The sequence below is a fragment of the Ruminococcus flavefaciens ND2009 genome, from assembly GCF_000621785.1.
In the GTDB taxonomy this organism is placed as follows: Bacteria; Bacillota; Clostridia; order Oscillospirales; family Ruminococcaceae; genus Ruminococcus; species Ruminococcus flavefaciens_C.
Window position 1 is genome coordinate 490,110 of the sequence record NZ_KK211346.1, and the last position, 56,090, is coordinate 546,199.

General features: G+C 43.6%; 64 protein-coding genes and 2 tRNA genes (2 of these 66 cut by a window edge). 20 read left to right on the plus strand and 46 right to left on the minus strand.

Annotated elements, in window-relative coordinates:
- The 8 genes in view from T488_RS0109045 to T488_RS0109080 are tightly spaced (at most 21 nt apart) and all read left to right on the plus strand, a layout consistent with a single transcriptional unit that may run on beyond the window.
- Positions 1-1,383, plus strand: partial view of a V-type ATP synthase subunit I gene (locus T488_RS0109045; protein ID WP_028520507.1) — the 3' portion only. Its footprint begins 591 nt before the window's first position; only the last 1,383 of its 1,974 coding nucleotides appear in the window; its start codon lies beyond the left edge, outside the window; the stop codon is at positions 1,381-1,383.
- Positions 1,376-1,849, plus strand: coding sequence for a V-type ATP synthase subunit K (locus tag T488_RS0109050; protein WP_028520508.1), 474 nt, complete (start codon positions 1,376-1,378; stop codon positions 1,847-1,849). Before T488_RS0109045 ends, T488_RS0109050 begins: the two co-directional genes overlap by 8 nt.
- 13 nt (positions 1,850-1,862) lie before the next feature.
- On the plus strand, positions 1,863-2,453 hold the full coding sequence (locus T488_RS0109055; protein ID WP_028520509.1) for a V-type ATP synthase subunit E: 591 nt from the start codon (positions 1,863-1,865) through the stop codon (positions 2,451-2,453).
- 8 nt (positions 2,454-2,461) lie between these two features.
- Positions 2,462-3,403: a V-type ATPase subunit gene (locus T488_RS0109060; RefSeq protein ID WP_028520510.1), complete on the plus strand. Its 942-nt coding sequence runs from the start codon at positions 2,462-2,464 to the stop codon at positions 3,401-3,403.
- Positions 3,396-3,707 (plus strand): V-type ATP synthase subunit F, encoded by a 312-nt coding sequence (locus T488_RS0109065; protein WP_028520511.1) that lies wholly within the window; start codon positions 3,396-3,398, stop codon positions 3,705-3,707. Before T488_RS0109060 ends, T488_RS0109065 begins: the two co-directional genes overlap by 8 nt.
- 21 nt (positions 3,708-3,728) lie before the next feature.
- The gene (locus T488_RS0109070; protein WP_028520512.1) at positions 3,729-5,498 is read left to right on the plus strand and encodes a V-type ATP synthase subunit A; all 1,770 of its coding nucleotides are present in this window, start codon (positions 3,729-3,731) and stop codon (positions 5,496-5,498) included.
- On the plus strand, positions 5,498-6,874 hold the full coding sequence (locus T488_RS0109075) for a V-type ATP synthase subunit B (RefSeq protein WP_028520513.1): 1,377 nt from the start codon (positions 5,498-5,500) through the stop codon (positions 6,872-6,874). The genes T488_RS0109070 and T488_RS0109075 overlap by 1 nt, the downstream gene beginning before the upstream one ends.
- Before the next feature lie 10 nt (positions 6,875-6,884).
- A complete protein-coding gene (locus tag T488_RS0109080) occupies positions 6,885-7,535 on the plus strand; it encodes a V-type ATP synthase subunit D (protein WP_028520514.1) in 651 nt (216 codons plus the stop codon).
- A gap of 41 nt (positions 7,536-7,576) precedes the next feature.
- Here T488_RS0109080 and T488_RS0109085 read toward each other — a convergent pair whose 3' ends face one another.
- Both T488_RS0109085 and T488_RS0109090 read right to left on the minus strand, forming a co-directional pair.
- Positions 7,577-8,563, minus strand: coding sequence for an FkbM family methyltransferase (locus T488_RS0109085; RefSeq protein WP_242838321.1), 987 nt, complete (start codon positions 8,561-8,563; stop codon positions 7,577-7,579).
- Positions 8,564-8,661: 98 nt separating this feature from the next.
- Positions 8,662-9,084: a PH domain-containing protein gene (locus tag T488_RS0109090; protein WP_028520516.1), complete on the minus strand. Its 423-nt coding sequence runs from the start codon at positions 9,082-9,084 to the stop codon at positions 8,662-8,664.
- Positions 9,085-9,359: 275 nt separating this feature from the next.
- On the opposite strand from T488_RS0109090, the gene rpsO reads away from it, so the two are divergent.
- Complete coding sequence (rpsO, locus tag T488_RS0109095; protein WP_028520517.1) at positions 9,360-9,626, plus strand: 30S ribosomal protein S15; 267 nt, start codon at positions 9,360-9,362, stop codon at positions 9,624-9,626.
- A gap of 169 nt (positions 9,627-9,795) precedes the next feature.
- Positions 9,796-11,910 (plus strand): polyribonucleotide nucleotidyltransferase, encoded by a 2,115-nt coding sequence (locus T488_RS0109100; RefSeq protein WP_028520518.1) that lies wholly within the window; start codon positions 9,796-9,798, stop codon positions 11,908-11,910.
- A gap of 105 nt (positions 11,911-12,015) precedes the next feature.
- Here T488_RS0109100 and T488_RS0109105 read toward each other — a convergent pair whose 3' ends face one another.
- The 13 genes from T488_RS0109105 to T488_RS0109165 form a co-directional block, all read right to left on the minus strand.
- Complete coding sequence (locus T488_RS0109105; RefSeq protein ID WP_028520519.1) at positions 12,016-12,654, minus strand: ABC-2 transporter permease; 639 nt, start codon at positions 12,652-12,654, stop codon at positions 12,016-12,018.
- Between the two features lies 1 nt (position 12,655).
- Positions 12,656-13,489, minus strand: coding sequence for an ABC transporter ATP-binding protein (locus T488_RS0109110; RefSeq protein WP_028520520.1), 834 nt, complete (start codon positions 13,487-13,489; stop codon positions 12,656-12,658).
- A gap of 4 nt (positions 13,490-13,493) precedes the next feature.
- The gene (locus T488_RS0109115; RefSeq protein ID WP_028520521.1) at positions 13,494-13,868 is read right to left on the minus strand and encodes a GntR family transcriptional regulator; all 375 of its coding nucleotides are present in this window, start codon (positions 13,866-13,868) and stop codon (positions 13,494-13,496) included.
- A 133-nt stretch (positions 13,869-14,001) separates the two neighbouring features.
- Positions 14,002-15,084: an aspartate carbamoyltransferase gene (pyrB, locus tag T488_RS0109120; protein WP_028520522.1), complete on the minus strand. Its 1,083-nt coding sequence runs from the start codon at positions 15,082-15,084 to the stop codon at positions 14,002-14,004.
- Positions 15,085-15,106: 22 nt separating this feature from the next.
- Positions 15,107-15,775: an HD domain-containing protein gene (locus T488_RS0109125; RefSeq protein WP_028520523.1), complete on the minus strand. Its 669-nt coding sequence runs from the start codon at positions 15,773-15,775 to the stop codon at positions 15,107-15,109.
- A gap of 15 nt (positions 15,776-15,790) precedes the next feature.
- Positions 15,791-17,662 (minus strand): asparagine synthase (glutamine-hydrolyzing), encoded by a 1,872-nt coding sequence (asnB, locus tag T488_RS0109130; RefSeq protein ID WP_028520524.1) that lies wholly within the window; start codon positions 17,660-17,662, stop codon positions 15,791-15,793.
- A 96-nt stretch (positions 17,663-17,758) separates the two neighbouring features.
- Entirely contained in the window at positions 17,759-18,748 is a 990-nt protein-coding gene (locus T488_RS0109135) for a tyrosine recombinase XerC (protein ID WP_028520525.1), read from the minus strand.
- Positions 18,745-19,260 (minus strand): NUDIX domain-containing protein, encoded by a 516-nt coding sequence (locus T488_RS0109140; RefSeq protein ID WP_028520526.1) that lies wholly within the window; start codon positions 19,258-19,260, stop codon positions 18,745-18,747. Before T488_RS0109140 ends, T488_RS0109135 begins: the two co-directional genes overlap by 4 nt.
- Positions 19,261-19,424: 164 nt before the next feature.
- A complete protein-coding gene (locus T488_RS0109145; protein ID WP_028520527.1) occupies positions 19,425-20,213 on the minus strand; it encodes an MIP/aquaporin family protein in 789 nt (262 codons plus the stop codon).
- Between the two features lie 156 nt (positions 20,214-20,369).
- On the minus strand, positions 20,370-21,266 hold the full coding sequence (locus tag T488_RS0109150; RefSeq protein WP_028520528.1) for a hypothetical protein: 897 nt from the start codon (positions 21,264-21,266) through the stop codon (positions 20,370-20,372).
- Positions 21,263-21,952, minus strand: coding sequence for a class D sortase (locus T488_RS0109155; protein WP_028520529.1), 690 nt, complete (start codon positions 21,950-21,952; stop codon positions 21,263-21,265). Before T488_RS0109155 ends, T488_RS0109150 begins: the two co-directional genes overlap by 4 nt.
- Complete coding sequence (locus T488_RS0109160; protein WP_028520530.1) at positions 21,953-22,750, minus strand: hypothetical protein; 798 nt, start codon at positions 22,748-22,750, stop codon at positions 21,953-21,955. It lies immediately after the preceding gene.
- A 104-nt stretch (positions 22,751-22,854) separates the two neighbouring features.
- Positions 22,855-22,931 (minus strand) — tRNA-Arg (locus T488_RS0109165).
- 176 nt (positions 22,932-23,107) lie between these two features.
- Here T488_RS0109165 and T488_RS0109170 point away from each other — a divergent pair.
- Positions 23,108-23,183 (plus strand) — tRNA-Lys (locus tag T488_RS0109170).
- Positions 23,184-23,274: 91 nt separating this feature from the next.
- On the opposite strand, the gene T488_RS17505 is transcribed toward T488_RS0109170, so the two are convergent.
- From T488_RS17505 to T488_RS0109210, 8 genes are all read right to left on the minus strand, one after another.
- On the minus strand, positions 23,275-23,637 hold the full coding sequence (locus tag T488_RS17505) for a sporulation initiation factor Spo0A C-terminal domain-containing protein (protein ID WP_037297639.1): 363 nt from the start codon (positions 23,635-23,637) through the stop codon (positions 23,275-23,277).
- Positions 23,638-23,825: 188 nt separating this feature from the next.
- Positions 23,826-25,460 carry a class I adenylate-forming enzyme family protein gene (locus T488_RS0109180; protein ID WP_028520531.1) on the minus strand — a complete coding sequence of 545 codons (1,635 nt, stop codon included), beginning with the start codon at positions 25,458-25,460 and terminating at the stop codon, positions 23,826-23,828.
- Between the two features lie 206 nt (positions 25,461-25,666).
- Complete coding sequence (locus tag T488_RS0109185) at positions 25,667-26,125, minus strand: zinc ribbon domain-containing protein (RefSeq protein ID WP_028520532.1); 459 nt, start codon at positions 26,123-26,125, stop codon at positions 25,667-25,669.
- A gap of 34 nt (positions 26,126-26,159) precedes the next feature.
- A complete protein-coding gene (locus T488_RS17510) occupies positions 26,160-27,434 on the minus strand; it encodes a thymidine phosphorylase (protein WP_037297642.1) in 1,275 nt (424 codons plus the stop codon).
- A 76-nt stretch (positions 27,435-27,510) separates the two neighbouring features.
- Positions 27,511-27,753 (minus strand): pro-sigmaK processing inhibitor BofA family protein, encoded by a 243-nt coding sequence (locus T488_RS0109195; RefSeq protein ID WP_196243293.1) that lies wholly within the window; start codon positions 27,751-27,753, stop codon positions 27,511-27,513.
- A 21-nt stretch (positions 27,754-27,774) separates the two neighbouring features.
- The gene (locus T488_RS17515) at positions 27,775-28,065 is read right to left on the minus strand and encodes a hypothetical protein (protein WP_037297645.1); all 291 of its coding nucleotides are present in this window, start codon (positions 28,063-28,065) and stop codon (positions 27,775-27,777) included.
- A gap of 19 nt (positions 28,066-28,084) precedes the next feature.
- Positions 28,085-28,426: a hypothetical protein gene (locus T488_RS0109205; protein ID WP_028520534.1), complete on the minus strand. Its 342-nt coding sequence runs from the start codon at positions 28,424-28,426 to the stop codon at positions 28,085-28,087.
- 12 nt (positions 28,427-28,438) lie between these two features.
- The gene (locus T488_RS0109210; protein ID WP_028520535.1) at positions 28,439-28,690 is read right to left on the minus strand and encodes a hypothetical protein; all 252 of its coding nucleotides are present in this window, start codon (positions 28,688-28,690) and stop codon (positions 28,439-28,441) included.
- Between the two features lie 94 nt (positions 28,691-28,784).
- On the opposite strand from T488_RS0109210, the gene T488_RS0109215 reads away from it, so the two are divergent.
- Entirely contained in the window at positions 28,785-29,267 is a 483-nt protein-coding gene (locus tag T488_RS0109215) for a metallophosphoesterase family protein (RefSeq protein ID WP_028520536.1), read from the plus strand.
- An 83-nt stretch (positions 29,268-29,350) separates the two neighbouring features.
- On the opposite strand, the gene T488_RS0109220 is transcribed toward T488_RS0109215, so the two are convergent.
- From T488_RS0109220 to proC, 5 genes are all read right to left on the minus strand, one after another.
- Positions 29,351-30,697: a hypothetical protein gene (locus T488_RS0109220; protein ID WP_028520537.1), complete on the minus strand. Its 1,347-nt coding sequence runs from the start codon at positions 30,695-30,697 to the stop codon at positions 29,351-29,353.
- Positions 30,694-31,176 (minus strand): RNA polymerase sigma factor, encoded by a 483-nt coding sequence (locus T488_RS0109225; RefSeq protein WP_051536407.1) that lies wholly within the window; start codon positions 31,174-31,176, stop codon positions 30,694-30,696. Before T488_RS0109225 ends, T488_RS0109220 begins: the two co-directional genes overlap by 4 nt.
- Positions 31,177-31,286: 110 nt before the next feature.
- Positions 31,287-32,210 (minus strand): YesL family protein, encoded by a 924-nt coding sequence (locus tag T488_RS0109230; protein WP_028520539.1) that lies wholly within the window; start codon positions 32,208-32,210, stop codon positions 31,287-31,289.
- A gap of 16 nt (positions 32,211-32,226) precedes the next feature.
- Positions 32,227-32,820: a hypothetical protein gene (locus T488_RS18770; RefSeq protein WP_196243294.1), complete on the minus strand. Its 594-nt coding sequence runs from the start codon at positions 32,818-32,820 to the stop codon at positions 32,227-32,229.
- Positions 32,821-32,871: 51 nt separating this feature from the next.
- A complete protein-coding gene (gene proC, locus T488_RS0109240; protein ID WP_028520540.1) occupies positions 32,872-33,672 on the minus strand; it encodes a pyrroline-5-carboxylate reductase in 801 nt (266 codons plus the stop codon).
- Positions 33,673-33,836: 164 nt separating this feature from the next.
- On the opposite strand from proC, the gene T488_RS0109245 reads away from it, so the two are divergent.
- The 4 genes from T488_RS0109245 to T488_RS0109260 all read left to right on the plus strand — a co-directional run bounded on the left by T488_RS0109245 (position 33,837) and on the right by T488_RS0109260 (position 37,146).
- Positions 33,837-34,109 (plus strand): hypothetical protein, encoded by a 273-nt coding sequence (locus T488_RS0109245; RefSeq protein ID WP_028520541.1) that lies wholly within the window; start codon positions 33,837-33,839, stop codon positions 34,107-34,109.
- A 28-nt stretch (positions 34,110-34,137) separates the two neighbouring features.
- On the plus strand, positions 34,138-34,986 hold the full coding sequence (locus T488_RS0109250) for a radical SAM protein (RefSeq protein WP_347496307.1): 849 nt from the start codon (positions 34,138-34,140) through the stop codon (positions 34,984-34,986).
- A gap of 95 nt (positions 34,987-35,081) precedes the next feature.
- A complete protein-coding gene (locus T488_RS0109255; protein WP_028520543.1) occupies positions 35,082-35,582 on the plus strand; it encodes an RNA polymerase sigma factor in 501 nt (166 codons plus the stop codon).
- The gene (locus T488_RS0109260) at positions 35,572-37,146 is read left to right on the plus strand and encodes a hypothetical protein (RefSeq protein WP_028520544.1); all 1,575 of its coding nucleotides are present in this window, start codon (positions 35,572-35,574) and stop codon (positions 37,144-37,146) included. Before T488_RS0109255 ends, T488_RS0109260 begins: the two co-directional genes overlap by 11 nt.
- A 37-nt stretch (positions 37,147-37,183) precedes the next feature.
- Here T488_RS0109260 and T488_RS0109265 read toward each other — a convergent pair whose 3' ends face one another.
- On the minus strand, positions 37,184-39,520 hold the full coding sequence (locus T488_RS0109265) for an ATP-dependent Clp protease ATP-binding subunit (protein ID WP_028520545.1): 2,337 nt from the start codon (positions 39,518-39,520) through the stop codon (positions 37,184-37,186).
- Between the two features lie 166 nt (positions 39,521-39,686).
- Here T488_RS0109265 and T488_RS20245 point away from each other — a divergent pair, with 166 nt between their 5' ends.
- Positions 39,687-39,821 carry a hypothetical protein gene (locus T488_RS20245; RefSeq protein WP_278245079.1) on the plus strand — a complete coding sequence of 45 codons (135 nt, stop codon included), beginning with the start codon at positions 39,687-39,689 and terminating at the stop codon, positions 39,819-39,821.
- A gap of 39 nt (positions 39,822-39,860) precedes the next feature.
- Here T488_RS20245 and clpX read toward each other — a convergent pair whose 3' ends face one another.
- The 17 genes from clpX to T488_RS0109355 all read right to left on the minus strand — a co-directional run bounded on the left by clpX (position 39,861) and on the right by T488_RS0109355 (position 53,464).
- Positions 39,861-41,147, minus strand: a complete 1,287-nt coding sequence (gene clpX, locus T488_RS0109275) for an ATP-dependent Clp protease ATP-binding subunit ClpX (RefSeq protein ID WP_028520546.1) — start codon at positions 41,145-41,147, stop codon at positions 39,861-39,863.
- A gap of 9 nt (positions 41,148-41,156) precedes the next feature.
- Positions 41,157-41,747: an ATP-dependent Clp endopeptidase proteolytic subunit ClpP gene (clpP, locus tag T488_RS0109280; RefSeq protein ID WP_019678690.1), complete on the minus strand. Its 591-nt coding sequence runs from the start codon at positions 41,745-41,747 to the stop codon at positions 41,157-41,159.
- Positions 41,748-41,835: 88 nt separating this feature from the next.
- A complete protein-coding gene (gene tig, locus T488_RS0109285) occupies positions 41,836-43,143 on the minus strand; it encodes a trigger factor (RefSeq protein ID WP_028520547.1) in 1,308 nt (435 codons plus the stop codon).
- A gap of 101 nt (positions 43,144-43,244) precedes the next feature.
- Positions 43,245-43,937 carry a metallophosphoesterase gene (locus T488_RS0109290; protein WP_028520548.1) on the minus strand — a complete coding sequence of 231 codons (693 nt, stop codon included), beginning with the start codon at positions 43,935-43,937 and terminating at the stop codon, positions 43,245-43,247.
- A gap of 3 nt (positions 43,938-43,940) precedes the next feature.
- Positions 43,941-45,434 carry a threonine synthase gene (gene thrC, locus T488_RS0109295; protein WP_028520549.1) on the minus strand — a complete coding sequence of 498 codons (1,494 nt, stop codon included), beginning with the start codon at positions 45,432-45,434 and terminating at the stop codon, positions 43,941-43,943.
- 11 nt (positions 45,435-45,445) lie between these two features.
- On the minus strand, positions 45,446-45,823 hold the full coding sequence (locus T488_RS0109300) for a YraN family protein (RefSeq protein WP_028520550.1): 378 nt from the start codon (positions 45,821-45,823) through the stop codon (positions 45,446-45,448).
- Entirely contained in the window at positions 45,810-46,433 is a 624-nt protein-coding gene (rnhB, locus tag T488_RS0109305) for a ribonuclease HII (protein WP_028520551.1), read from the minus strand. Before rnhB ends, T488_RS0109300 begins: the two co-directional genes overlap by 14 nt.
- Positions 46,433-47,314, minus strand: coding sequence for a ribosome biogenesis GTPase YlqF (gene ylqF, locus T488_RS0109310; protein ID WP_028520552.1), 882 nt, complete (start codon positions 47,312-47,314; stop codon positions 46,433-46,435). The genes rnhB and ylqF overlap by 1 nt, the downstream gene beginning before the upstream one ends.
- Positions 47,315-47,334: 20 nt before the next feature.
- Positions 47,335-47,901 (minus strand): signal peptidase I, encoded by a 567-nt coding sequence (gene lepB / locus T488_RS17525; protein ID WP_082320480.1) that lies wholly within the window; start codon positions 47,899-47,901, stop codon positions 47,335-47,337.
- An 11-nt stretch (positions 47,902-47,912) separates the two neighbouring features.
- Positions 47,913-48,695, minus strand: coding sequence for a signal peptidase I (gene lepB, locus T488_RS0109320; protein ID WP_037297651.1), 783 nt, complete (start codon positions 48,693-48,695; stop codon positions 47,913-47,915).
- 118 nt (positions 48,696-48,813) lie between these two features.
- The gene (gene rplS, locus T488_RS0109325) at positions 48,814-49,158 is read right to left on the minus strand and encodes a 50S ribosomal protein L19 (protein ID WP_028520554.1); all 345 of its coding nucleotides are present in this window, start codon (positions 49,156-49,158) and stop codon (positions 48,814-48,816) included.
- A 247-nt stretch (positions 49,159-49,405) separates the two neighbouring features.
- Complete coding sequence (locus T488_RS0109330) at positions 49,406-50,059, minus strand: TIGR03936 family radical SAM-associated protein (RefSeq protein ID WP_028520555.1); 654 nt, start codon at positions 50,057-50,059, stop codon at positions 49,406-49,408.
- A complete protein-coding gene (locus T488_RS0109335; protein ID WP_028520556.1) occupies positions 50,056-51,894 on the minus strand; it encodes a TIGR03960 family B12-binding radical SAM protein in 1,839 nt (612 codons plus the stop codon). The genes T488_RS0109330 and T488_RS0109335 overlap by 4 nt, the downstream gene beginning before the upstream one ends.
- A gap of 17 nt (positions 51,895-51,911) precedes the next feature.
- Entirely contained in the window at positions 51,912-52,409 is a 498-nt protein-coding gene (locus tag T488_RS17530) for a hypothetical protein (protein WP_037297833.1), read from the minus strand.
- Positions 52,375-52,863 (minus strand): GNAT family N-acetyltransferase, encoded by a 489-nt coding sequence (locus T488_RS17535; protein WP_051536421.1) that lies wholly within the window; start codon positions 52,861-52,863, stop codon positions 52,375-52,377. The genes T488_RS17530 and T488_RS17535 overlap by 35 nt, the downstream gene beginning before the upstream one ends.
- Positions 52,863-53,255, minus strand: coding sequence for a cytidine deaminase (locus T488_RS0109350; RefSeq protein WP_028520557.1), 393 nt, complete (start codon positions 53,253-53,255; stop codon positions 52,863-52,865). The genes T488_RS17535 and T488_RS0109350 overlap by 1 nt, the downstream gene beginning before the upstream one ends.
- 5 nt (positions 53,256-53,260) lie before the next feature.
- Positions 53,261-53,464, minus strand: a complete 204-nt coding sequence (locus T488_RS0109355) for a DUF896 domain-containing protein (protein ID WP_028520558.1) — start codon at positions 53,462-53,464, stop codon at positions 53,261-53,263.
- 131 nt (positions 53,465-53,595) lie between these two features.
- Between T488_RS0109355 and ymfI the strand changes: the two genes are divergently transcribed.
- The 3 genes from ymfI to T488_RS0109370 all read left to right on the plus strand — a co-directional run.
- Positions 53,596-54,300, plus strand: coding sequence for an elongation factor P 5-aminopentanone reductase (gene ymfI, locus T488_RS0109360; RefSeq protein WP_028520559.1), 705 nt, complete (start codon positions 53,596-53,598; stop codon positions 54,298-54,300).
- A 10-nt stretch (positions 54,301-54,310) separates the two neighbouring features.
- Positions 54,311-54,898: an HD domain-containing protein gene (locus T488_RS0109365; RefSeq protein ID WP_037297657.1), complete on the plus strand. Its 588-nt coding sequence runs from the start codon at positions 54,311-54,313 to the stop codon at positions 54,896-54,898.
- A 193-nt stretch (positions 54,899-55,091) separates the two neighbouring features.
- Positions 55,092-56,090, plus strand: partial view of an LTA synthase family protein gene (locus T488_RS0109370; protein WP_028520561.1) — the 5' portion only. 939 nt of this gene lie beyond the right edge of the window; the window shows 999 of its 1,938 coding nt (coding positions 1-999); it begins with the start codon at positions 55,092-55,094; its stop codon lies beyond the right edge, outside the window.

Below are 56,090 nucleotides of genomic sequence, written 5' to 3' on the forward strand. Positions count from 1 at the left end.
TATGAGGAAGCTGAAAGTATCCTTCGTAAGCTAACCTTTGTTACAATATCCGAGACCGACAATAAAACGCCCTCTGAGCTTTATGACCTCCATAAGCAGGAGATAGAGAAGCTTGAGGAGAAGTCGGAGGAAGCAAAGGCAAATATTGAAAAGCTGGCAGAAAACCGCAAACAGCTCCAGTTCGTCATCGACTATCTCCAGATGAGGAAGGAGAAGTATGACGCACTGAGCGGTCTCGGATTTACTGAGACTACATTTGTCCTCACAGGCTATATCCCCGAAAAATATGCCGAATCACTGAAGAAGGAGATAGAAGCGAAGTATACAGCTTCAATAACCTTTACTGATCCAGGCGACGACGAGGATGTACCCGTATTACTTGAAAACAGCAGATTTTCCGCTCCTGTTGAGGGCATAACAAAGATGTACGCACTGCCTGCAAAGGGAGATGTAGACCCGACGCCCGTAATGTCGTTCTTCTACTATCTGTTCTTCGGAATGATGCTATCTGACGCAGGCTACGGACTTCTTATGGTCATAGGTACAACGATAGCTCTGAAAAAATTCAAGCTTGAGACCAGTATGAAAAAAACACTGACCATGTTCCGCAACTGCGGCATTTCCACAGTATTCTGGGGAGCCTTGTTCGGAAGCTGGTTCGGTGATATTGTACAGGTCGTTTCACGTGAATTCTTCGGGAAAGAGATCGGCAGTATAGCGCTCTGGTTTGAGCCGCTGACTGATCCGGTAAAATTGCTTCTTGTGTCCTTCGGGCTGGGAATCCTTCATCTTTTCCTCGGTGTTGCCGTGGCATTCAAGATGACCTGGGATACAGGCAAGAAACTGGACGCCGTTTTCGACGCGCTGCCTATATATCTGATAGTTCTCGGTGTAGCTCCTATCGGTGCAGGAATGTTCATATCTGTACCGCCTGTACTTACTAAGACAGGTACCTATATGCTTATTGCAGGAGTCATAATGCTTGTGCTGACAGCGGGAAGAACGTCCAAATCAGTATTCGGAAAGTTCTTCGGCGGTCTTTATGCATTATACAACACCGCAACAGGATATCTTGGTGACATACTTTCATATTCGAGACTTCTGGCGCTCGGACTTGCAACGGGAAGTATCGCAAGCGTTATAAACCTTATCGGTACTATGCCCGAGAACAAGGTCATAAAACTCATACTTCTGGTGATCGTATTTGTTGTCGGACACGTCGCGAACCTCGCGATCAATCTGCTTGGTGCATATGTTCATACAGACAGATTGCAGTTCGTCGAGCTTTTCAGCAAATTCTACACCGGCGGCGGAAGGGAATTCGCTCCGCTGGCAGTAAATACAAAGTATATAAAATTCAAGGAGGAAAATACAAATGACTAACGGATTAGTATTAGCAATTATAGGAGCTGCACTTGCAGCACTTTTAGCAGGTATAGGTTCAGCAAAGGGCGTAAGCCTTGTAGGTGAGGCGGCTGCAGGCGTTGTTTCTGTAGATCCTTCAAAGTTCAGCAAGGTGCTCCTGCTTGAGCTCCTTCCCGGTACACAGGGACTTTACGGACTTATCGCAGCTATGTTCATTCTTCTCCGCACAGGTGTTCTCGGCAGCGGTGCTGAGGCTCTTACACTTCAGCAGGGTCTGGGATTCCTTGCAGCATCACTCCCTATCGCAGTTGTTGGTCTTATATCAGGAATCATGCAGGGAAGAACAGCAGCCGCAGGTGTCAGCATCACAGCAAAGAAGCCCGACCACAACGGAAAGGCTATCATCATGGCTGCAATGGTCGAGACATACGCTATCCTCGCACTTCTCATATCAGTCCTTATGATACTGAATATCGCTGTATAATGGAGGTAGGATTATGTCAGGACTTGACGAGATCTTAACTCTCATTGAACAGCAGCAGAAACAGACTGAAGAAACCATTATAAAGTCTGCCGAAAGCAAAGCAGCTGCAATAAAAGCAGAGGGCGATGAAAAGGCAAGGAAAGCTTATGAAGACCACCTCAGGATCGCAAAGGCTCAGGCTGAAAAAGACTTTGAAAATTCCTGTGCTTCAGTAGATGCTTCAATGAAACGCAAAATTCTCGCCTGCAAGGTAGAGATGATCGATGCTGCTATCGAAAAGACGATCAGCAAGCTTAAAACTCTTCCCGACAAGGAATACTTTGAACTGCTGTTAAGACTTATCAGTCGTCATACCCAGCAGGGAAAGGGTGTACTCGCTCTCAGTGAAGCTGATCTCAAGCGTGTTCCTGCTGATTTTGAACAGAAGCTGAGCGAGCTTTCAGCCAAGAGCGGCGGAATAGAACTTTCCAATGAGCCTGCTGATATTGAAGACGGCTTCATACTCAGCTATGGGCTTATCTCTGAGAATTGCTGCTTCCGCGCAATGATAGAAGCTGAAAAGGAAGATATAAGAGACACAGCCGCAAGGATACTGTTCAGGTAGGTGATAGCATGAACGGAACAAAATACGCAAATGCTGTCGGAGCTGTCAGAGCTATGGAAAACACTCTCCTTAGCAAAAGCGACATTGAACAGCTTATAAATGCCAGAAATAAGACCGAAATGAGTTCTATAACTGCTTCAAAGAGCGGTGCTGCAAAGTCCGAGGATCTTGCTGATGTCTGGTCGATGCTTATGGAATACGCTCCTGACTGTAAGGAGCTTGAGATACTTCTCTACAGAAACGATTTTCATAATCTGAAGGCTGTGCTCAAGGCGATAATCTCTAACAGAGAACCCGAGCAGTATTATATAGCTCCTTCAAATGTCGGGCTAAAGGAACTGACTGAAGCTATAAACACCAAGGATCCGGGCGGACTTCCCGAATATATGCGCAATACTGCTTCCGAGGCTTATGAGCTGGTCACCAGGACCCTGGACGGTCAGCTCTCGGACTCTCTCATAGATAAAGCAGCACTTGAAGCTATGCAGAACAGCGCAGCTGTCTCAGGCAGCGAATTCATGCAGAGATACGCGCAGCTTACTACAGCCTGCGCAGATATAAAGACTGCCTACAGATGCTGTCTGCTGAGCAAATCAGCCCAGTTCATGGAAACAGCTGTATGCGGAAGTCAGGAGCTTGAAAAGGATGCACTTATAAAAGCGTCTCTTGCCGGCACAGAGCAGTTTTTCTCGCACCTTGAGACTACGCCTTACAGCGACGGAGCAGCTCTTCTGAAAGAATCTGCTGCAAAGTATGAAAAATGGTGTGATGATGTGCTCATGGAGCTTGCAGAGTCAGCGAGAATGCTGGCTTTCGGCTCAGAGCCTCTTGCTGCCTACTTCATCGCTAAGGAAGCAGAAATAAAGAATCTCAGGATACTCTCTGTCTGCAAGGAATTCGGCGCAGACAAGGAAACTATCACGGAAAGGATGAGAAAGCTATATGTATAAAGCAGCAGTGATCGGCGACAGTGCCAGCGTATCAGGCTTCGCTGCCCTTGGTCTTTCCGTTTTCCGTGAGACTGAACCCGAAAAGATAACCAAGCTCATTTCAAGGCTTGCGGCTAATGAGTTTGCTGTGATATACATCACAGAGCCCGCAGCTGCTCTGGTGAGCGATACTATAGCAAAATACAGAAGCAGCAAGCTCCCATCAATAGTTCTTATCCCTGCCATCGAAGGCAATACGGGAGACGGCATGAGAGCACTTCATGAGGCGGTAGAAAAAGCTGTCGGCTCAGATATACTGAATTAGGAAAGAGGCGGATTTGCATAAATGAACAGCAAAGGTACAGTAGTAAAAATTTCAGGACCGCTGGTCGTTGCCGAAGGTATGCGCGACGCCAATATGTTTGACGTTGTAAGAGTAAGCGAAAAGCGCCTTATCGGCGAAATTATAGAAATGCACGGCGACCGTGCTTCAATACAGGTCTATGAGGAGACCTCAGGTCTCGGTACGGGAGAAGGCGTTGAGTCCACAGGTGAGCCCATGAGCGTTGAGCTTGGTCCAGGACTTATCGGAAGTATTTTCGACGGTATACAGCGTCCTCTCGACGATATTAGAAAGGTCTGCGGAAATAATCTCCAGAGAGGTGTTGAAGTTCCCTCACTCAAAAGAGAGCCCCTGTGGAAGTTTACTCCCACAGTCAAAGCCGGAGATAAGGTCATAGGCGGAGACGTGATCGGAACTGTTCCCGAGACCGATATAGTTCTTCATAAGATAATGGTGCCGAACGGTATAGAAGGAACTGTTAAGACAATATCCGAAGGCGAATTCCACGCCGATGATATTGTCTGCGTTGTAGAAACGTCCAAGGGCGATAAGGAACTTTCACTTATCCAGAAATGGCCGGTAAGACGCGGCAGACCCTACAAGAAAAAGCTTTCACCCGATATGCCTCTGATAACAGGTCAGCGAGTTATTGACTGTCTCTTCCCTATAGCTAAGGGCGGCGTTGCAGCTATCCCGGGACCATTCGGAAGCGGTAAGACAGTAACACAGCATCAGCTTGCAAAATGGGCTGAGGCTGACATTATCGTTTACATCGGCTGCGGCGAGCGCGGAAACGAGATGACAGACGTTCTCAACGAGTTCCCCGAGCTTATTGACCCGCACACAGGAAAGTCACTTATGGAGCGAACAGTGCTTATTGCAAACACCTCTGATATGCCTGTTGCAGCCCGTGAAGCATCTGTTTATACAGGTATCACCATTGCGGAGTATTACCGTGATATGGGCTATTCCGTTGCTCTTATGGCTGACTCTACCTCCCGTTGGGCGGAGGCTCTCCGTGAGATGTCCGGACGTCTTGAGGAAATGCCCGGTGATGAAGGTTACCCTGCATACCTTGGAAGCCGTCTTGCCCAGTTCTATGAGCGTGCAGGACGAGTTATCTCAAACGGAACTGAGGGCAGGGAAGGAGCGCTTTCCGTTATCGGAGCTGTTTCGCCTCCCGGCGGTGATATATCCGAGCCTGTTTCTCAGGCAACTCTTCGTATCGTCAAAGTATTCTGGGGACTTGATGCAAATCTGGCTTACCAGAGACATTTTCCCGCTATAAACTGGCTTACCAGTTATTCGCTCTACGCAGATTCTCTTGCAAACTGGTACGATAATAACGTATCAAAGGACTGGATGAAGTCAAGAGCAAGATTTATGGAGATACTTCACGACGAGGCTGAGCTGAAGGAAATAGTTAAGCTGGTCGGTATGGACGCTCTTTCTCCAAGAGACAGACTCAAGATGGAGACAGCACGTTCTATCCGCGAGGACTTCCTGCATCAGCTTGCATTCCACGAAGTTGACACATATACAAGCCTGAAAAAGCAGCTCTATATGATGAAGCTCATACTCAACTTCAATGATGAGGCAGCTGACGCAGTAGCAAAGGGCGCTGACATCGAAGAAGTTGCAAACCTTGCAGTAAGAGAAAAAATAGGACGTTTTAAATATATAGAAGAAGATAAAACTGATGCAGAATTCGACAAGCTCTCGGTGGAGATCTCCTCCGAACTCAACGATCTGCTCGACAAGGAGGAAGACTGATGCCAAGAGAATACAGAACCATTGAAGAAGCGGCGGGTCCTCTGCTTCTTGTAAAGGACGTTGAAAACGTAACATACGGTGAGCTCGCCGAAATAAGGCTTAAAGACGGTGAAAAGCGCCGCTGCCGTGTGCTTGAGATAGACGGCACCAATGCGCTGGTACAGCTCTTTGAAAACGCCGCAGGTATCAATCTTCAGGACAGCAGCGTAGTTTTTTCGGGACACCAGATGGAACTTGGAGTTTCCGAGGATATGCTCGGACGAGTTTTTGACGGTCTTGGAAGACCTATAGATGACGGTCCCGAGATAATCCCGGAGATGAGACTTGATGTAAATGGTCTCCCCATGAATCCTGTTGCAAGACAGTATCCTCAGGAGTTCATACAGACCGGTGTTTCCGCAATAGACGGACTCAACACTCTTGTAAGAGGTCAGAAGCTTCCTATTTTCTCTGCCAGCGGACTTCCTCATGCACAGCTTGCTGCTCAGATAGCGAGACAGGCTAAGGTACGTGGAAAGGACGAGCAGTTCGCTGTTGTATTCGCCGCAATGGGTATCACTTTTGAGGAGTCTGAGTACTTTGTACAGAGCTTCAGAAGTACGGGAGCTCTTGACCGTACAGTTCTCTTTATAAATCTTGCCAATGACTCGGCGATTGAGCGTCTTGCTACTCCTAAAATGGCACTTACCGCCGCTGAGTATCTTGCATTTGAGAAGGGGATGCACGTTCTTGTTATCCTCACCGATATCACAAACTACGCAGATGCTCTTCGTGAGGTCTCCGCAGCACGTAAGGAAGTCCCCGGACGCCGCGGCTATCCGGGTTATATGTATACGGACCTTGCAACTATATATGAACGTGCAGGCCGTCAGAACGGCAAAGAGGGAAGTATCACTATGATACCGATCCTTACCATGCCTGAGGACGATAAGACACACCCGATCCCTGACCTTACCGGCTATATCACAGAAGGACAGATAATCCTCTCCCGTGAGCTTTACAGAAAGGGTATCAATCCTCCTGTAGACGTTCTGCCATCACTTTCACGACTGAAGGATAAGGGTATCGGCGAAGGCAAGACAAGAGCCGACCACTCCGACACCATGAACCAGCTCTTCTCCGCTTATGCAAGAGGTAAAGATGCAAAGGAACTCATGGTCGTTCTTGGTGAGGCAGCTCTGACGCCTACAGACCTGCTTTATGCTAAATTCGCGGATGAATTCGAGAAAAGATATGTTTCCCAGGGCTTTGAGAACAACAGAAGCATCGAGGAGACACTTTCCATTGGCTGGGAGTTGCTGAAGCTTCTGCCAAGAAGCGAGCTCCGCAGAATAAGAGAGGAGTATCTGGTCAAGTACTATGATACTCAGAAATGAGGTGAGCTGATTGGCAAGATTAAATGTTAATCCCACCAGAATGGAACTCAGCAAGCTGAAAAAGAAGCTCTCCTCCGCAAGAAGAGGTCACAAGCTGCTCAAGGACAAGCGCGATGAGCTTATGAGACAGTTCATGATACTAATAAAGGAAAACCGACAGCTGCGAACAGAGGTCGAAAAGGCTATAAACGAAGCAAACCGATACATGGCTGTTGCAGGCTCTGTAATGCAGAAGGAAGTACTTGAAACTGCGCTGATGCTCCCCAAGCAGGAAGTGGAACTGGAAGTCAGTGAAAAAAATGTAATGAGTGTATATATCCCCGAATTCAAGACAAAATTCAGGACAGATGACACCAATGATATATACTCTTATGGTATGGCGTTCACATCTATTGATCTCGACGGTGCAGTAAGCGCGCTCAGCGCTGTCTTTCCAAAGATGATAAGGCTTGCTGAAATAGAAAAAGCCTGCCAGCTAATGGCAGACGAAATAGAAAAGACACGCAGACGTGTAAATGCTCTTGAGCATATAATGATACCTGATTATGAGGAGACTATCAAATTCATTACCATGAAGCTCTCTGAAAACGAGAGAAGCACCACCACCTCACTTATGAAGGTAAAGGATATGGTGCTCAAGCAGAGCCATAATTATCACTAACAAAAAAACCTCCTATGGAATACCATAGGAGGTTCATTTTTTTATAAAGTAGCGTAGAGATTGGTTTCCCATGCCGGAATATAGAGCTGATGTCTTATATAGAGCTTATATGAAGGATTGAGTTTCTTGATAAGCAGGGGAAGCTCAAAAATGTCCTCATTTCTGTGATAAAGTGAAACCATAAGCTTAGGAGCGTAGTGTGAGATCGTAAGTGCAGAACCCCATATAGCCTCTCGTTCAAAGCCCTCAACGTCCATTTTTATGATCGTTGCAGGCTTTTTGGCAAGGATACTATCCACGGAAAGTGCTCCCACCATATTGTCAGAGCTTGCACTTATGGCGGACTGACGTCCCGCCTTTGCGGAGAAGGGAAGTTCGGTATCCACACACCATGCCGCTGCATTATAAGCATAAACATGAGGCATACCGTCAACAAACTTTGCCAGCTTCTTGAAATTCTTTTTATCAGGCTCAAGAGCGTATATCGAAACGTACTTGCCATGAGTAAACTCAAGGATCTCCTTGATAGTATCGCCGTTATATGCGCCCAGATCAACATAGACCTCATTCAGATTAGGCTTGATGATCTTTTTGTATATCTCAGCTTTGGGAGTAGTAACTGCCGACAGGTATTCTATCTTACCGCTGATCTTGAAATTGATGATATTTGCATATACCTTGCGTGAATAATCATCAGCAAGGCTGTCATAGACCTGCTGTATCTTGTCAGCGTGCTCCTCGCAGTACTCATAAGTGAAAATACCGCTGCCGATGACAGGAACATCAGGGACATACAACGTGTGCTTTGCAGCAATAGCGTGGACCTTATCCACTATCTCCTGATAACCTGCTGCAAATGCGAGAACAACAACAAAATCGTCAACAGCTTCTTCTATTTCCGAAAGCTTATGTACTCTGTAACCCTCAAAAGAATGTCCGCGTACAAAATCATCGCTTGCAAAGATACCTGCTACAGTGATTTTCTTATTACGGAAAACAGACATGATCTTCAGTGCTCCGTCACCCATACCATATATGAAGATAGGGCGCTTTTCAGCTTTTAGTCTGTCCCAGCTGGATTGTTTTTCTGTTATAAACGAGAGCATTCTCCCAATCACCTCTGAAATCAAAAATCTCCGTCGTGGTCATGCATATCGTCGTACTCGTCGTATTGATCGTGACCTGAATGGAAGCCCATCATATCTCTGCCTCTGATCCCGTACTTATCTCTCATGATAGTGAGATACTTATCAATGAGCTCCGAGACCTTTCTGACATTTTTTATGCAGTGGACCTCCTTGGAAGGAGTATCAGCATCTCGGCTGTATATGATAATGGTGCCGCAATTGAAAAGGCGCTGGAAAAACGGATACTTTACTTTTTTATCTGTGATCTTGTAAAGGTCGATCTCATCCTCATCAATACTGAGGAATCCCGTTCTGGTAATGAATTTCGATTCGGTAAGATAATACCTGGTAAAGGTGAGAGGCAGACCGAAAAGTGAACGTTTTTTATCTGTCCATACATAGTCGAAAGCATTTTTTTTCATAACCTAATCCTCCAATCTGTTAATAGGCAGACCTCTTAACTACTATTTTACCACATAACGCATCATTAGTCAACTATATTCTTTAAGAAAACTGTTAAAACAGCAGAACATATAACTTAATAAAATGCAGTTTTTTCGTAAAAATCGAAAAAAAGGCTTTACAAAAATGAATTTATGTGGTATAATATTATCACCGTGTACTTGGTTCGGGGCTTGTCCTCGACTTTCACCCCATACTGAGTTAACGGAATATATTTTATCAAGAGGTGCTTCAAATGTTATTGAAGGATGAAAAGACAGCCGTTATTGAGGCTAACAGAACACACGAAAACGACACAGGATCTCCTGAGGTTCAGATCGCTATCCTCACAAGAAGGATCAACGACCTTACAAATCACCTCAAGACCCACAAGAACGATCACCACTCAAGAAGAGGTCTTCTCAAGATGGTTGGTCACAGACGTAACCTTCTCGGCTATCTCAAGAAGAAGGACATCAACAGATACCGTGCTATCGTAGAGAAGCTCGGTCTCCGTAAGTAATCATGTGTACGAAGGCAGCGGGGTATTATGCCCTTCTGCCTTTACGTCTATCAGAGTGCAGGGATTAGAAGTCAGAGGTAAGGGTCGGAAACGACTGTTTACAGGCTTTTACCTCTAACTTCTAAAGGCTCTCCTCTGATAAAAAATAATCAAATTGGAGGCAGATTATATGTTTGAAAACTACAGAACTTTTGAAACAACATATGCGGGCAGACCGCTTATCGTTGAGACCGGCAAGACCTGCGGACTTTCCAACGGTTCATGCTGGGTAAGATACGGCGAGACAGTCGTAATGGCTAACGTAACAGCAAGTGCAAAGCCCAGAGAGGGTATTGATTTCTTCCCTCTGTCCGTTGACTATGAGGAGAGACTCTACTCAGTAGGCAGGATCCCCGGTTCATTTACAAAACGTGAGGGCAAGCCTTCCGAAAAGGCTATCCTTACATCACGCTGCGTTGACAGACCTATCCGTCCTCTGTTCCCTAAGGACATGAGAAATGACGTTTCTGTTGTAATGACAGTTCTTGCAGTAGAGCCCGACAACTCACCTGAGATCGCTGGTATGATCGCTACTTCAATAGCCATCTCTATTTCCGATATTCCGTGGAATGGTCCTATTGCCGGTATCAATGTTGGTCTCGTAGACGGTGAGATCGTTCTCAATCCTACACTTGAGCAGAGAGCTAAGACTGACCTCACTCTTACAGTTGCAGGTACAGCCGAGAAGATCGTAATGATCGAGGCAGGCGCTAACGAAGTTCCCGAGGACACAATGCTTGAGGCTATACTCAAGGGTCACGAGGAGATCAAGAAGATGGTCGCTTTCATAAGCGATATCCGCGCTCAGATCGGTAAGCCCAAGTTCACATTCGAGTCAATGGAAGTTGACCACGATATGTTCGATGCTATCGAAGCATTTGCAGCTGACCGCGTAAAGGTCGCTCTTGATACAAATGACAAGAACGTTCGCGATGAGAGACTCGCTCCCATCGTTGATGATATCCATGCAAACTTCGATGAGAAGTATCCTGAGCAGATTCCCATGATCGACGAGTGCATCTACAAGCTTCAGAAGAAGATCGTTCGTACATGGCTCTATGAAGGCAAGCGTGTTGACGGTCGTGGAATCGACGAGATCCGTCCTCTTGCTGCTGAGGTTGGTGTTCTTCCTCGTGTACACGGTTCAGGTCTCTTTACAAGAGGTCAGACACAGGTACTCACTGTCGCAACTCTCGGACCTGTAAGCGATTCTCAGAAGATCGACGGTCTTGACGAAGAGGATTCAAAGAGATATATGCACCAGTACAACTTCCCGAGCTACTCTGTAGGTGAGACAAAGCCCAGCAGAGGTCCCGGACGTCGTGAGATCGGTCACGGTGCTCTTGCCGAGAGAGCTCTTGCTCCGGTAATCCCCCCTGTAGAGGAATTCCCCTATGCACTGAGACTGGTTTCCGAGGTACTTTCTTCCAACGGTTCTACATCACAGGGCTCTATCTGTGGTTCAACACTTGCTCTTATGGACGCAGGCGTTCCGATCAAGGCTCCCGTTGCAGGTATCTCATGCGGACTTATTACACTTCCCGACAGTGATGATTTCATGACAATGGTCGATATCCAGGGTCTTGAGGATTTCTTCGGCGATATGGACTTCAAGGTAGGCGGTACTCACAAGGGTATCACAGCTATTCAGGTAGATATTAAGGTAGACGGACTTACACCCGCTATCATAAAGGAAGCATTTGAGAAGACAAGAAAGGCTCGTCTCTATATCCTTGATGAGATCATGCTCAAGGCTATTCCCGAGAGCAGACCTACTGTAAACAAGTATGCTCCCAAGATGCTCCAGACAAAGATCCCCGTTGACAAGATCCGTGAAGTCATCGGTCAGGGCGGTAAGGTCATCCAGAAGATCTCCGCAGACTGCGACGTTAAGATCGACATCAGCGATGACGGTAATGTATTTATCAGCGGTGTTGATGCTGATAATGCAAACAAGGCTCTCCAGATAATCCACACTATCGCAAACGACCCTGAGGTAGGCGCTATTTACAAGGGTAAGGTAGTAAGGATCATGGACTTCGGTGCATTCGTAGAGATCGCTCCCGGCAAGGACGGTCTTGTACACATCTCAAAGCTGGACAAGCAGAGAGTAGAGAAGGTAGAGGATGTTGTTTCTATCGGTGACGAGATTGTTGTTAAGGTAACAGAGATCGACCGTCAGGGCAGAATAAACCTCTCACGCAAGGACGCTCTTGCTGAGATCGAAGCTAAGAAGAAGAACTAAAGAAATTTTTTCCATAGCATTTCTGAGATCACTCGGAAATGCTATGTTTTTTGCATAAAAAAGTCCCGCAGTATGTCTATGTAAGACAGCTGCGGGACTTTTTCATTAAAGCTCTTTTCTTTCATATATTCTTATCGAAACAAGCCAGGAAACTGCAATTACTGCAATTATAACAACGATCGATAAAGCAAAGAAAGCAGGGAAGTTACTGAACAGCTTCATAGCCTTTGAAGTAAACTTTTTTGAATCAGACATCACCATTGCGGGAATGACGCCGCAGATAACGCCTGCAATTATAAGGTAGAATATCCTGCCGTTGGTGGTGCCGAATTTGAAGTTGAGAGGAATGGACAGGCAGGGGACTACAAGAGCAAGGGCAAAGGAAGCCAGAGCCATGAGGCCGGTCGAGCGTATATCAACTGTATTCTGTATCATTGACTGGATAAAGTGTACTGCGCTGACAATAACTGAACCTGTTAAAGCCATAAGTACCATGGTAATGTACTTGGATGAAACAATGCTCTTTCTCTCAACCGGCATACACTGCGCGAAGGAATTCCAGCGGCTCAGCTCATCGTAAGTCATAGTTCCAAGGGTCAACATGGAAAGAAGTACCGGAATGAGCATTACAAACATAAATTGCTTATTGAAAATACCAAACAGCGAAAAAAGCGGTATAACGATCATTGAGATTTTATTATTCTTAAACATTACATAGATTTCTTTTAAAAGTAAGCCTTTCATGTCAGTTTTCCTCCTTAGCCATAAATACAAAAAGATCTTCAATAGTGATAGGAGCAGTCCGGAAACTTGCAGGAATAAGCTTCTGATCAACGATGGCCTCTGTACTGAATTTACCTGTCTTCTTTCCCTTAATCGCATCCGGATCAAGCTCGGAAAGCTGTTCCTCAGTTGCGTTTATAAAGCGGTATCTTTCAAGAAGAACATCCTTCTCCTCACAGAGCATAAGCTTTCCCTTATGAAGAAAAGCTATATAATCACAAAGCTTTTCAAGGTCGCTTACAATGTGGGAGGAAATAAGGATCGAATGTCCCTCATCTCTTGTAAAGTCATTGAGAATATCGATTATCTCGTCTCTGACAAGTGGATCAAGACCGCTTGTAGGTTCATCAAGTATGAGAAGCTTTGCGTTATGAGAGAGTGCAATGGCAATTGCAAGCTTCATCTTCATTCCTTTTGAAAAGTCGCTGAATTTTTTGTTATCAGGAAGCGAGAACTTCTTTACGTAGTCCCCGAAAGCCTTATCGTCCCAATTTGAATATATATTCTTCATCACCGATCTGACATTCTTAATATTGAGTGCCTGAGGAATACCAACTTCGTCAAGTACTACTCCGATATCCTGCTTCAGTTCGGCGTTCATATCCTGTCCAAGAACCTTGATCGTTCCATGGTCATATTTCTTTAACCCGAGAATTGAGTTTATAGTGGTACTTTTACCTGCTCCGTTTTCACCGATAAGTCCCATAATACAGCCTGTAGGAAGTGTAAGTGAGAGATTATCCAGTTTAAAACCTTTGTATTCCTTTGTAAGATCTTTAATTTCCAATGCGTTCATAAGATCACTCCTGTTCATCAAGTATATCAAACATTACTATAATGTCTTCTTTAGTAAGCTTACACGAAGCGGCAAGCTTTTTTATCTCAACGATATGCTCCTCTATTTTTTTCAGATTCTGTTCCCGAAGAATCTCTGTATTCTGCGGAGCAACAAAGCAGCCCTTTGCAGGGAGCGTATATATCAGCCCTTCACGTTCAAGCTCGTCATAGGCTCGTTTAGTTGTAACAACACTTATTCGCATATCCTTTGCCAGACTTCGTATTGAAGGCAAAGGATCATTTCCTCTCAGTTCACCGCTGATTATCAGATCTTTTATCTGGTTATAGATCTGATCATAGATCGGAGCACCGCTTCTGTTATCAATAAAGATGTTCATCTGTTCACTCCTTTCATACTGTATATATACAGTATACACAGCTGTAACAGATTTGTCAAGTACTTTTTCAAAAAAATTTTTTGAGATTGCAAAAAAAATATCCGTACAGATCACCCTGTACGGATATTCATTTTTATATAAGTTTTCTCTCATCACAGTATTCGCACTCAAGAAGCGTTTCATCGCCGCTGGAGCGGAAGCTCTTGGGGAGGTATTCCTCATGGTTAGTAATACATCTTGGATTGCTGCATCTTACACCTGTAAAAACCTTGCCTTTAAGTGTCTCTGAAGGCTTTTTCTCCTTGAGTATAGTCATTATAAGAGCCATACGTACATACATACCATACTTAGCCTGCTTGAAGTACATTGCTCTCTCGTCATCATCTACTTCAACTGTGATCTCATCAACTCTCGGCAGGGGATGCATTACGATCATATCTTTATTTGCAAGAAGCATTTTCTTCTTGTCAAGGACATATGTGTTCTTCTGAGCAAGATATTCCTCCTCACTTGCAAAACGCTCCTGCTGGATTCTTGTCATATAGAGTACATCGAGATCGCCGATAGCTTCTTCCAGGGTGTTTACCTCTGTAAAGCTGCTGCCGTTTGCCTTGATTATATCCTTTATGTAGGCAGGCATCCTCAGCTGAGGTGTAGAAATAAACACAAACTTATTGTTCTCGAACATACTCAGAGCCTTACATAGCGAGTGAACAGTTCTTCCGTTAAGAAGATCACCGCACATTCCTATAGTGAGCCCTGATAATGTCTTCTTTTCGATTTTCAGAGTAAGCAGATCGGTAAGTGTCTGAGTCGGGTGGAGGTGACCGCCGTCGCCTGCATTTATTACAGAGCAGTCGGTAGTAAGAGAAGCTGCCTTTGCTGCACCGGCAATAGGGTGACGTATAACAAGAACATCTGCATAATTGCTGACTATCTTTGTAGTATCCTTGATGGTCTCGCCCTTTGCAACTGATGAATTGGCAGGATTATCAAATCCGATTATCTGTCCGCCAAGTCTTATCATGGCAGTCTGGAAGGACATCTGTGTCCTGGTGGACGGCTCATAGAAAAGTGTAGCCATTATCTTTCCGTCACATTCATGGGCGTAATCAGCAGGGGAGCGGTATATCTTTTCGCCAAGCTCTACCACGCTCTTCCACCATGAAACAGGATAATCATTCAGATCAATAAGATGCTGATACTCTGAAAACATATTTGAACCTCCGTTGTATTATTTACAGTATTTTACTGTCATTTATCATCATTTCAAACTGAACTCCCAGGAACTTAGAAGCTCTTTTGCACAGCAGCATACGCTCCATAAATATCTCAAAATATTCAAGTACGGAGGATATTTCCGTATCTATCTGGAGTTCAAGTATAATAGAGGTCTTGCTGTCATTAAATCTTACATTTGATTTTTCTACTGCATAGTTTACACGGTCGTGAATATCAAATGTAAGAAGGTCATGATTACGGACACGGCTTCTTCTGACATCGGTCTTGTCACCGATTATCATTGCAGCCGAAATAGGGTCAAGAGGCTGACCCGTACCCTCGTCATGGTTTCCGATAGCGGAAATTATAGAGCATATCTCGTCCGCAGGCATACTCAGATTATCCAGCAGTCTGAAAGCCATGACCGCACCGCTCTGAGCATGGTCCACTCTGTTTATAACATTACCGATGTCATGCATTATGGAGGCTATTTTAGCAAGCTCCACAGTCCTTTCATCGTACCCAAGCGACTCAAGTATCATAGCTGATGTGTGTGCAACTCTCTCCACATGAGGAAAGGAATGCTCGGTGTATCCCAGCGCCTCAAGAGCCTTGTCGGCACGGCGAATATATTCCATTATATCCGGATTTTGTTTTATATATTTATAAGTAACTATACTTGGCATATTATCTCCTGTAGATCAATATTTTCCGTCGTTTTCAAAATAGACCTTATACCATACAAGGAAGATGAAAACGGTCCATATCTTACGGCTGTTATCTGCCTTGCCTGCACGGTGGTCATCAAGAAGCTTCAAAAGGGGAGCGGTATTGAAGAATTTCTGAGAGCTCTCTCCCTCAAAATAGCTCTTTACCAGCTCATAATACTTGTCTTCTTTAAGCCATACCCTTATAGGAACAGGGAAGCCGAGCTTCTTTTTTGCTGCTGTCTTTGCGGTCTGCTCGGGAGTATCCTTTTTCGCCGCCAGACGCATAGCATACTTTGTGATGTACTTTGTCTCATCAGTACCCTTATCATGTGTGACTCTGTACTTAGTGGGTATTTTCTCTGCGAGAGCCATGACCTCTTTATCAAGGAAGGGGACTCTCAGCTCAAGCGAATTTGCCATACTCATTTTATCAGCCTTGAGGAGTATATCTCCTGCCATCCACATATGAAGGTCAAGATACTGCATTTTTGTAACATCGTCCTTACCCCTGACATTCTTATAAAAATGCCATGTTATCTGTGTAGGATCAGGAGCTTCTGTTTCTATCTTCAGAAGAGCCTTTCTGTCATCAGGGGTAAACATATAAGCGTTTCCGATAAAGCGCTCCTCAACGTCCTTGCCCTTGCGGACAAAGAAATTCACTCCGCGTCTTGCTGGAAGCTTTGAAGCTATCTTGCCGATACCTCTTTTTACAGGGCGCGGCAGTTTATCATACAGTGTGCCGTCCGGATCACTGTAAACATTATAACCGCCGAATATCTCGTCAGCACCCTCACCTGAGAGAACGACCTTGAGCTTTTCAGAAGCTATATTGCAGACGAAATAAAGTGCAACTGCGGAAGGATCAGCAAGAGGTTCGTCCATATGGTACTGTATCATAGAAAGGCTGTTCCAGTATTCCTCGGGAGTAATGACCTTGCTGGTATTCTCCTTGCCGATAGCAGCCGAGAAATTCTTAGCCCAACCGATCTCATTATATTTTTCATCGCTGCCGAATCCGACTGTAAAGGTCTTGTCAACATCGGCAATTGCCGCTACATAGCTTGAATCAACACCGCTGGAGAGGAATGAGCCGACCTCAACATCGGCTATTTTATGGGCCTCAACGGAGTTATGGAATGTATCGGAGATCATATTCACCCACTCATCAAGCTGCGGCTTGCCGTCAGCGTTAAATTTTACGTCCCAATATCGCTTAGCTTCAAATTTTCCGTCCTTGAATCGGAAATAATGAGCAGGTGGAAGCTTGTAAACATTTTTAAAGAAAGTTTCGGAAGTAGGGGAGTACTGGAAGGTGAGATAGTTCTCAAGTGCAGTTGTGTTCAGCTCTTTAGTGAAATTCGGATGTTCAAGGAAACTCTTTATCTCTGAGCCGAACATAAGCGTACCATTCATATTTGCATAGTACATCGGCTTGATGCCGAAAAAGTCTCTTGCGCCGAAAAGCTCTTTTTTATTTTTGTCCCAAATAACGAATGAAAACATACCTCTGAGCATATTCAGAAGCTTTTCACCGTATTCCTCGTAGCCGTGTATAAGAACTTCTGTATCCGTGTTTGTTCTGAAGCTGTGACCTGCTTCTATGAGCTTTTCACGGATCTCCTTATAATTATAGATCTCTCCGTTAAAGATAATAACAAGAGAACTATCCTCGTTGAAGATTGGCTGATCGCCGCTTGAGCTAATATCAATGATACTAAGCCTTCTGTGACCGAGAGCAATATCCTCGTCAATATATTTGCCCTCTGCGTCCGGCCCCCTGTGTCTGATACGGTCCATCATTTTTTCAAGGACTTCGTCAGTATTTTCAATATTATTCGTAAAACCTACGATTCCACACATAGATAGTTGACCTCCGATTTTCTATCTGATAAATCTCCCAAAATATTATACTACAAATCTGATGATTTTGCAACATATAAAGACAGCTTTTACATATTATTTATCATCATCGCTCTCAGATGTTATTTTTGCGAGCGGATTGCTTTCTATGGCGTTTCTTACGTTCTCATCATTTAGATGAGTGTATATCTCTGTAGTGGATATGCTTGCGTGTCCAAGAAGCTCCTTGAGAGTAAGCACATCTGCATCTCCATATTGATACATAAGTGTAGCAGCTGTATGACGAAGCTTATGTGTGGTAATTCCTTTTCCGTCAAGGCCTGCTTTCTGCAATGTTTCTTCAACTATCTGCTGAACACGGCGCTTTGAAATACGTCTGTTCTGATTGCTTATAAACAATGCAGGCTCATCAGCAGCCTTTGGATTATTCTTCCGTATTTCAAGATATTTATTGAGAGCATCAACACAAGCAGCATTCAGATACACCATACGCTCCTTACTGCGTTTGCCAAGTACCTTGAGTCGATTTTCATAAAAATCTATATCTTTTATGTTAATCCCAACAAGCTCGCTGAGACGCATACCGCAGTTAAGAAAAAGAGTTATAATACAATAATCCCTCTTTGAATCGGCACTGTCAGCAGTCTCAAGAAGCCTTAAACTCTCGTTCAGAGAAAGGAACTTAGGCAAAGAAGCCTTCGGTACCGGAACATCAAGATCCTTTGTGGGATTGATTTCAATGATATGCGCTACTTTTTCCAGATATTTAAAGAAACTTCTAAGGGATGAGATCTTCCTGTAGCGAGCTCTGTCCTTGTTTTTTCGCTCGTCCGAGGTATAAAAAATAAAATTATATATGTCCGAAACAGTGATCTTTCTGAGGTCTGCTGTAGTCATATCACGTATCGCTATTTCCTCAAGGGGCTTTCCTGTGTTATGTTCATTCTCATAAACGAACCTAAGAAACAACCGTATATCGGTATAATATTCCTCAATAGTCCTTTGAGCAAGAAGTTTAACTATTTTCATATGTACAAGATAATCATTGAGAAACTCAGGATTATCGGGTGAGTTCAGATTATTCATAAAAGCCCGTCCTTTACAAGTGATTCAAGAACACGTGATTCACGCTCTATAAGTTGTTCATCATAGCCGCAATGATCATGTGTTCTGTTAACTGAAATAGCATAATCGGGTGACACGTATTCAAGTACAAAGCCCTCATCAGCTTCATATTCATCAAGCGACTGCCGGCTTTCATCCGATAATACATCACACAGATAATAAAAGTTTTCCTGCTCAAAAACTGTGTTTTCTTCAAAGCGGCTTTTCTGGATCCTCAGGACCGAACCATACTCAGTTACCGAAGGCTCATAAATGATAAGACCAGTCTCTTCAGACATCTCACGCTTGAGAGTTTCTATGTGAGCTTCATTATTTTCGATTCCGCCGCCAGGAAACTTATAATAATCAAACTTTCTGCTGTAAACCATTGCGACTTTCTTATTATTGATTATAATACCACGCACGGACGGTCGATTATATCTTTTCCAGCTATTATCGTAATCCTTTTGATCCATTATAAATAGATGTCTCATAACTCTCTCCTGTTAATATGTCTCTAAACTTTCACCAAACTTTGATTTGGTGAAAGTTTGCCTCTTTTTTCATTAGTTTTATTATATCACTTCTCTTTGCTTTTTTCAAGAAAAATCATTTTATAGCTATAAAAAAGCTCCCTGAGATCAGGGAGCTTAAATCATTATTTCTTTTTCTTCTTATTAGAGTTGCTCTTTGAAGCTGTTGTTTTAGCGGGAGTAACTGTCTTAGCTGCCGGCTTTTCTGCAACAGGCTTTACAACCTTGTTTGAAGACTCAAGGAACTTATAAACAAATGCTGCAAGTAATGCGCCTACAAAAGGTCCTACGATAAATACCCAAAGATCGCCGAGAGCATCGCCGCCTGCTAAAAGCGCGGGTCCAAGGCTTCTTGCGGGATTTACAGATGTACCTGTAAGACCGATTCCAAAGATATGTACAAGTGTAAGAGTCAGACCGATTATAAGTCCGCCGAATGAACCGTGATTAGCCTTCTTTGATGTAACACCCAGAATTGTCATTACAAAGATGAATGTAAGAAGGATCTCTACCAGTATTCCTGCACCTGCGTTACCGTTAACGCCTGCAAGTCCGTTTGCTCCGTAGCCGCCGGTCATATCTGTAACATCCCCAAGATCGAAGATAGCTTTGAGCATACCTGCACCTGCGATAGCGCCGACACACTGTGACACTACATAACCGATAAAGTCGGTAAATGTCATGCCACCTGTGAGAAGAACTCCGAGAGATACCGCAGGATTTATGTGGCAGCCTGAAATGTTTCCGATACAGTAAGCCATACCAACGATAACGAGACCGAAAGCAAGTGCGGTGAGGATATATCCCCCGCCTGATGTTGCGTCGCAGCCTACAAGCATTGCTGTACCGCAGCCGAGAAGCACAAGTACAAATGTACCAATTACTTCAGCGATGTACTTTTTGATTGATTCCATATTTTTTTGCCTCCTTAAATAATTTGTTCTACCGGTATAACCGATAAAACTATTATATCATCATTTGCAGCTTTTTGTCAACAAGCTGCGACAAAAATGTAAACTTTAATTATTAGTTAATTATAACAAAACAGCTGCATAAAGCAGCTGTTTAAGTCAGTTAATATCTGTAGGTTTTGTATCGGGATATTTTTTCTTCTCATGTGTGACACCATATATCACCACAAGTGAGATACCAATAACTATAAACGCCATCTGAACAGCCATAAAAGCTTCTGTATACTTGTACATAGCACTGGTGAATGCAGTGAATACGGGAGCCTGCTTTATTGAAAAGGAATCGAAGTATTTCACGGCTAAAAGATATATACTCGGAACTCCGCCGAGAATGCCCGAGATTATAGCAGAAATACCGCACCAATACAGTGTTGTTATCTTCTTTTTGCGATTTATCAGTACAAGAAGTATTATCATCAGTATAGTAGCACCGAGAACACCCGCTGTAGCCAAAAAGCGGTTTGAATACAGCTTAGATAGTTTCGGAAGAATACCATGTTCACTCATTGACGAAAATTTATAGACATCACAATATGCACCGATGGTTTTGTATGCGTTCTCCTTTGTGTTACGAAGCTTGAGACCGAAGTTATCGTCCTTTTCATAGTTGTTTTCGTCAGCAAAATCATTGAAAAAGCGGTCAATACTTTCCTCGAGCTTCTGATTTGAAGGCACATTTACATTCATCCTTCCGCTGCCTTCAAGAGCATCAAATGCAGCATCGATATAAGCTTCCTCTACACTTTTCAGGTAAGAATTACTGATAGAGTCCATATAAACTTCCGATGGAATTCCTGTTGTATTATACTTATCCTTGTAATTCTTATTCAGCTCGGTATATATCTTTGACTCGAGGTCGTTTTTAGCCGCAAGATTTTTCAGCTTTGAAGAAGAAATATTTATATCCACAAGAAGAACAGCTGAACTGATGATCAGAAGAAAAACAAGTATAACTGATATTATCAGTGAAGGAAGGTAGGTACTTACTTTTTTCATCGTGAGAGCTCCCCTCCTTTTATGCTGTAGAACTTTTTCTCTGTAAGCTCACATACAACTCCCGTACGCTCGTCAGCATTGCCGAGAATATCCTTTTTACAGGTATAGAGCGTCAGTTTTGTGTCTTCGGAGGGAGCGACATACTTGCCGTCCTTCTTGTTAAAGCTGATAGGTTCCTTTACTGTATAAACAAATGAACCGTAGTTGGTCCTGAGCGTTACGGTATCGCCTTTTTCAAGCTTGTAAAGCTCAGAGAAAAATGTATCAACATGAGCACTTATCACAGTATTGCCCTTATCTCCTATAATGACTGATCCGGCAGACTGGCAGGCACCGCGTTCAAACAATTCGGAATTGCTTCCCCAGTATACAGGGATAGTAATGTCAAAAGCGGAACAGGTCATTTCAGCATACATCTCACCGAATTTAGGTCTGATGAACTCCCCCTCTTCGGAGGTTTCACCATCATAATCAGTTATAATATCATTATCACGTACAACAAGTCCGGAACCTGCTGACTCGGGAGTATTTTTAAGGCTGTCCATAAAAGCCAGATTAAGGTACATCCTGATCTTGTCAGAAGGTTTTATCATAGCTATCATAAACAGACCTATACAAAGAGCCAGAAGAACGAACGGTGTAGCAATATGGATCAGAGTGCTGTCTTTGTTTTTATTCTTTTCCATTTAATTCTCCGATCCGCCGATTTTAGAACGTCTCATAAGCAGGAATACTGCTGAGACACTAAGACCTATAAGAATACCGGCTACAGCAAGTATTCCTCTTCTGTCGTAGCCTGTGTCCTCTACTGACGCTCCTGCTGTGGAAACATTTACCAGTTCTCCCCTGTTATTTCTCATAGCCAGAGTAAGAGAATCATCAGAGATCTCATCAACAGTTACGTTAAGCCCCATTTCCTCAGCAGCTTCGGAAAGCGTTCCAACTATCTGGAGCTTCTGCTGGGACGGAGTCTGTTTCATAAGGCTCCTGTACTCCTCTGGGCTGAGATTATCTATTATAGCCTGCTGCTGAGCAGGAGTAAAGCTTCTCACGTAAGCCATTTTTTCATCATAGGAAAGCTTGATGAACTCTTCCTTGCTGATCCTCGTGAAAGTTGATCCGTCACTTGCGGTAAGTGTGATACCGCCGTTCTGAGGAGTATCGGAAGGCGTATCTACGGGGTCCGCAGCCTTTACTGTTGTTGTAACGGTGTTATTAGGCACCTGAGGGCCTGTAGTGATTATCTGTCCACCCGCCTCATGCAGCTTTGCAATTGCTTTATCGAGCCTCTCGGAAGGATAATCCTCGGGGTGAGAGTAGTACTCATTATAGCCTGCCTGTATATCCTCCTCGGAATAGCCGTAGGATCTGGCAACAGCCGCAACGTCATCCGCTGTAGTTGCATATGCCGACATGGAGAATTTAAGCATTCCCGTCGCCGCAGCAGCCGTACACAGCAGACCGATAATTGATCTTTTCAGCATAGAATTCCCTCCTATCATTAATACTTATATATTATACCCGTTTTCACCATTTATGTCAAGAAAAATAAAAGCCCCTGCGATATTTCGCAGAGGCTTTAGTCATATGGCGTGCCTGGAGGGATTCGAACCCCCGACCTACTGGTTCGTAGCCAGTCACTCTATCCAGCTGAGCTACAAGCACATCATTTGACGACTTTAATATTATATCATGTATAGAAGGAAAAGTCAAGCCTGAATATCAAAAACGTCAAATTGCACTAATTTGTTCTGCAAAAGTTAGCATAATAACAGTTAATATAAAAAGATGAAAAACGCCTTGACAATCATAGCAAAATTTGATATAATTAATTTTGTTGTGAGACATTAGCTCAGTCGGTAGAGCATACGCCTTTTAAGCGTAGGGTCGAGGGTTCAAATCCCTCATGTCTCACCACATTATTATCGCAGCTCAGATTACTGAGCTGCGATTTTTTACTTTTATGTATAAAAAAGAAGGCAGCTCGGTAAAGCTGCCTTTTCCGGTATTACAGAAGATCCGAATAGTTTATCCTTATCCATTCGGATATGGTTGAGATAAATACGGAATTTGTGGGAATATCATTCTCGCTCTGAAGTGTGTTCATAAAGATCACTTCTGCAAGTTCTTCATTATGACGGTACCAGCCTGACTTGATAGCGTGTCTTACCGCACGTTCTACCGAACACTCGGTAGTATGATAGGTCTCCGCCAGCTTAGAGTAAAGGTCTTTGCTGAAAACTGTCAGATTACCTTCTGAGGTCACACATATCAGTATGCCGTCCCGCAGATAATGATAGCCCTTTGTGTTAGGAGAAATCCCAAGGTTTAATAGTGTTTTTACGATGATTGCTTCGACGTTTTTCTTCATTTATTGATCCACTCCTTCGATGTTTTCAGACAAATTATACCATACTTTTGCCAAGTTTTACATAGGCGATTTCGTCGCGAATTGACGAGTTTTGTCGAATATAGTCGATTGAGTGATCTTTACCGCCTGCAAATCTGCAAAAACAAAGTAAAAGACCGATGAAAAAAGCTCCATCGGTCTTAAATCTATCAGTTCTTTATCTGAGTTGCAACAAGGCTTTCTCCGCAGTAAATAGAACGAAGCTTTGGCTTTTCGATCTTTCCTGTGGGATTTCTCGGAACATCTGCAAAGATGATCTTATGAGGTCTCTTGTATCTGGGAAGCTTCTGGCAGAAGGAAGCTATGTCTTCCTCTGTGCAATTATGATCTTCCTTGATCGAAATTATAGCAGCAGCTATCTCACCAAGACGCTTATCGGGCAGACCTATAACAGCAACATCCTTTATAGCAGGGTGGCTTCTGAGGAAGTCCTCGATCTGAACAGGGTAAAGGTTCTCACCGCCGCTGATGATAACATCCTTCTTACGGTCAACAAGATAAATGAAGCCGTCCTCGTCCTCCTGAGCCATATCACCTGTATAGAGCCAGCCGTTCTTGAGAGTTTCGGCAGTAGCTTTAGCGTCTCTGTAATAGCACTTCATAACACCGGGACCTTTAACAAGAAGCTCGCCGACCTGTCCACGCTCAACTGCATTTCCGTTTTCGTCAGCTATCTTGACCTCCCAGCCGTAGCCTGCTTTACCGATAGCACCTACCTTGTGGATATTCTCAACGCCGAGGTGAACACAGCCGGGGCCGATAGACTCACTGAGACCATAGTTTGTATCATACTGGTGCTTGGGGAAGACCTTCTTCCAGCGAGCGATAAGCGACGGAGGAACAGGCTGTGCGCCGATGTGCATAAGTCTCCACTGGTCAAGATCATAGTTGGAAAGATCAATATCTCCCCTATCGATGGCATCAAGTATATCCTGAGCCCACGGAACCAGCAGCCACACGATGGTGCAGCCTTCTTCCGAAACAGTCTCAATAATAGACTTTGGCTTTACTCCCTTGAGGAGCACAGCCTTGCTGCCTGAGTAAAGGCTGCCGAACCAGTGCATCTTAGCGCCTGTATGATAAAGAGGAGGTATACAGAGGAAAATATCATCTCTGGTCTGACCGTGATGTTTCTGCTCAACCTTAGCGGAATGCATAAGACTTGTATGATCATGAAGGATAGCCTTGGGGAAGCCTGTTGTACCTGATGAGAAGTAGATAGCTGCGTCATCATCATCGGTAAGCTTTACATCAGGAGCAGAGCTTGCACAGTTAGAAACAAGGCTGTCGTAGTGCTCAGCAAATGAGGGACATCCTTCGCCTACATAAAACAGAAGTCTGTTCTTGCTTATCTCGTCAGCGATCTCCTCGATCCTTCCGATAAACTCGGGACCGAACATGAGTACATCTACCTCTGCAAGGTCAAGGCAATACTTGATCTCGTCAGCTGTATATCTGAAGTTGAGCGGTACTGCAAGAGCACCTGTTTTGAGTATACCAAAGTATATAGGGAGCCATTCGAGACAATTCATAAGAAGTATTCCTACCTTGTCTCCTTTATGTACACCTCTTTCAATGAGCATATTCGCGAAACGGTTAGCCTTTTCATCGAATACTTTCCATGTGATCTCACGTCTGTAGTGACATTCCGGATTGGGCTCTATGAGTTCATATTCCTTCCATGTAACACGGCGAACTTCTGTTATCTCAGGGTTGACCTCCACGAGAGCCACGTCATTGCCGTATAATTCGGCGTTTCTTTCAAGTAAATCAGTAATGGGCATTATAAAGATCCTTTCTGCAAAAGCAGTTTTTAACTTTTGCCTATAAAAGCAAAAAAGCTGCAAAGCGATAAACTATTTATATTTTATCACAAAAAAGCGAAAAAGTAAATACCTATTTTTCGTTTTTACCGCCAAATCGCATTGCCGTATTTACAGCACTTTGCATAAATAAAGGCGTATCCTTTGCAGATACGCCTTAAAAAATATTATTCTACCTCATCTGAACTGAAAACAGCTTCTTCTGATACCACTTCCGCCTCAACGACTTCAGCAGCAGGCTCATTTTCAGGACGTTCAACCTTTGTGCCGCATTTATCGCAGTAAATCTGATCCTTGCGTATATGCGCACCGCAGTTTACACAGGTAACCTTATCCTCAAGTGTCATAAGCAGCTTCCTGAGTTCCTCAAGATTTGCACTCTTGTCCTTTATATCGGATACTATGGAAGCATATTCATTGTCGGGATCATCGCAGATCTTCTCGAACATGACCTTTCCCAGCTCTATGTAATCAGTGTTTATATCAGACTGGACACGCGCGATCTCACGCTTCATCTTTGTCTTTTCGGCGAATTTTTTGGAGCTGTTGGAAACCTGTTTTGCTCCGCGCTCAACTGACTCACCGAATTTTCCTGCAATGTCCTTTACTGAATCAACAAATCCCATTTTTAACGACCTCCATTTATTATTTGCACCTGTATCAGGTATAGCTTGGCTTTTCGGTTATCTCGAATTTAACAGCATTGAGAGCTCTGACCGCAGCATCAGAGAAATCGCTGCAAACTGTAGAATACAGCGTCATGATTATATCATCAGCAGCAAGCTGATCTCCGATATCGCAGTTCATAACGATACCCGCGCTCATATCCAGCTTGTCTTCCTTTGTAAGCCTTCCTGCCCCCAGAAGAAGTGAAGTCATTCCAAGCTCCTCGCAGTTGAAACCGAGTATCTTCATATCCTTAGTTGCTCTGATCTCATACTTAAGAAGCGGCTGAGGAAGAAGTGATGTATCATCACAGATATTGTAGTTTCCGCCGTGAAGCTTGATAGTATCCCGCAGAACTCCCAGAGCCCTGCCCGATGAAACAGCTTCTTCAGCCATCTTGCGGCAGGCTTCATTGTCACCCTTGCCTGAAAGCTCCAGCATATCCGCTGCAAGCTCTATACAGATGTCGTAAAGCTTTCCTTTCACCTTGCCCTGAAGGACTTCGACAGCTTCCTTGACTTCAAGTGCATTGCCGATATTTCGTCCGAGAGGAGAATCCATATCAGTAACTACAGCCTTACACTTCTTACCTGCTGATTTACCCACCTTTTCCATTAACACAGCGAGCTTTTCAGCGTCTTCCTTGGATTTCATAAAAGCTCCCGATCCGTATTTTACGTCAAGCACAAGACAATCCGCATTCATTGCAAGCTTCTTGCTCATGATACTTGCACAGATAAGCGGTATACTGTCAACAGTACCGGTCGCATTTCTGAGTGCATACATCTTCTTATCGGCAGGACAAAGCTCTCCTGTCTGAGAAATGATGGAGAAATTTGTGTGCCTGAGAATTTTCTCAAATTCTGCCAGAGGAAGATCAGTCCTGTAGCCTTCGATACTCTCAAGCTTGTCGATAGTACCGCCAGTGTGCCCCAGTCCTCTGCCTGACATTTTTGCCACACATACACCGCAGGCTGCTACGATAGGTCCGATTATGAGCGATGTCTTGTCGCCTACTCCGCCTGTGCTGTGCTTGTCCGCAGTGTAAGGAATACTGAGCTTAAGAATATCACCGCTGTCACGCATAGCAGCAGTAAGAGCAAAGGTCTCCTTTTCGGTCAGTCCGTTGAGACATACAGCCATAAGCCACGCTGACATCTGATAATCGGGGACTTCGCCATCTGTGTAGCTTTTTACCAGCCATGAGATCTCTTCTTCGTTGAGTTCCTGTGATTTTTTAGTTTTATTGATGATATCGATAATGTTCATGATCCACCTCCTATAAGTATATTTTACCATAAAAAACATAATAATTCAATAGTTTTTGTGAAATAGAACTTTATTTTTACAAAAAATTCATTATTACAAGAAATACCACAAACGGAACTCCCAGTACGATACTTCCAACTGTATTAAAAAGATTGAGATGTATGTCCACGCCGAGCATTCCGCCGTACTTATTGACGATAAACAGCGCTGCGCAGCCTGTAACAGCTCCGATAAACAGTGAAAGCACCTTTTTTTCGCGCCTGAAATAGTATATTGCAACAATTATTATAACAGCTGCACAACCAATTCTGAAGATCATTTCTGTATCCATTTTTACCTCTCACATCAGTATATATCCAAGAGCGATGATAAGCTTTATATCAGCGCCTTCTTTTATCAGAAGATATAGAAGCACAGCGATCAGCAGCTTATCGCTGTCAATACCTCCGTCAAGAAAGTCATCTATTATTTTTTTGAACGGGCTGTTATCAGAGCTTTTATAATCGCTTCTATCCGAGCACCTTTCACTCTCAGGAGGAATATCTGCGGCGATATTCCTCGGACAGCTCTGATATATCTTCATATTCTCACAGCCGCTTTCTTTTCTGCTGCCCTTGTTATATACCGCCATCAGATCACCTCCCACTGGATCAGATCAGCTCTTGCAAGAGACCGCTGTCCTTTGCAATATTCCACATTGCAAGGAGCTTCATCAGCTTTATCGCCTTATCCACACGTTTCTGCTTATCAGCTCCGAGATGAGGTTTTAGTGCCAGGAGCAGGTCAGTATTCCTGCTGTCATTTGAAGCGGCTCCCACAAGACTTGTCAGTTTAAGTACAGCTCCGAGATCCGGCTGGACATCTGACTGCTCAGCTGTATCCTCATTATCAGCATTCTCCTCTGAGACAAGCATCTGTGCAAGCTCTGACAGTTGCTTTACGCTCTCCTCATCTGACAGCAATTCACTGATCCTGCTCATTATGTCGTCCACTTGTCTCTCCCGTTATTTCTTACCGCCCGAAAGCTTCTCATAGAGAGCTTTGGCTTGCGGAGTGCTCATCATTTTTTCAACAAGCTTCGGATTATTAACAGCCTGTTGAAATTTTGCTGCATCATTTTTGTTCATGGCTGAAAGAGCACTGTCAAACTTACCCTCCTCAAGCTCTGAACGCAGCTTTTCTGGCGGGACTCCTATCTTCTTACTGACTACATTGAGCAGTCCCGAGATCTTTTTGGGATCTATATTATTATTCATAAATGCCTCCTTTTTATATTTTATACAATATTATATTGCATTTTGAATTAAAATATGTTATAATATGGTATATTCTTCACTGGGAGGGATCTTCTTGCGAATTGTTGTTTTATCAGACACACATGGTAATTACTTCAATCTTGAAAGTATAATTCTCCGAAATACCGATGCCGACTGGATAATACACCTTGGCGACGGCGAGCGTGAACTGGACAATTTTATCCTGTCTCATCAGAAGCTTGCTCCAAAAATAATACACGTTGCCGGCAACTGCGACTTTGATAGCCTCAGCAATGATGTTTTTGTTCTTCCTGTCCTTGAGCATAAGATACTCGCCACTCATGGTCACCTTTACGGTGTAGGCGGCTCTCTGGACAGGCTGAAAAACCTTGCGCTGACTAACGGCTGTGATATAGTTCTTTTCGGGCATACCCATGTCCGCTATCAGAGCAACGAAAACGGACTTTACATGATGAATCCCGGAAGCGCTTCTATCCCTCGTGACGGAAAAAAGCCTTCCTTCGGTCACATTGACATATCTCCTGCGGGAGTTGTTACCAATATAGTTGATGTCTGATCTCTCCCCTGCTTATATTCTATGCAGGAACCCTATTAATGTTACAAAAATCCCCTGAACTTTTATGTTCAGGGGATAGTTTTTTATTCCTTGCCGTCGGGGTGTTCCTTAGCCCAGATAACGCTTGGACGCTTCAGTGTACCATCATATTCATTGAGTCTTGTTATATCTGCTGATGTTACCTTGACACTACCCAGATCAATATCTGCTGTTACATCTATTGCATCAACACCGTTTATATCATGAAGAACAGCGTGTACCCGTGAAGTTTTGTTTTCTTCATCATATTCCAGCATCTCAAGAGGGTGCTCAATATCTCCGTTGTCGATAGCGATGTCGTAGTATTCAGGCTTATGCTCAAGATAGCTCTGGATAGCAATTGATGACAGATACTCAGGCTGTAGACCTGTTCCTATGCTCTGTATCTTCCATTCACCATTTTGGAGCACTAAGGTAAACAGTTTCTGTATGCCGTATTGTTCATTTCGCATATCATAATCGATATAGCGTGAAACTACTATCTTGTCCTCGCTGTTTTCAACTATCACAGGCTCGGAAGTATAATGCTCGCCTATATCATACTGTGCAGCACGAGGTGTAACGTAGAGCGAGCCATTATAATCAATATAGACTCCCGAATTGATACAGTGGGCTGTATAATCAACAGTGCTGTCATCTTCTGGATCTGGGATATATAAGTCGACCTTGCTGCCGTTTTCAAATCTGCTTGCATCTCCGCCAAGATAGCTTACTACACCGGCTCCATCTAAAGCGACACCGTCCTTATAATCAGAAGCCATTATTAAAGGCTCGCTATAGCCTTCAAATTCAATAGTGTTAGCAATTGGCTCTTTGTAGTAATCGTAGATATCCTGACAGCTGTTGAAGCGCTCATCAGTCACTTTGCAGAATGTACGCTCACCGCCGTATTTTTCTGACCATTCGGCATCAGAACTGTCATAGGTATAGAATGTTATGGTATCATTTGCGTCATACTCCACATCGCCGTATACAAGAATATTGGTTCTTTCAAGATATCCGTCTGTGATCTCTCTGGCGATAGCTTCATAATCATAATCTTCGCCTGCCTCGGATTCAGTGGGCTCTTCTGTTACCTCCTCAGTAAGCTCTTCGGTAATCGTTTCCTCCTCGCCTGCCTCTGTTAGCTGCGAGACGTTCCTGCTGTTCTTATGGAGAAGTACACCTGTTGTTCCTATACCGCCTGCTATCAGTGCGAAAGCAGCTGCGATACCGACAAATCTTAGAGCGCCGTTTCCGCGGCGAACTTCTACGCCTGATACCTTTTCCTCAAAGTCGTTTGTATTCTGCTTTATTCTGTTCTCACGTTTACTCATATCAAGTACCTCTTTTCTGCACCGCTCATCAGGTTCCAAGCGGTCAGTTACTTTTTTATAATCGTTCATATTCATGATAGGAGCTCCTTTCCAAGGGTGTCTTTAAGCTTCTTTCTTGCACGGTACAGCTGAGTCTGGACAGCCGATTCATTTGTCTCTGTGATACTGCTTATCTCCTTTACGGAGTAGCCCTCGTAGTAATATAAGTGAATAACGATCCTGTATTTTGTCGGAAGCGACATTACAGCGTGATAGACTTCGCTTTCTTCGGGGGTCTCATAGGTGAGACAAGCCTCATCAAGGGGTATCGAAGTCAATGAATACCTGTATCTCAGTGAGCGGAACATATCCCTGCACTTATTCACAGTGACCTTCAGAAGCCAGCTTCGCTCTTTGTTTTCGTCTTCAAACTCTACTCCGCCGGTAAATAGCTTTATAAAAACATCCTGCATTATATCTTCTGCATCCGCCTTGTTCTTGCAATAAGAAAATGCCATGCGAAAAACTGTATTCTTATTTCTATCGTATATTTCCGCCATTCTATCAAGTTCCATTATGTCACTTCCTTTCTTCTGTATCTGTTGAAGTACTTCATATATAAAACGTAACAGCTATACAAAATATCACAAAAAAATTTACGGCGCCAAAAAAAGCGCCGTATTTTTTAGGATATTCTCTTGCCCTTGCCTTTTTTTCTGTTCTCGATAGGCTTTTCCTTACCGCCCATATCCTCGAAGATACGCTCCTCATCGGTGGGAGTATCGTCTACAAGCTCGGGATTTATCTCGCCAATGCTTGTGTAATAGGGATTGATGACATATTTCTGTATCACAGGATAGCTTATAAAGCAGTTCACCAGGCAAATGAATGCCGCAGGGAAAAAGGGTACAAGCAGCAGAAATACAGGGAATAAATAAAACATCAGAAGGACCATCACTGCTAACACAGCAAGTATTATGATAAATGTCAGCAGATTCTGCTTGAGTGCAACGAATGCAAGTGCAAATGAGTTTTTCAGCAGATTTTTGAATGATAAACTTGTAGCTGTCATCATCAGGAATATATAGTGGTTCATGATGATAATAACAAGAAAAATACTGAACGTAAGCACCATAGGTATGTACATAAGCTTTGACTGCGTCTGTATCGCCAGTGCAGGATATACATTCAAAGCTGCAAGAGCGGACAGGATTATAAGACAATCAATAAAGCCGACTAAAGCAGCATTTTTGAAGTTTGCCTTAAAGCCCTTGAAAAAATCGCGCATTATAAATGAATGCTTATTTATAACAAAAAGCCTTATGACCTTAGTCATTCCTGCTGTTGCAGGACCGATCAGGACCATGAAAATAAGCATCATGACTATCATAGAAGCTACAGATACATGATAATGGTTCTTGAACAAAGTCATCACAGGAAGCATCATTACCAGCGGCAGGAAAAAAAGCATATATATCAGATTAACCTGCATAAGCTTCCAGAATTTTCTGCCGACAATGTCAAAAAACAGTGCTATTCCCTTTTTCTTGGGAGCATATTTGGAGATACCTACTCCTGCGGTTTCATAATTCTTGGAAAAAAGACCCAATTTGAAATTCCTCCGTTTAGTTTCCGCCCACAGAAGTATATAGGAAATAAAGCCCTCCGTCGGCGAAAGAAATGATTAACGATAATATTATAAGTACAGCATATTTGACAAGTATAAGTTTAAATCCGCCTTTTACGGTCTCGTGTTCTCCCCTTCCGAAGCAGTGGGAAAAGATCAGGCAGGAATTATGCACATTCTCTCTGACTGCAAGAGCTGTAATGACCGAAAAAGCTATAGCCTTCGGAAGTATAGTAACTGCTACAGGCAGTATCGCCGCTGTCCCGCAGTAGATATACATCGCAGAAGCGGATATTCCTATACCTGTTCCTCTGTAAATAAGAAGAAATATACCAAAAGGCTGTCCCACAGCAGAAGCTCCGAAGAAAAAAGCTGCCGATACTACAAGCAAAGACACAGAAAATGTTCTTACTATAAGAGAAACAGCGCTTACCTCCTGCGTGTCAACAAGAAAGAACTGATTTACAAGGCAGCTGCCTGCCAGTGAAGGGGATTTTGCGAGAAAAGCTCCTGTCACTATACCGACAGCAATAACCATCAAATAAACCGTTAGGCTTGTCCTTTTTTCTGATAAAGTACTTATTTTTTTCATACATATCATTCCTTTCACTGAAATGATATGCAAGGATATGCTGATTTAGACTTACTTTGAAAGCTCGTATGCTCTGTTAGTGCAGCTCTCACAGCACTTCTTCACTACATCAGTAAGATTTCCCTCATAAAGCTTGTCAAGTCCTGCAAGAGTAGTTCCTCCGGGTGAAGATACCATCTTAATGAGCTCGTCGATAGTATTGCCGGAATCTGTTATCATCTTTGCGGAGCCGATAAGGCTCTGTGTGAACAGTTCCTCTGCGGCAGCTCTGTCAATACCTACAGAAGCAGCATAGTCGATAAAACCCTTTGCAAAGAGATAGATAAACGCCGGACTGCTTCCGTTGATAGCGATTATCTCTTTCATCTTATCCTTCGGGATAACAGCTGCCTTACCGCAGATCCTGAAAATATTGAGGACAACATCGAATTCCTCATCTGTCACCTTGTCATTTCTGGAAAGTGCAGAAGCGCCTTCGCCAAGAAGAAGAGGTGTATTGGGCATTACAAGAATGACCTTTGCATCCGAAATTGTCTTCTTTGCAATAAATTCATCACCGATACCTGCCGCGATAGAGATAATGACCGTATCATTTGTGGTATAAGCAGATATTGCTTCAAGTACTCCTTCAATGATCTGGGGCTTTACTGCAAGAAATACATATTTGCATTTCTCCATGATCTCCTTTTCAGAGGAGCAGGCTGCTACGCCGTAGTCAGCAAGTGCTTCAACCTTATCTGTACTCGGATCAAAGGCAAAAAGTGATGTATCCTTACCAAGACTGCTTGAAGAGATACCCTTCATTATAGCCGATCCCATATTGCCTGCGCCGATAAAACCTATATTAGCCATATTAGTTACTCCTTAATTTTTAATGCAACTCTAATTATACATCATTATATACAAAAAAGCAAGTGATTTTTTTGTGATATTCAATGATAGAAAGCGTTTTTTGCTCTCAACATTGACATTTTTCGACAGCAATGATAAAATTAGTCTATCAGGGGGGGATCTCGATGGATAGAAAAAAGCCTAAAAACAACAGACTCACACGCTATACAAACAGTGTGATATTTTATAAAAGCCTTTCGTGCAAGGCAAGCCTGTATGAAGATGCACGGATAACCGAATACTGTAAGAAAAACAGACTTTCCAAGAGCCTTTTCCTTACAGCAGCGGCAATGTACTGTGTCAAGAATAATATTGATGTTCATGATGTACTTGACAGTACTACAACTCCACAGAATTTTAATTTCAGAGATTATATGGATGACGAATATGATGAATAGATGTATGCTCTGTCCACGAAAATGCGGTGTGGACAGAAATAAAAAAAAAGGCGTCTGCGGAGCAGGCAGTAAAGTTATCGCAGCTAGAGCTTCTCTGCACAAGTGGGAGGAGCCTTGTATCTCTTACAAAAACGGAGCCGGAACAGTTTTTTTCTCGGGCTGCAATCTGCATTGCTGCTTCTGCCAGAACGATAAAATAAGCAACGAGCTTTACGGAAAAGAACTCACAGACAGAGAGCTTGCCGACGTTTTCCTGCGTTTACAGGAGATGGGAGCTGACAATATCGACCTTGTGACTCCCACACATTTTGTGCCGAATATAATCAACGCTCTGGATATGATAAAGCCGCAGCTTTCCATTCCCATTGTTTATAACTGCGGAGGGTATGAGCTTAAAGATACCATATCCATGCTTGACGGATATATTGATGTCTATCTTCCCGACCTGAAATATTACTCGCCGGAGATCTCCGCAAAGTATTCAAAAGCCCGGGATTATTTTGAAGTTGCTTCAGAAGCTGTACTTGCAATGATCAAGCAGGTCGGAAAGCTGTCTTACAATAATGAAGGCGGACTGATCAAAGGGACCATAATTCGTCACATGGTCCTCCCCTCTCACAGGCATGATTCGATCAGACTCATAGAATGGATCTCAGAGAATACTTCTCCTGACGAGGCACTTGTCAGCATTATGAATCAGTATACCCCGTTTGATTTTATACCTGATGAATTCAGCGAACTGAAAAGGAAGGTCACTAAAATGGAATATCATTCCGTTACCGACCGTGCCGCAGAGCTTGGGATAAAAGGTTTTACACAGGAAAAAAGCTCCGCTTCCGAAGAATACGTACCTGATTTTGACCTTTCGGGAATATAAAAACGCTCCCGAAAGGAACTTTTTTTATTTTTGTTGTCACAAATCCTGCCTCTCAGGTGTTATATGTTATGAAACGTTTCAAATGAGGTGATCAAATGACTCAGGATAACTCAGAAAAGCTGAGAGCCCTGTATGAAAAATACGAGCAGCCAATGTACAGAATAGCTTTTGCTGTTCTGCATGATCAGGGACTTGCCGAGGACGCTGTCTCTGAGGCTTTTCTCAGACTCGCAGGGAAGCTCCATAAGCTTGGCGACTGTAACAGCGACAGGACAAAGAACTATATTATCAAGGTCATCAAGAGTACCTCCATCAATATCTACCGCAGGAACAAAAAGCGGTATAACACGGAGGTCGCAATAGATGAAGCTATGCAGATAGCTGATCCCGCTCAGCAATCAGAACACAGCGGAAAGATCGACGAATTACTACATTCACTTGATGAACCTGATAAGAGCATTGTTATAATGCGTTGCATAAAAGAGATGTCATGGAAGGATGTCGCCGTGAAGCTGTCACTCACCGAATCAAATGTACGAAAGCGTTTTGAACGTACGAAAAAGCGCCTGAAAGGAGAAATTAGCGATGAAAAATAAAGGACTTCCTACCTCGGAGGAATGGAACAGGATAATAGATGATGCTTTTTCATCGGAAGAAAAACATGATTTCTCCGCCTTGTATGAGCTGCGCAGAGCAGAGATACAGAAAGGAATTACCATGAAAAAGACAACAAATCATATACAGAGACGTTACAGAGGCATGGTGGCAGCTGCTGCCGCAATAGTTATAGCGGCTCCTGCATCGGTATATGCCCTCTCAAAAGCACTTCCGACTTCCACTCCTGCAACAGAGGTCGAGGAAGCTGAAAACACAGAGATAGCTCCCGAGAACCTTTCGGTTGAAGACTCGGAAGCAGAATATGATAAGCTGTATTACACAAAAGAAGGCGAAAATGAATATACCCTCAGGTTTACTCCAAAGAACTCTGAAACTGATGAAACAAGAAAATACAATGTTCAGTACACATGGCTGCCCGAAGGATTCAGTGCCGATGTATCTGATCCGAAGCACACCCACAAAACTGCAGAAGGCGGCACTCTTGAATCCATCTATTTCCGCGTTTATGAGTCCTATCCCATGGAGCAGGATATTCGTGGCATAGTTGATGTTATTGATGTTTCGGACGATGATAAAACAGCCTATATTTTCTGCCGACAGGGGCATGATGATTCTTCGGGATCAGACTCATACACGAGAGACGTATGGATTCATTTTAAAGGTACTAACTTTGTTACCGAGCTTTTTGCAACAGCTGACATCTCCGATTCCGATCTCAGCAGCATTATTCAGGGAATGAAGCTTGTTGACGCTGCGGAATTTGAGGATACCCTCAGCTGGACAACATGGAACGGGTTAACTGAATCTGAGTCCGATGACAGCAATGCCGGTAAGGATGGCGACTCCAATACCGGCGAAATAAAAGCCTTTGAGTCGCTGCATATCGGAGATACGTTCACAGATACCGAGATCATTACAGATACTATCGAAAATAAGGTGGAGATAACCCTCAATAATGCATGGGTACAGGATAATTTCGACGGTATATCTACGGATCCATGCGGCAATCCTGCTGATTACAGCGGCTATCTCAGCGATGACGACAAGATATACGAAACTTATGAATACGGAACCCTTGGTGACGGCGTAAATACTGTTGATGAAGTCACTGATACTATATCGGTTCAGAAAAAAGTCATTGTTCTTGACCTGACATATAAGAACATCGGCGAGAATGATATATACGACGATATGGAAAACGGCCTCTTCGATTATCTCGTTGCCCCAGTTCTTATAAACGGTACAGAATGGGATGCAAACTGGCGTGTTCTCTATCATCTTGATGATAAGGTACAACTCAGCAGTGATAAGATAGCCGCCGAGGACTTCCTTTCTTTGGAAGCGGATAACAAGTCAGGCAAAAATCATATCAATATACCCAAGGGAGAATCAACTCATGTAAAGATCGCAATGATCGCAAATGCTGACGACCTTGATGATCTCTATGTTGACGTTACAGGCGGAGCTTTAGCATTCAATTCTATCTATGCTAATAAAGACAAGACTCACCCTCCGATTCTTTCGGTTAAAGACATCAAATAAGTAAAAAAGGCAATACACAGGTGTGTATTGCCTTTTTTCATACGGTAACAAGCTTTGTTACTGACAACTTCCCGTTCTGAATATCTATCCTGACATGGTCACCTGAGGTTATCTCCGAGGCTATCATCATTTGAGCAAGTCTTGTCTCGACAAATTCTGATACTCTTCGTCTGATAGGTCTTGCACCATATCTGGCTGTCTCTTTGGCATCTATAACTGCTTCTGCAACTTGGTCGGTGAATTCTGCTGTTATACCTGCGGATGCTGCGCGTGAACGAAGCTTTTCAAGCTCTATCCTGCTTATTCTCAGAAGCTCATCGTACCCAAGAGCACCAAAAACTATTATATCGTCAATTCTGTTAAGAAGCTCAGGAGAAAAGCTTTTTCTGATACTGGACAGAGTCATTTCTCCACGCTCCTCTGCGCTTTTGCTGCCGAAGCCCAATGATGAAGCTGCCAATATCCCGTCTGCGCCCACATTCGATGTCATAATAATAATCGAGTCGCGAAAGCTTATCTGCCTCATCATTGAATCAGTTACCATACCATTTTCCAGCACCTGTAAAAGAATATTCAGCACTTCACGATCAGCCTTTTCAACTTCATCGAACAGAACAACAGAATAAGGCTGCCTTCTCACTTTTTCACATAAGTTATTGTCGCTGCTGTCATAGCCTGCATACCCCGGAGGAGCTCCGATAAGCTTTGAAACAGAGTGCTTCTCCATATATTCCGACATATCAACTCTTATCAGGCTGCTCTCTCCGTCGAAAACTATATCTGCAAGCGCTCTTGCAAGCTCAGTCTTTCCTACACCTGTAGCCCCCGTAAACAGAAACGAAGCTACAGGACGGCAGCTGTCACGCAGACCAGATCTTGCTCTGAAAACTGCTTCTGTTACTTTGGTGATCGCTTTTTCATGACCGATAATGCGCTCAGACAGTCTCGCTGACAGAGCGGACAGCTTTTCGGTCTCCTCTTCCGTAAGTCTGACTACAGGGACCCCGGAATGCTGAGATATTACGGAGTAAATATCCTCCTCGGCAAGCTCCCGTACTTCACAAACAGATATTCTGCTTTTTAGCTCACTAAGCCTTCTTCCGTTCATGGAAATGAAGTCGGTATCATGCGTTATAGCTTCTTCATCTGCTCTTATCCTGGCAGCTGCGCAGGCTTCATCGATCACGTCTATGGCCTTGTCGGGAAGTGATCTGTCGGTAATATATCTCTGTGACATTTTCACTGCCAATGATACGATTTTCTCCGGTATCTTTACGGCATGATACTTTTCATAATTGCTTTTTAAGCCGTTTATTATGCTTATACAGCTGTCGGTATCGGGCTCTTCTATTCTCACAGGCTGAAAACGTCTTTCAAGTGCATGATCCTTTTCTATTGAATGTCTGTATTCATCGAATGTAGTTGCTCCTATCATTTGAAGCTCTCCTCTTGCAAGCTGAGGTTTCACTATATTGGCAGCATCTATAGCTCCCTCAGCAGCTCCTGCACCGACTATACTGTGTATCTCATCTATAAAAAGGATAATATTTCCGGCACTAACAGCTTCATCCACACACGCTTTAACACGTTCCTCAAAGTCCCCTCTGTACTTTGCCCCCGATAGAAGAGAAGTCAGATCAAGACTGAAAATATATTTATTTTTCAGACTGTCAGGCACTGTATTTCGCAGAAAAAGCTCTGCAACGCCTTCCACGACCGCTGTTTTTCCGACACCCGCCTCTCCGATAAGACATGGATTATTCTTACTTCGGCGTGAAAGTACCTGCAATATTCGCCTTACTTCTTTTTCCCTGCCGATAAGAGGATCCTTCCTGCGGACTTCACTTATATCAGTCATATTTTTGCCGTATCTGAAAAGATTTGGATATTTTGAAGCCTTTGGCTTCAGAGCATCTCTCAGCTTCTGACCTGACGAACTGTCCGTCATTAAGCTGAGCTTGTCGCAGATATACTCCATATCACCTCCTGTCTTGCGTATCAGCGTACAGGCAGTACATGAGCTCTCTTTTATAATTGCAGAGAGAATATGCTCCGAATGGGCTTTTTTGTCATCTGAGCCAGCCGAATCGATACAGGCTGTCTCAAGTATCCTCTTAGTAGCTGTAGTAAAAAAACGCTGATTGAGAATCGAAGGTGTCCCCTGTCCGACAAGCTCGATTATGCTGTTTTTGAAGCTGTCAAACGTTATTCCGCTGTTTTTCAGTATATCGGCAGCGGTAGAAGTATCCTCACCGAGAATGGACAGAAGTATATGCTCACTGCCAACATAGGTGTGTCCCATTTCAGATGCGTACTCAACCGCCCCTTCTATTATATCCGCCGACTTTTTGGTAAACTTACTGTTATTTATCATTTTGCTCCTCCTTTACTCTATAATATTATGCCATTTTTTTCATGCGATAACTGTCGAAATCGAAAAAACATCATAAACAGTAACACTTTTTTTCACTTGGCATACTATGTACTATGAAGCGCAGAAAACGCGGTTCAAATACATCAATTCAAGGAGTTGTTCAATTATGTGTAATTCATGCTTCGGAGGAAATAACTGCTGGTGCATCATTCTCTTAGTACTTCTGGTCATCATTCTTTTCTCGGGCTGCGGCAACAACGGCTGCGACTGCGGAAACAATAACTGCGGCTGTGGCTGCTGAAATGAGAAAAGGGACTGCATATGCAGTCCCTTGATCTTTTTATTCAGCTTTAAGAAGCTTATTTCTTCTGTTTGTAAGAAGCGGCTCAACACCGTTGCGGACACAGTCTGCTGTAACCGTTACCTTAGCGATACTTCCGTCAGATGGTACAGTAAACATAGTGTTTACAAGGATCGACTCAAGTATCGAACGAAGTCCGCGGGCACCTGTTTTCTGAGCAATAGCCTTTTTAGCTATCTCAGTAAGTGCATCTTCCTCTATCTCAAGCTCAATATCATCATAGCTGAAAAGCTTCTTATACTGCTTGATAAGAGCGTTCTTAGGTTCTGTAAGTATTCTTACAAGCGAAGCCTCGTCAAGCTCTTCGAGAACGGATATAACAGGAAGTCTTCCCACAAACTCGGGAACCATACCGAACTTGACAAGATCCTTCGGTACGACTTTTTTGAAGATGTTGTCCATTTCCTCTTTATGAGGCTTTATCTCGCCGCCGAAACCGATGGGAGCTTTACCGATACGCTTCTGTATTTGCTTCTCCAGACCATCAAAAGCACCTCCGCAGATAAAGAGGATGTTCTTTGTGTTTATCTGGATTACCTCCTGGTTAGGATGCTTTCTTCCGCCCTGAGGAGGAACATTGGATACTGTTCCTTCGATTATTTTAAGAAGAGCCTGCTGTACACCCTCACCGCTTACATCACGTGTAAGAGAAGTATTCTCGGACTTTCTTGCTATCTTATCGATCTCATCTATATAGATGATACCTCGTTCAGCTGCCTTGATATCAAAATCAGCAGCCTGAATAAGTCTGAGGAGAACGTTCTCAACGTCATCGCCGACGTAACCTGCTTCAGTAATGGTAGTAGCATCAGCGATAGCAAAAGGAACATTGAGAAGCTTAGCCAGTGTCTGGGCAAGGAAGGTCTTGCCGACACCTGTTGGTCCCAGCAGTAGAACGTTGCTCTTCTGAAGCTCGACTCCGTCGCTCTCAGCAGAATCCTTATCATTTTCCTGACTCATTATTCTTTTATAATGATTGTAGACAGCAACTGAAAGGGCGATCTTTGCATCGTCCTGTCCTATTACATATTCATCAAGGAAAGCCTTGATCTCCATAGGCTTCATCAGAGTCAGAGCGCCGGTGTCATTTTCCGTCTCTGATTTTGAAGCTTTTCTGTGAGCTTTAGCCACTCCGGGTCCATAGAGCATTTCGTAGCAGTAAGTTACGCACTCATCACAGATATTTGATGAACCTGCAGAAAACATACTGCGAACCCTGTTTTCCCCCTTGCCGCAGAAGCTGCACGATTTAAACGTTTCAGCCATTTATAACCCCTACCTTTTTGTTATGACCTTATCGATAAGTCCATATTCAAGTGCTTCATTAGCAGTCATATAATTGTCTCGTTCACAGGCAGCATGGATCTCTTCAATGCTCTTACCGGTGTTGTTCGCGAGAATTTCCTCAAGACGATCTCTTGTACGCTCAAGATTCTTTGCATGGATCATGATGTCGGTCTGCTGACCGCCGAGTCCTCCGCCGATAAGGGGCTGATGTATCATGATCTCACTGTTGGGAAGAGCGATCCTCTTGCCCTTTGCTCCCGATGAAAGGAGAAAAGCACCCATTGATGCAGCCATACCGATACATATTGTGGATACATCGCATTTGATATAGTTCATCGTATCATATATAGCCATTCCCGCAGTTACCGAACCACCGGGACTGTTTATATATAAAGAAATGTCCTTTTCGGAATCCTGACTCTCAAGATAAAGGAGCTGTGCAACAACAACGCTTGCTGTTGCGTCATTTACCTGATCTGAAAGCATGATTATTCTGTCATTGAGGAGACGTGAGTAAATATCGTATGATCTTTCGCCTCTGCTTGTCTGTTCAACGACATAAGGTACCAGTACGCTCATAGTTTATCGCCCTTTCTTTAAAAACAGTTGTCCCACAATAAGCTGCGGGACAACGATATTTTCTATGAATAATTTGTCGGAAAAGCTATTATTCAGCCTTTTCCTCAGCAGCAGTGTTATCTACCACAGCATTCTCCTTAACAAAATCTACTGCCTTCTGAACCTTCAGGTCTGTAGTATATTCATCAAGAGGAATGAATCTCTTAACTGTATCAACATCAATGTTGTTAGCAGCAGCGATCTCGCTGAGACCGTTGTTGATCTCTTCCTCAGTAGCCTCGAGGTTCTCAAGCTCTGCGATCTTCTCAAGAGCAAGTCTGAGCTTAACTTCGCTGACAGCTCTGTCTCTGTATGTCTCTCTGAAGGAATCCATGTCCATACCTGTGTACTGGAAGTACAGCTTGAGATCCATACCCTGCTGTGCGAGCTGCTGCTCAAATGATCTCATAAGAGCATCGATCCTCTGCTCATACATACAGTTAGGAATAGGTGAATCAACCTTGTCGATAAGTGCAGTCATTACTGCATTCTCAAATGCAGCGTCAGCCTGGCTTACAGCAGCTTCCTCAAGCTTTGTCTTGATGTCATCCTTGTACTCAGCAACTGTATCGAACTCTGTAGCGTCCTTTACAAGGTCATCATTGATCTCGGGAAGTTCCTCATAGCTGATAGACTTGAGCTTGCACTTGAATGTAGCTTCCTTGCCTGCGTAATCAGTCATCTGATAGTCCTCAGGGAAAGTTACATTTACATCGAACTCATCGCCGACATTGTGACCAACGATCTGATCCTCAAAACCGGGAATGAACTGACCGCTGCCAAGACGAAGAGGATGATCCTCGCCCTTGCCGCCTTCAAATGCCTCGTCGCCGAAGAAGCCTTCAAAGTCGATAACAACTTCGTCGTCCATCTGAGCTGCTCTGTCATCTACAGAAACTATACGAGCATTCTTCTTTCTGATAATCTCGATCTGCTTCTCGATATCCTCATCAGTGATCTCCTTGACTTCCTTGGGAGCCTTGATTCCCTTATAGTCAGAGATCTCGATTTCAGGCTTTGTAACGCATACAGCCTTGAGCTCAACGCCTGTTTCCTTATCGATAGATGTAACTTCTACGTTAGGTCTGTCAACGAGAACAAGTCCTGTCTCCTGAACAGCAGCATCGATCTCGGGACCAAGAAGAGAATTGATAGCGCCCTCATAGAAAGCACCCTCACCGAACTCTCTCTCTGCAAGCTTTCTGGAAACCTTGCCTTTTCTGAATCCCTTGATCTGGATGTTCTTCTTCTGACGCTGGTATTCCTTCTCAACAGCCGCCTCAAAAGCAGCAGCATCGATCGAAATTACTAACTCTGTAGTATTCACATCTGTTTTGTTTGATGATTTTAAACTCATATTGATACGTCCTCCAATATTTATATAACATACTTTGTATATTATACCACATTTCCGATAATTTTTCTACTGATTTCCAACACTTCTGCATAATGCACAAATCACAGAACTTTTTCAGGGATAAACTGTAAATAATCCCCTGCGATCAGATGAAAATTGATGTCATCATATGTGTTTTTTACGCAGAGCTCGTGAGCAGAGCGTCCGTGTATGTGACCGTAATAGCAGTCTTTTATCTTGTATCGGTACAATATCTCAAGAATGTCGTAATTAAAATTAGTAGCAAAGATAGGTGGGTAATGCAGAAAAACTATAGGTTCAAGCTCAGCAGCCAGCGCTGACTTTATGGAAGTCTCGAGTCGCTGTACTTCCCTTTTAAGGACTTTTTCGTCCTGTGTTTCTCCGGGCATATTTACCCAGCCTCTTGTGCCGCATATTCCATATTTTTCATATTTATAGTGGTTATTATGCAGTATCTTGATTGAACTGCATCCCTCAGCCGTCAGGAATTCCTCCATCTTGCGCATGGTGGTCCACCAGTAATCATGATTCCCTTTGATGATTATTTTCTCACCGGGAAGCTCCTCGATAAAATGGAAATCGGGAGCAGCTTCCGCAAGAGACATACCCCATGATATATCTCCCGGGAGCACAATTGTGTCATCTTCTTTTATAAGTTCGAGCCAGTTTTTCTCGATCCGCTCCTGGTAATCCTGCCACCCCGGGAAGATACTCATTGTCTTTTCAGGATCGCCCTTGCACAGGTGCAGATCAGCAAGTACGAACAGACTCATATTTTATATGCCCAGTGTTCTGAGCACATAGTCCTTCTGGTCTGCCTTATCAATAACATCACTGAAGCGCTCGGGCTTGTTTCTGAGATCAGCAAGTGCAGCAGGAACCGGAATATCCGAAAGCTGAGCGATCTTGTCTACCTTGTCATATTCGTCTATGTCCGAAGACTTGCCCTCAAGTGCCTCAAGAACAGCTGCGCTGAACTTGTAAGGACTTGCTGTGGAAGCGATAACAGTCTTTGTTGTATCGCCCGAGGTCTCCTTGTAATCCTTGTAAACCTTAACAGCAACGGCTGTGTGAGTATCACAGGTGTAGGAGTATGTCTCGTAAACAGAGTGTATAGTAGCCTTTGTCTGATTATCATCACAGAAGCCGGCAGCAAACTCTTCCTTGAGCTTCTTCTTGACATCATCATTCACTTCATATCTTCCCTCAGAAGCAAGCTTACCGAACCACTCTCTTATAAGAGCGTCATTACAGCCTGTCATAAGGTAGAGAAGTCTCTCAAGATTGCTTGAGATGAGAATATCCATTGAAGGAGATACAGTTGCATAGAACTGTCTGTTCCTGTCATAGATACCTGTGTTGATGAAGTCTGTGAGGACATTGTTTATGTTTGAAGCACAGATAAGCTTGTTTACAGGTATACCCATATGCTTTGCATAGTAAGCAGCCAGAATATTACCGAAATTACCTGTGGGAACAACAATGTTGATCTTGTCGCCGAGAGCGATCTCGCCGTCCTTTACAAGCTCTGCATAGGCAGATACATAGTAAACGATCTGAGGAACGAGACGTCCCCAGTTGATGGAGTTGGCGCTTGAAAAGATCATGCCGTTATCGTCAAGAGCCTTCTTTACATCGTCATTTGTAAATATAGCCTTTACACCGTTCTGGCAGTCGTCAAAGTTACCCTTGATCGCACAAACACCTACATTTGAGCCCTCCTGGGTCTTCATCTGACGCTTCTGCATAGGGCTGACGCCGTCCTCGGGATAGAAAACGAGAATAGAAGTTCCCTCAACGTCCTTGAACCCCTCAAGTGCAGCCTTTCCTGTGTCACCTGATGTGGCAACAAGAATAACTATCTTCTTATCCAGCTTTATCTTCTTTGCAGAAGTTGTAAGGAAATAAGGCAGGATCTGAAGAGCCATATCCTTGAATGCGCAGGTAGGACCGTGCCAGAGCTCCAGCATATATGTCCCGTCAAAGAGATGAGCTATCTCAGCAATGCTCTCAGTCTCAAAGTTCTTTGTGCTGTAAGCATTATCTGTACAATAGTGTATCTCGGCATCGGTAAAATCAGTGAGATATTTTGAAAACACATAAGCAGCTCTGTCAGCGTACTTCATGTTGCCTATAGCCTTGATCTCGTCAAGTGTCAGCTGAGGAATGCTTTCGGGAACAAAAAGTCCGCCCTCGGCTGAGATACCCTGAGTAATAGCTTCGGCACTGTTGACCTTGACATCACTGTTTCTTGTGCTGTTATAAAACATATTATCACCCTTCAAAATATGAAATTGTAGCCTGTTGTATCATAGGCGTTTAAAATATAATCAATGCTGAGCACCTTGCCTGCGTCGATGATGACTTGTGCGACATCAAATCTCGGCTGCAGCATATTCGGATGCTTACAGCAATAATCAGCAGCTGTTTTGATTATAAGACCGCGTTTACGCTTGTTGACAGCTTCAAAGCCCGAGACCATACTGTCCGGCTTACGGGATTTGACTTCAACAAAGGCGATATAATCACCGTTTTCAGCGATTATATCAATCTCGCCGCCTTTAATGCGGTAATTCCGTGCGGCGATATAATATCCGCGCTCGATAAGGTAATTGCAAACGCTTTCCTCTCCGAGCTTTCCTATTTCACTTTTCGTCATATAGCTTTTTCAGGAATGTTTTGCGATGAACATCGGATATACCGAATTCCGCAAGCTTTTCATAGTGCAGAGCAGTCCCGTAGCCTTTATGCTTGCTGAAACAATACTGTGGATACTTACTATCAAGATCCCGCATATAACGGTCTCTTGCGACCTTTGCAAGTATAGAGGCTGCAGCGATGGAAGCAGATACAGCATCACCATGGATAACATAACGGCTCTCGCATTCAAGCTCAGGAAGCTTGTTTCCGTCGATAAGTGCAAGATCAGGCTTTATTCCCAGACCTTCCACAGCTCTCTTCATGGCAAGCATTGTGGCCTGAAGGATATTCAGACGGTCTATCTCCTCTACCGATGCTGTTGCAATACAGTAAGCGTCAGCCTTCTCGATGACCTCGTCATAAAGAAGCTCTCTTCGCTTTTCCGATATTTTCTTACTGTCGTTGAGATAGTTTATAAGTACCTCATCATTGAGAATGACAGCTGCGGTATAAACATCGCCCGCCAGCGGCCCGCGTCCTGCCTCATCAACTCCGCAGATAACGGGATACTCCCTGCGAAGCTGGTTATCATAGTCAAAAAGCTCCTTGTGGAGAATTATCCTTGCCATTACTGCTCCTTCTGCGGAGGCATTTCAAGGGTTATCCTTCCGAGCTTTCCGCTTCTGAACTCATCCAGTACAGTTATAGCTGCACGCTCTGTATTGATCTCGCCTCCCGAGATCATCATACCGCGCTTTTTACCTACCTTTTCCAGCAGCTCAAGACCTGTATCCTCCTCTGAAAGCTCGATCTTGTATCTTTCGGTGAGGAAATTCGGATAATTCTCGGAAAGATATGAGAGGAGCTTCATAGCCAGTGTCTCAATATCGAGTATATCATCGCTTATAGCACCCGTAAAAGCAAGCCTTACTGCCACATTCTGATCCTCGAATTTAGGCCAGAGAACTCCGGGCATATCGAGAAGTTCGGTGTTATTATCCAGCTTTACCCACTGCTTGGTCCTTGTAACACCAGGTCTGTCCTCTACTTTAGCACGCTTAGAGCCTGCTAACTTATTAATAAGAGAGGATTTTCCAACATTGGGTATTCCCACTATCATAAGTCTGACAGCTGCCCCCCTCATGCCGTTTTTTTCTCTCTTATCCATAAGTTCCTTAAGAACAGTATTCTTCAGTGTGGGAATAATAGACTTCAAACCCTTTCCGGATCTACAGTCCACCGCCAGAGCTTCACTGCCGTTTCGTCTGAAATAGTTTATCCAAAGCTGGGTTGTACGTTCATCAGCAAGATCACTCTTGTTGAGCAGTACAAGTCTCGGCTTGTTTTTTGTCATATGATCCATTTCGGGATTTCGGCTGCTGAGCGGCGAACGCGCGTCCACTATTTCAACAACAGCATCTACAAGAGACAGATTTGAAGCGATAAGTCTCCTTGTTTTAGCCATATGTCCCGGAAACCACTGGATCTGTTTCATATCCGTATTATCCACTATTGCCTCCTGCTACCGATTCACTTTATTGCGCCGAACTTATCAGACGGAGCAAGACGGTAAATCACTTTTCCGTCAACGCTTTTTCTGGAAACAAAGCCAAGATCCGCTGATCTGCTGTCAAGTGAATTTCTCCTGTTATCCCCCATAACAAAAAGGTATCCTTCGGGTACTTTCACAGGATATTTTCCTGTAAAGGCGCCGCCATCAAGATGAGTTAGTCCATTTGTGTACTCCTCACGGATGACCTTGCCGTCAATATATACCTTCCCATGGGCAAAGTCAAAATCTATCGTCTGTCCCTCAGAAGCTATCACTCTTTTTATTATGACACTATCAGGTATGCTCCTTGCCGTGGTATCGCCGTTTTCATCAAGGGTCACAGCTTTATCCACAGAAGCGACTATAATATCCCCCTGCTTTATACTCAAGGGGATCCGGCTTACTAAAACCGTGTCTCCCTGAGTAAGGGTATCCTCCATTGAAACACCGCTAACTGTATAGATTCCCAGACAAAAGGTGAAGACCATACACATTACAAAAAATGCTATAAGCAAAGTTTCAATGAAGCCTGCTATCTTTTTCATTGTTATGAATTTTACTTTTTGTCAACGAAGAGGAACTTGAATTCCTTTATAGGTGAATATTTAATAAGAGCCTTTCCGTAGATCTGATCCTTTTTGATAAGTCCGACATCAGGATTTCGGCTGTCAGCAGACTCACGTCTGTTATCTCCCATAACGAAATAGTATCCTTCGGGAACAGTTATGGGGAAATCATACATTCCGCCGTCCTTGTTGACTGTTTCTCTGATATAGGGCTCATCGAGTACCTTGCCGTCCACGATGACCTGTTCATTCTCAAGGTCAAAATCAATAGTCTGACCCGGCTCTGCAATAACACGCTTGATAATGCATTCCTTCAGTCCGGAACCTGTAATGTCCTTTTCATATACTTTTCCGTTTTCATCAAGGAAATAAGCCATATCATTGTTAATAACTATAATATCTCCGTAATGAGGACCTGTATATACGGTAGTCATGAACACTCTGTTACCATCGAACAGGGTATTATTCATAGAGCCTCCGACAACATTTACAGGGTGAAGAAGATATGTAAATATCATTACAATGACAAATACAGTAAGAAGGGTTGATTCGATCACCTCGATTATATCATCAACGAGCTTGCCTTCCTTCTTCTTTGCCTTTTCTTCTTCCTCACCGTCGTCATCACCGTCGTCTTCGGACTCTTCTTCGATCTCTTCTTCATCATCAACAGCTTCGGTCAACTCCTCCGCTGCTTCTTCAATATCTTCAACAGCTTCAGCTAATGCCTCTGTTTCTGTGTTTTCTGTAGTGTTTTTTATTTCGTCAGCCATAATGCCGCCTCCAGACTTTCTTAATTATAAAAATGTAGCAAAAAAGGGACTTTAAGTCCCTCAAGGAAAGAAGATGAGTCAGCCGAAGCAAAGTCGGCTGAACTCAGTCTGCAACCTGTTAGCGGAGCTGTTCCTTAACCTTAGCAGCCTTACCAACTCTGTCTCTGAGGTAATAAAGCTTAGCTCTGCGAACCTTACCGTATCTTACGACCTCAACCTTGTCAACGACAGGAGAGTGAAGAGGGAATACTCTTTCGATACCACATCCGTGTGCAACACGTCTTACAGTAAAGGTCTCGCTGATTCCGCCGTGCTTCTTGGCAATTACAGTACCCTCGAAGATCTGGATACGGCTCTTATCGCCTTCCTTGATCTGAACGTGAACCTTAACGGTGTCACCTACGTTGAACTGCGGAACATTTTCCTTCATGCTTGATTCGCTGATTAACTTGAGTGCATCCATTTTATTTTCCTCCTAAAATTTCCGAACATTCTTACCTGTCCCGCCATGTACCGTTCAGCATTCGGCACTTGCAGGAATAAAATAATGTGGCGCTTTCAGCGCTCGGGCTCATCAATAATGAGCAGCAGGCAGCGGACTATCCGATTTAATGTCTTTCGGCATTAACCCTCATTCGGGCATAAAATGTCCGAACGGATTTCAAATGCTTTTATATGATAACATACTTTGCAGAAAAATGCAAGTGTTTTCACGAAAAAATTTCATTATTTTCGCAAAAAATTCCCGTACGGCGTATTTTTTCAGCCTCGAAGGTCTCTCCGCCCATGTTTCTGAGGGCATCGATGAACAAAGTGGGATTGAAATTGGTCTGAGTTCCCGCAGGAAGCCTGATGGTCATATTTACGGAGTTATCTGTCTTTTCACAGCTCATTACCTTGACAGAAGGCTTTATATCAACTGTTTTGATACCTTTTTTGGTCTTCTTTTCAATAAGGATCTCAGGCAGTGAAAGGAGCGTCTGAATGTCACCCCAAAGCCTGTCCGTATCAGCAGCCGACAACGAGAAACTGTATTCCGCTTCTGTTATAGCAGTTATCTTCTGCTTTTGTTCAGCCACCTTGATTATTTTCATTCCCTCCGGCATTACAGCATTGAGCCTGTCCCTTATCTCTTCAAAAGGCATATCCTCATTGAGGTTAAAGTCAAGTATCTCGCAGCTGCTCTCAAAACCGAGAGAAAGTGCCAGTGCAAAGGAGTAATACGGGTGAGGGTTGAAGCCCTCTGTATACCATATAGGAAGTCCAGAACGTCTGAATGTTCTGAGCATACAGCGGTTCAGATCGAGGTGGGAAATATACTTTGCACGACCGCATTTTTCAAATGTTGCTCTTACACGGATCAAAAACATTCCCTCCCGACTTTTTTATTTACTCCGCAGCCTGAACATCTCAGACGGCAGTTCGGTGTTGTTATAGACTTGTGAGCGGTCTTGTTCTCACGGATAAGAAACTCCTTGCTCACATAATAGTCCAGATGATCCCAGGGCAGGATCTCGTCATATCCAAACCTGCGGTTTGCGTAGAATGATGTATCTATCCCACACTCCGTAAAAGCTTCTGTCCATTTACCAAAATTAAAGTACTCGTCCCAGCTGTCAAACTTGCAGCCCTTCTGCCAGGCAGTGTAAACGGCTTTGCAAAGTCTTCGGTCACCCTTAGCAAGGATAACCTCCAACATACTTACTTCAGGATTATGATAGCTCACCTTGATCTTCTTGGTCTTGACTGTATCAAGAAGAAGCTTCTGCTTATGCTCGATCATTTCTCTTGTATCCTGCGGCTCGAACTGGAAGGGCGTAAAGGGTTTGGGGACAAAGGTGGCACAGCTTATGGAGATCTGTACTCCCCTGCCCTTGGGACGGTTCTCTATACTATAATAAAGGTCTATTATCCTGTTCGCCAACTCAGCAATACCCTTGATGTCTTCATCTGTCTCCGTGGGCAGTCCCATCATAAAGTAAAGCTTAACCGAAGAATATCCGCCTTCAAAAGCGATACGACAGGTATTCATGATCTCCTCTTCAGAGACATTCTTGTTTATAACATCGCGAAGGCGCTGTGTGCCGCCTTCTGCAGCGAAGGTAAGTCCGCTTTTTCTCACCTTTTTTATCTTTTCAAGGAGAGACTCTGAGAAATTATCGACTCTGAGGGACGGAAGAGACAGATTTATCCTCTCGCTGACCGTATAGTCAAGGAGCGCTGTAAGCATAGGGTCTATCTCAGAGTGATCACTGGTACTCAGTGACGCCAATGAAACCTCGTCATATCCCGTGTTCTCGCAAAGGCACCTGACCTCTTTGCATATCGTATCTGTGTGCTTTTCGCGGAAAGGTCTGTAAATAAAGCCTGCCTGACAGAACCGGCAGCCTCTTATACAGCCGCGAAGCACCTCTACCGACGCTCTGTCCTGGACGATCTCGGTAAAGGGTACAACAAAATTATCAGGATAGAAGACCTTATCGAAATCCTTGATTATCCTCTTGTGTACAACTTCAGGGGCACCGTCGGAAACTTCAAGCCTATCTATAGTACCGTCTTCCTTATACATAAAGTGATAGAACTTCGGAACATATACGCCTTCAATGTGAGCTGCACTGCGCAGGAACTCGTCTCTGGAAGCCCCCTGCTTCTTCATTTCAGCGTAGAGATCCATCAGCTCAAGGTTTACCTCCTCGCCCTCACCGAGAATGAATATATCAAAGAAGTCCGCAAGAGGCTCGGGATTACAGACACAAGGACCACCTGCAACTACTATCTGTGTGAGCTCTTGTGTTCTGTCCGCAGCGAATATTGGTATACCCGCAAGATCAAGCATATTCAGCACGTTTGTATAAGAAAGCTCATACTGCATGGTAAATCCGATAAAATCAAAATCTTTTATGGGATCAAGGCTTTCAAGTGCATAAAGCGGGATATTATTCTCACGCATTACGGCTTCAAAGTCCTCTCCGGGAGCAAAACAGCGCTCACACCAGTAGTTTTCACGCTCATTTGTAAGCGAATACAGTATCTTCATTCCAAGATGGGACATCCCTATATCGTATGTATCGGGGAAACAGAAGGCAAATCTCACATCGACCTTTGTTTTATCCTTGATAACGCTGCCGACTTCTCCGCCGATATATCTTGAGGGCTTCTGCACCTCAAGAAGATGTTTTTCTATCAAATCTTTAAGCATATTTCCTCCGAAAGAACTCAAAATCGCTTATCCGCAGGTATCATCGCGGAAAAATCGCCGTATCTTCCCGACCAGCCGTCAGGAACAAAATTCTCAAAATTCTCAGGCTTCGGGAACATTGAGTACATGGTATTACTGTCAAAATCAATATATAAAGAAGCTGTATAATCTATCTTTTTATCGTCACGCGCCATTGTTCTGAGCAGACGGAGCTCATCAGCCGAATATCTGCATTTGAAGAGATGGGCGAGGAAATGGCTTGCTGTGTTCTCATTAAGTACCTCTATCCCCCATCTTTTGCCGCAAAACTCCTCGTAGCTGCCGATCTCCCGTTCAAAATCCTCAAAGGACTTACCGCTTTTTGAGTAAAGAGCCTTCCAGATCCTGTAAAGCTTATCATAGTCCATTTTCCAGAGATTTTTCGGCGCAACATACCACTCAAAATGGTTCCTGAAAACAACCGCCACTATTATATTTTCCTTATATTTCGGTAATACCTTCGCTAACTGTTCCATAGTTATCGGGAAGCTCCTTTTCAAAACATATCATATCACACAATTGAACACCCGCTTCAATTATCGGGTGATCATAGTTATCAATGAAAAAATTCTTGATAACTCCGCTTCTTCTGAAACCGCAGCTCTCGTAGAACGGCACAGTCAGCGGACTGTCTCCTGTTCCGAGAAAGAGACTGCGGAATGATCCTGAAAACTTATTTTCAATAAATGAGAGCATTTTTCTGCCATAGCCCTTGCGCTGAGAATCAGGCGAAACGGCAATATTCTTTATCTCAAGTCTGCCATTCCCTTCATCTTTGACTACACAGACCGCAAGCACTTTTTCATCATCCTGCATTACGAACAGTCTGCCCCGCGAAAGATACTTCGTTATCATATCCTCCTGCTCATCGCCGATAAGGAGAAGCTCCATATACTGTTCTTTATTCTCAGTTTCTTCTATTATTGAGATCACTTTATGTTCTCCTCCGAGAAGCGCATTGGAAGGAAATCTGAAAGCTTGTGCTCTCCGTCAGAGAGAATAACTGTAAAGTCATCTCCGCAGAATTCGCTGAGCACCTGAAGGCAGGCGCCGCAGGGATAACAGGGCTTTGAAAAATCTTCTGTGGCACTGCCTGCAACAGCAATAGCGCTGAACTCGGTATATCCTTCGGATACTGCCTTAAAAACTGCCGTACGTTCTGCGCAGTTCGTAAGAGAATATGAGGAGTTTTCTATATTGCAGCCCGTAAAAAGCTTGCCGTCTAAAGTGAGAAGGGCTGCTCCCACAGAAAAACCAGAGTACTTTGAATATGAATTTTCCGAAGCCTTTACCGCTTCGCCGAAAAGCTCATCATAAGTCATAAAGTTCACCTGCCCTTGCCGACTTTACGCTTTTTGCCGTCGGGCGTCATAATATATGTATTTTCAAGCTGTGCAGCAAGATTGCCGGTCACAGCCCGTCTGTATTCGTTGCGAAGCTCAGTCTGCTCAGCTTTTTCAGCTTCGGTAAGGCCCTCAGCCTTGGATTTATGAGCCAGTTCATTGATCCTGTCGATTTTTTTCTGATCCAAATAAAACGCTCCCTGTACAATATTATATTTATTGTAACATGAATTCACATTAATTTCAAGTATCACACTGGATTTTTACGCCGAGATGTGTTATAATTATTAAACATAATTGTCCATAAGGGGGATAAAACATGAAAACAGCACTTATAACAGGCGGCGCAGGCGGTATAGGTGAAGCAATATGCCGACAGCTTGCAGCAGACGGCTTCAAAGTATATATCAACTATGCTCACTCCAGGGAAAAAGCAGAAAGGATCGCCACAGAGACCGGCGGAACAGCGATATGCTTTGATGTTTCTGATAATAATTCGGTCATCTCTGCAATTTCAGAAACAGGCTCTGTAGATGTTCTTATAAATAACGCAGGCGTGTCTGAAATTGGTCTTTTTACGGATATATCAGAAAATTCCGCACAAAAGATACTTGACATCAACCTGAAAGGAACTATGAATTGCGCAAGAGCCGTCCTTCCTGATATGATAAGAAGAAAAAGCGGAAATATAATAAATATTTCCTCAATGTGGGGGCAGTGCGGTGCTTCCTGCGAGGTTGACTACTCTGCATCAAAAGCAGGAATTATCGGCTTCACGAAGGCTCTTGCCAAGGAGGTCGCACCTTCAAGCATAAGAGTGAACTGTGTCGCTCCGGGATTTATTATGACAGAAATGAACGGTCACTTTTCCGAAGAGGATCTTCAGCTTATTAAAGAAGACATCCCTCTCGGTATTTTCGGTCAGCCCCGCCATATTGCCGATGCAGTTTCTTTCCTTGCCTCTGACAGGGCAGAATACATAACAGGTCAGGTTCTCGCGGTAAACGGCGGTATGGTAATATAGGAGGATGAACATGATAAACGACAGACTGAAAAAACAACTCGATTTCTTCCTTGAGCTTGACAAAATGAAAAACCTCTATCGACAGACCTATGTACTTCACGAAAACCGCAGGGAAAACGATGCGGAGCATAGCTGGCATATCGCCGTGACTGCTCTTCTTCTAAGTGAATATGCAAACAAGGATATAGACATCAATAAGGTAGTAAAAATGCTGCTGATACACGACGTTGTGGAGATCGACGCGGGAGATACCTATTGCTATGACGCAGACGGAAATACTACAAAAGCTGAACGTGAAGGAAAGGCAGCACGAAGGATATTCGGTCTGCTTCCCGATGACCAGAAAAAAGAATACTACTCACTGTGGAGAGAGTTTGAGGACAGTCAGACCAACGAAGCGAGATTCGCAGCTGTGATGGATCGAATACAGCCGCTGATGCTGAACTACACAAAGGGAGGCATTTCCTGGCAGGAGCATGGCATACATAAGGATCAGGTCATGAGCCGAAACGCTGATTATTTCAGCGAGTCAGATGAACTCGCCGGCCTTATAAAATCAGTACTTGATGATGCTCAGAGTAAAGGCTGGCTTAAATGACAAATAGTCAAAATCAACAATTTTCGCATTGTTTTACAGTGCACTGTTACCAAAGCGCCGAAATTCATGAACAAACGATGATAATTCCATCGAAATCTTGAACTTTATTCGGTATTATGATATATTTATTATAAGTAATGAAATATTCTAAACTATCAATATAAATACAAAAAACTGAGAAGGATGATGACAAATGGCTAAAAAGTCCCCGGTGAGCGAGAAGGAAACGGCTGTAAAAGCTGCTGACAAGCTCATGAAAGACGTTAACGACCCGATAGAAGCTGCAATGGAGCCCGAAGCACCTAAAAAAGTAAGGTTTCCAAGGCTGAAAAAATTCAATGAGAAGAGAGAGCAGAACACAACTAAATACAGCAAGCTGAATGTGTTCCTGATGGTGATATTTCCCCTATTCATATGCAGTATGGCAGAGATAACTCAGTCAAAGCACTTCACTTCTTATTTCAGTTTCTGGACAGAAAGACCTACTGTCCTTATATTCGATATACTGCTGACAGCGATCTTCTTTGTATTTTTTCTCGGTATTTTCAAAAAAGGCTGGATCGCAATGACTGTTCACAGCTTTATCTATATGGCGCTGAGTACTACCGAGCTTTTCAAGTACGGAACAAACGGCAATCACCTTATTCTTTCCGACATGAAGCTGGTCAGAAGCGTAAAAAGCCTGACTTCGTTCGCATATATAAAGATCACGCCTCAGCTGATTCTGTACTATGCTATCGTCGTTGCGTTCATACTTGTTGCAATGTACTTCAATCCAAAACTGAAGGCAACTCCCATAAAGCGAGTTACCGTGTCATGCGCCTGTGTTCTTCCTGTTGCAGCACTTATCGTGCTCCCTGCTTTTTATAATCCCGTTTACAGGACATTCAAGCTTGATACAACAAATGCTACAAATACATTTATTCTGAATGAAAAATTCGATAAGAACCACTTCCTCGCATTCCTTATTCAGACAGCTACCGAGAGTTACTCCAACAGACTTGTCGTTCCAGAAGGATACAGCGAAGAATACATAGATCAGCTCATGAACATTCCCGTTGATACAAACGAGGACTTCAACGGCGGCAAAAAGCCCAATGTTATCGTTATCATGAGTGAATCCTACGCTGACTTCAGAGTATTTGACCAGCTGGATATTGACAAGGACTGCTATAAGTACTTTGACAGAGCC

Excerpts from the sequence above, each read along its gene's own strand:
- T488_RS0109090 (WP_028520516.1), bottom strand. The coding sequence starts at position 9,084 with ATGAAAAAAAATGCTTTCGACTATGTATGGACAGATAAAAAACGTTCA.
- rnhB (WP_028520551.1), bottom strand. The coding sequence starts at position 46,433 with ATGGCAAGGATAATTCTCCACAAGGAGCTTTTTGACTATGATAACCAG.
- proC (WP_028520540.1), bottom strand. The coding sequence starts at position 33,672 with ATGGCTAATATAGGTTTTATCGGCGCAGGCAATATGGGATCGGCTATA.
- rpsO (WP_028520517.1), top strand. The coding sequence starts at position 9,360 with ATGTTATTGAAGGATGAAAAGACAGCCGTTATTGAGGCTAACAGAACA.
- pyrB (WP_028520522.1), bottom strand. The coding sequence starts at position 15,084 with ATGTTTTCAGAGTATCAGCATCTTATTGATCTGAATGATTATCCTGTT.
- T488_RS0109085 (WP_242838321.1), bottom strand. The coding sequence starts at position 8,563 with ATGGGTGACGGAGCACTGAAGATCATGTCTGTTTTCCGTAATAAGAAA.
- T488_RS20245 (WP_278245079.1), top strand. The coding sequence starts at position 39,687 with ATGTGTAATTCATGCTTCGGAGGAAATAACTGCTGGTGCATCATTCTC.
- T488_RS0109135 (WP_028520525.1), bottom strand. The coding sequence starts at position 18,748 with ATGAATAATCTGAACTCACCCGATAATCCTGAGTTTCTCAATGATTAT.
- asnB (WP_028520524.1), bottom strand. The coding sequence starts at position 17,662 with ATGTGTGGAATCGTAGGTTTTACGAATAATATTGAAAATACTGACGAA.
- clpX (WP_028520546.1), bottom strand. The coding sequence starts at position 41,147 with ATGGCTGAAACGTTTAAATCGTGCAGCTTCTGCGGCAAGGGGGAAAAC.
- T488_RS0109260 (WP_028520544.1), top strand. The coding sequence starts at position 35,572 with ATGAAAAATAAAGGACTTCCTACCTCGGAGGAATGGAACAGGATAATA.
- rplS (WP_028520554.1), bottom strand. The coding sequence starts at position 49,158 with ATGGATGCACTCAAGTTAATCAGCGAATCAAGCATGAAGGAAAATGTT.
- T488_RS0109105 (WP_028520519.1), bottom strand. The coding sequence starts at position 12,654 with ATGAAAGGCTTACTTTTAAAAGAAATCTATGTAATGTTTAAGAATAAT.
- lepB (WP_037297651.1), bottom strand. The coding sequence starts at position 48,695 with ATGGCTGACGAAATAAAAAACACTACAGAAAACACAGAAACAGAGGCA.
- T488_RS17515 (WP_037297645.1), bottom strand. The coding sequence starts at position 28,065 with ATGGCGGTATATAACAAGGGCAGCAGAAAAGAAAGCGGCTGTGAGAAT.
- T488_RS0109225 (WP_051536407.1), bottom strand. The coding sequence starts at position 31,176 with ATGGAACTTGATAGAATGGCGGAAATATACGATAGAAATAAGAATACA.
- T488_RS0109050 (WP_028520508.1), top strand. The coding sequence starts at position 1,376 with ATGACTAACGGATTAGTATTAGCAATTATAGGAGCTGCACTTGCAGCA.
- T488_RS0109110 (WP_028520520.1), bottom strand. The coding sequence starts at position 13,489 with ATGAACGCATTGGAAATTAAAGATCTTACAAAGGAATACAAAGGTTTT.
- T488_RS0109335 (WP_028520556.1), bottom strand. The coding sequence starts at position 51,894 with ATGCTTAAAGATTTGATAGAAAAACATCTTCTTGAGGTGCAGAAGCCC.
- T488_RS0109155 (WP_028520529.1), bottom strand. The coding sequence starts at position 21,952 with ATGGAAAAGAATAAAAACAAAGACAGCACTCTGATCCATATTGCTACA.
- T488_RS0109140 (WP_028520526.1), bottom strand. The coding sequence starts at position 19,260 with ATGAGACATCTATTTATAATGGATCAAAAGGATTACGATAATAGCTGG.
- T488_RS0109060 (WP_028520510.1), top strand. The coding sequence starts at position 2,462 with ATGAACGGAACAAAATACGCAAATGCTGTCGGAGCTGTCAGAGCTATG.
- lepB (WP_082320480.1), bottom strand. The coding sequence starts at position 47,901 with ATGAAAAAGATAGCAGGCTTCATTGAAACTTTGCTTATAGCATTTTTT.
- T488_RS0109065 (WP_028520511.1), top strand. The coding sequence starts at position 3,396 with ATGTATAAAGCAGCAGTGATCGGCGACAGTGCCAGCGTATCAGGCTTC.
- T488_RS0109075 (WP_028520513.1), top strand. The coding sequence starts at position 5,498 with ATGCCAAGAGAATACAGAACCATTGAAGAAGCGGCGGGTCCTCTGCTT.
- T488_RS0109210 (WP_028520535.1), bottom strand. The coding sequence starts at position 28,690 with ATGAATAATAATATAGATCCCAAAAAGATCTCGGGACTGCTCAATGTA.
- T488_RS0109145 (WP_028520527.1), bottom strand. The coding sequence starts at position 20,213 with ATGGAATCAATCAAAAAGTACATCGCTGAAGTAATTGGTACATTTGTA.
- T488_RS0109245 (WP_028520541.1), top strand. The coding sequence starts at position 33,837 with ATGGATAGAAAAAAGCCTAAAAACAACAGACTCACACGCTATACAAAC.
- clpP (WP_019678690.1), bottom strand. The coding sequence starts at position 41,747 with ATGAGCGTACTGGTACCTTATGTCGTTGAACAGACAAGCAGAGGCGAA.
- T488_RS0109365 (WP_037297657.1), top strand. The coding sequence starts at position 54,311 with ATGATAAACGACAGACTGAAAAAACAACTCGATTTCTTCCTTGAGCTT.
- T488_RS0109115 (WP_028520521.1), bottom strand. The coding sequence starts at position 13,868 with ATGAACATCTTTATTGATAACAGAAGCGGTGCTCCGATCTATGATCAG.
- T488_RS0109290 (WP_028520548.1), bottom strand. The coding sequence starts at position 43,937 with ATGAGTCTGTTCGTACTTGCTGATCTGCACCTGTGCAAGGGCGATCCT.
- thrC (WP_028520549.1), bottom strand. The coding sequence starts at position 45,434 with ATGTTTTATAACAGCACAAGAAACAGTGATGTCAAGGTCAACAGTGCC.
- T488_RS17530 (WP_037297833.1), bottom strand. The coding sequence starts at position 52,409 with ATGGAACAGTTAGCGAAGGTATTACCGAAATATAAGGAAAATATAATA.
- T488_RS0109350 (WP_028520557.1), bottom strand. The coding sequence starts at position 53,255 with ATGACTTATGATGAGCTTTTCGGCGAAGCGGTAAAGGCTTCGGAAAAT.
- T488_RS0109160 (WP_028520530.1), bottom strand. The coding sequence starts at position 22,750 with ATGCTGAAAAGATCAATTATCGGTCTGCTGTGTACGGCTGCTGCGGCG.
- ymfI (WP_028520559.1), top strand. The coding sequence starts at position 53,596 with ATGAAAACAGCACTTATAACAGGCGGCGCAGGCGGTATAGGTGAAGCA.
- T488_RS0109180 (WP_028520531.1), bottom strand. The coding sequence starts at position 25,460 with ATGCCCATTACTGATTTACTTGAAAGAAACGCCGAATTATACGGCAAT.
- T488_RS0109195 (WP_196243293.1), bottom strand. The coding sequence starts at position 27,753 with ATGATCTTCAGAATTGGTTGTGCAGCTGTTATAATAATTGTTGCAATA.
- tig (WP_028520547.1), bottom strand. The coding sequence starts at position 43,143 with ATGAGTTTAAAATCATCAAACAAAACAGATGTGAATACTACAGAGTTA.
- T488_RS18770 (WP_196243294.1), bottom strand. The coding sequence starts at position 32,820 with ATGAAAAAAATAAGTACTTTATCAGAAAAAAGGACAAGCCTAACGGTT.
- T488_RS0109220 (WP_028520537.1), bottom strand. The coding sequence starts at position 30,697 with ATGAATATGAACGATTATAAAAAAGTAACTGACCGCTTGGAACCTGAT.
- T488_RS0109125 (WP_028520523.1), bottom strand. The coding sequence starts at position 15,775 with ATGCCAAGTATAGTTACTTATAAATATATAAAACAAAATCCGGATATA.
- T488_RS17505 (WP_037297639.1), bottom strand. The coding sequence starts at position 23,637 with ATGAAGAAAAACGTCGAAGCAATCATCGTAAAAACACTATTAAACCTT.
- T488_RS0109070 (WP_028520512.1), top strand. The coding sequence starts at position 3,729 with ATGAACAGCAAAGGTACAGTAGTAAAAATTTCAGGACCGCTGGTCGTT.
- T488_RS0109150 (WP_028520528.1), bottom strand. The coding sequence starts at position 21,266 with ATGAAAAAAGTAAGTACCTACCTTCCTTCACTGATAATATCAGTTATA.
- T488_RS0109055 (WP_028520509.1), top strand. The coding sequence starts at position 1,863 with ATGTCAGGACTTGACGAGATCTTAACTCTCATTGAACAGCAGCAGAAA.
- T488_RS17510 (WP_037297642.1), bottom strand. The coding sequence starts at position 27,434 with ATGAACATTATCGATATCATCAATAAAACTAAAAAATCACAGGAACTC.
- T488_RS0109185 (WP_028520532.1), bottom strand. The coding sequence starts at position 26,125 with ATGGGATTTGTTGATTCAGTAAAGGACATTGCAGGAAAATTCGGTGAG.
- T488_RS0109265 (WP_028520545.1), bottom strand. The coding sequence starts at position 39,520 with ATGATAAATAACAGTAAGTTTACCAAAAAGTCGGCGGATATAATAGAA.
- T488_RS0109255 (WP_028520543.1), top strand. The coding sequence starts at position 35,082 with ATGACTCAGGATAACTCAGAAAAGCTGAGAGCCCTGTATGAAAAATAC.
- T488_RS0109300 (WP_028520550.1), bottom strand. The coding sequence starts at position 45,823 with ATGACGAAAAGTGAAATAGGAAAGCTCGGAGAGGAAAGCGTTTGCAAT.
- T488_RS0109100 (WP_028520518.1), top strand. The coding sequence starts at position 9,796 with ATGTTTGAAAACTACAGAACTTTTGAAACAACATATGCGGGCAGACCG.